This window comes from Castellaniella daejeonensis, assembly GCF_039523555.1.
Classification (GTDB): domain Bacteria; phylum Pseudomonadota; class Gammaproteobacteria; order Burkholderiales; family Burkholderiaceae_B; genus Castellaniella; species Castellaniella daejeonensis.
Genome location: NZ_BAAAFN010000013.1, coordinates 1 through 57,498 on the forward strand (window position 1 = coordinate 1; position 57,498 = coordinate 57,498).

Sequence of the window (57,498 nt, forward strand, 5' to 3'; positions counted from 1 at the left end):
ACTTGTTGTTCTTGCTCATGGCTCCATTCTCTCAAGAATCGAAGCCTCCTGAAAACCCGGTGTGATTCACATAACTTAATCTGTCCATTGAGATAGCCAGTATGTCGCGTTGCGCTCATCAAGCACCCAGTTCTGCAAAACAGCCTCACGCAAAGCATCTCCCATTCGAGCTGATGCATCCAAATCAGCAAGATGCATACGGATAGCATCAACCCAGTCTTTAAAACGCGGCTTAACACGCGTCACTGGCAGGCTGCCCCGATATGGTACAACGTCACTGCAAATCACAGGGAAACCACACATACCATACTCCAGCAGCCGCACGTTACTTTTGCATTGGTTGAAACGCGTATCCTCTAGTGGTGCCAAGGCCAGATCCAGGTTCAGGCCGGCCAGTCTTGCAGGGTAACTATCCACGGCCACATTTGGATGAAGCTCATGTGCGTACGGTCGAATCTGCCTTGGGCACGCCCCAAGGAAGACCCATTCGACCTCGTTAGCCAGGGCTTCGACCACATCAACAAGCATCGCGAGATCATCATAATGATCTCCCCCCCATCCCCACCCTACACGCGGACGCTTGCCCTGCCGGCGAAGGCTCCGCACAGACAGCCATTCGTTCAGGGGAAGTCGATTTTCAACTACTCGGATATCAGGATGCAAACCATGCAACGCCTCGGCTAAAGGCGCTGTAGATACGACTAGGCGATCCACCAGCCTCAATGATTCCCGCAAAATTTTTAATGCATCCTTGGGCATGTGTTCCCGATATGTACTATTACGCGGCAGGCCTAACAGATAATCATCCAATTCAGCAACTTTGTGGCAGCTGGAAAACTGAGTCAGACGCTGTTGCACGTTGAGCTGATCGGGACGTAACTGACATTGAAACACTATGGCATCAGGCGCCAGACGCTCAGCCTCTATCAGCCAATCACCCTGATCGCTGATACTCGCGGAAGCCAAGCCCAGGGCATTAAATGTGCGACTGGGGTACACAATCCGATATTGACTACTGCTGGATCGATCCACTAGCATCGATAGGGTTACTGGCAGAGGGCGCCATCGCAAAGGACGCCAATTGAATTCATTGCGCATATCCACGCTGAAACCATGACCTTGAACCGTCAGTAACTGATTATATGCAGGATCTTTCGCGATTATTGGCAACCATTTAGCATACAAAGCATCCTGTTCTGATCTGAATCTCTGTAACCGGATCTGCACATCCGTTTTGTCAACTTTAGTCTGACTGACGCTACCTTCATGCATCAGCACAGCATGAGGAGTCCAGACCGACAGATAGCCGGCATCACGCACTTTCAGGCACAAATCCACATCGTTGTAAGAGACTTTGAATGCTCCTTCGTCCAAACCGCCTACTGCTTCGTACAACGAGGCTCGAATCATCAGACATGCGGCCGTTACAGCACTGTAATCTTGGTCAACCTGAAGACGATACATATAACCAGCTGCATTGGGATCTCCGCCGATGAAGGGATGATCAGCAGGTCCTCTCAGACCCAGTACCACACCAGCATGCTGGACTCTACCATCGAGAAACAATAACTTGGCACCAACGATGCCCACTTCTGGACGCTGCGCATGATTCAATAGTGCATCCAGCCAATCACCACGAATAATCACCGTATCGTTATTCAATAAAACTAAATATTCCCCTCTGGCTTGGCTGGCCGCTAAATTATTCATAGCAGAATAATTAAACGGGTAGGGATAGCGCAGAATTCGCAACTGCGGGTTTTTCATCACTTCAATTTTATTCAACCAAGCACACGCATCTTCCTCATCGCTACCATTATCAACAATTATTACTTCATAATTTTTATATGCGGTTTTTCCCAATAAACTATCAACACAGCGAACCAATATGGATAATTGATTCCGAGTCGGGATAATGATTGACACAACAGGATTTTTCTGATGTCCGTATTCGATGCGGTAGCAGCCAGGTAAATGAGAAGACACCAAGGCCTCTTGATATCCTCTATTATGCAAGTAACGTAACAATAATGTTTGCTCAGACTGTCGCGTCTTCATCACTGGCTCGCGTGAAATCAACAGAGGCTCATCAACATGAACAATGTCTGAGACACCATCAACATCAATCAGTCGTAATAAAAAATCGAATACAGGAACATCGGAAAATTCAGGATCAAATCCACCCATCTCCACAAAAATATCTCGTCTGAAAACCCAATGGCGAGCCATCGTTTCAGGAGCCGACAACAGTAAATCCAAATTGAAATCGGGACGCAAAAATGGGATTAGCTCGCCCAAATGATCGCGAACCATACCATCCGCATATGCAGCCTTTATACTCGGCATTCTGAGCAACTCTTGAGCTAATACAGCCAAACCTGCAGAGGTGAACTCGTCACCAGCATCAACCACCAACAACCAGTCCCCAATTGGCTCGCTGGCGAAATGATTTACCATGACGATGCGTTCTTGATCGCTTCTGGCCGGAACATACTGGAATTGCTCCAGGGCTCCATATCTCCCTACTATCTCTTCTCCGACGATAAACACATGGGTGGGTCCGAATCCACCAGATAATGCTTCCAAGCTGGATAAAGTTCTTTCCATATCTTCGGGTCTTTCTCCACCCAAGACAAAAACTGATAATGTTGGAGCACCTCCGTGATCAGAAAAATATTTCGCCAACAAATGAGACTGGGACTCGTTCATTATGCGATTATCCAGCCATATATCCAAATCAGCACGCGGCTTTCCAGGCTTGACTGCAATTGCATCTTCTTCCTCAGAAGGCGAATGAACCGCTGATTCCTCATCCCCTCCCCATGCATGGACCCACTGATCTAGAAAATCACCTTCCAGCATCCAATCTCGCAACACAGCATCGCGCAAAGCATCTCCTTTGGTGGCCAGCGCAGCAGGATCTGCCAAATGAGAACGAATTGCTGCTACCCAGTCTTGGTGACGATTACGTACTAGCGTGACAGGCAAATCATCTCGATAAGGTTCAATATCCGTGGCAATTACCGGCACCCCACAAGCGCCTAATTCCAGCAGCCGTAAATTACTTTTGCAACGATTAAATTGATTAATTTCCAACGGCACCACTGCTAGATCCAGGTTCAAACTGGCTAATTTCTTTGGATAATCATCAATAGGAACTCCTTTATGAAACTCGCAGATGACCCCCTCAGGCTTCATTCCCATGAAGACCCACTCAACCTCATCTTCGAGTTCTTTGAAGACCGATCGAATCTCCGCTAAATCTCCAGTATGGCTGGAACCACCTGCCCAACCTACTCGCATCTTTTTCCCAACGCGACGTTTCCCAGATAAGCCAAACCACCAATCAGGATGCAAACCATTTCGTGCAATTCGAATATCATGATGATATTCTGCATACTCTTGCGCCAGCGCAGGAGTTGAAACCACTAACCAATCGACACGCTCGATCGCGCGACGCATATTCCTAATCAACCCAGGAGGCAATTTCTGACGATATATACTACGTGTCGGAATATTAGGGAGATAATCATCAAATTCTAGAACGACTTTAGCACCGGTGATTTCACGATAACGTCTAATCTGCGCCAGGATTCCATCGTTCAGCCACGCTCCTTGCAATACAATCACATCTGGCTGGATATCAGCTACATCAGCAAAATGGAAATCACCATGTTTCACCCCTCCCTCAAAACGCAGTTCATTGGCCATGGCTTTAAAGGGATGCAAAATTCGGTAGTGACCGCAACCTTGCCAATCCGCATGCGCTGCAAGCACCACAGGCAATGGCCTGCCAGGCAGTGGCTTCTGTATTCGAGAGGCATCTTGACTTAGATAAAAACCGGGGGATAACTTACCAAAAGCAGGATGGTAATAAGGATCCCGTGCCAACAACGGCAACCAGCGTGCGTATAGGCTATCGCGTTGCTGATCATCTGCTCGAGCTGCCAAACCGAATTTTTCCGGCAAGAGACGGGTTGCACCTCCCATATGAAACAGACCCACATCAGGCTCTAGTGCCAATAGATAGCCCGCTTGCGTTGCCTTCATGCACAAATCAGTGTCTGCATAAAAAATAGGAAAATTCTGCGCATCAAAACCACCCAACTCCTCGAAGACCTCACGGCGCATCATCAGGCATGAGGCACTCAATGCACTAACATTCTGCTGCACCACAAGACGATACATGTACCCCTGTTTACTGGAATTCTCTCCTCGAAAGGCAAGTCCAACACAATTATCCAACCCCAGCACCTGACCGCATTGATCTACCCTCCCATCTAACAGATCGAGGCGAGGTCCTGCCATACCAACCTCGGGGCGCAAAACTAATCGCAATAAACGTTCAAGCCAATCAGATCGTGTCCTCGATGAGAACTGGATATCATTATTCAGGAACAACAACACATCGCCGCGCGCTTGTTCGACGGCAAAGTTATTAATTGCCGCAAAATTGAATGCCTTGGGCCAACGCAAGACACGCACTCGATCAAGCTTCATACTTGCAAGTTTCGTTAGAAACTCATTTGCATCAGAATCAACACTACAATTATCCACAACCAGTAATTCATAGTTTGCATAAGCCGTATGCTCAATCAAACCTTCAATACAATCACGCAAGATTGGAAACTGATCACGAGTCGGTATAATGATAGATATGAGGGGCTGTGAGCACAAAGGATATTCAATGCGAAATAAACCTAAAGTAGACTCAGGCTGTACTTGTGCATCAAGTTCCATTCGCACAAAATGCGCCTGAGTTACAACAGGGAACCACGTCATCGTTTTTACATCACTCACCCAGCCCATTAAACCCTGATTGCTGATTAGCAATACCTCCGGAACATGTCCAATAGCAGGCGGACCTACTTTTTCCACCAAACGCCAGATTAAATCAATATGCGCCAAATCCTCAACACGATCATCCAAGCCACCCACTGCTTGTACCGCAGCCGTACTGAGAATCAGATTTTGCCCCACATATGGATAGCTACGGAGCAGGTCCACATTAAAGTCAGGCTTAAGCATAGGATTTTCGAACTTCTCATCCCTACACTCAACCTCATCAACATACCAGACCAAAGAATCAGGATTACGAAGACGATATTCTCCCATCAACAGAGTGGCATGCGGCACTAAGCAATCACCCGCACGAAGAATCCAAATAAAATCCGGCACATCTCCTTGCTTGATACGAGCCGACAGTAGTTGCGTCCAATGAGCATCCCCACACAGCAACGAAACTCCATCGTTAACCACTTCGTTGCAAATATCACGACCAATTAGCCACAACCCGTCCACAGGCCGATACTGTGAATCTAGGCTTTCCAAGGTTTTCACTAATTTCTGCAGATTTGCACCCTCAGGCACGATAACCGCTACACCTAGCGTGCCGACATCCGGATTCGCCTGCAGCATAGTCTGGAGCGCAAAAACACGAGATGCAATCGGCGTACGATCACCTAACCAATCAGCAACTCCCCAAGCTGATTGGGCAGGAGCTTTAAGTTTACGCAGCTGCTCTTCATCATCTCCATTACGGGGAATAGCACCGAAATTTAACTGCACACCATCCTTTGCAATGGATTTCAATAAATCTAAGAGATCATCCCAATTTTCTGGTACGTAAATATGCGCATCTGGGAATCTTTTAGCCATCTTGCAGACTATTTCATCAACCGATTCGTATGATTTTTTTGTATATTTGCGTATTATTTTATATAAATAAAAATACGTTCCTCGACCACCATTAAAAATGACCGACCCAAGCATAGCAGATGAATGGAATGAGAAATAAATTTGATTCTCGGGATTCCATCTCCTAGAGAGCACCTCACTCAATAGTAAATACACTTCCCATGGCCCACGCCATTTTTCTTCCTCATTGGTTTTGACGAGCGCCGGATGCCTTCTTATATAAGAATCATCACCCACAACAAGATCAGAAATTACATTATTCAACAGCAATATTGGATACAACTCCGGATCGCTCTGTTTACTCACGTACTGTTGAAAATAGAATTTATTCTTCCCATGAAAACCAGAAAAATTCTGATTTATCATAAAAATATCTTTCAATTTTTTTTGTAAAGAATCATTTTTTTTAAACTCATCAACGAAAAAATCGATATCAATTTTTCTCAATGAAACATTCATATCATCAGAGTAAAGACCTGGCTCACAAAGCCATATCTCAGAGATGCGTCCCAAATCAAATCCAGCGGTAAAATCGAGACGCTGAATATCTTCTCCAACCCAGTTTTCAAATGCTCGCTTAGGATAATAAGTGAGCAGACCCTCTTCTGTAAGAATTATCCTCTTACCTCTCTTTGCCAAAACCCCAAAAATATAATTATGCAGCTTGAATCCAAACGAAAAAAAATGCACGATATCTGAATTAATAGCTGCTGATATAGCCCTAAGGCTATTTTCACTATTGACGTTCGCATCATCCGCCAATATCACCTCGTCCCACACACACGACCCTAGCGCTCCCGCGTAGGCATATGAAACCCGATGATTATCCGACAATACCAACGTTTTATTTAATTCCTTATATGTCGTAACGGATAAAATAAATGCCATCAGCAATTGATATTCCGTACCGCATAGAAAAATAACACTATTCTCTTTCTTCATGCTTTTCTCAAACAAAACCCGATCGAATTGATAATGATGCTAGGATAACAACACTCTCCGACCTACAATCAGGCAAAAAAGACAAAGAGCATCTGTCAATTCACACCAATTCCTCCTATGGAGCCATAAACCATAGTTCAGTTCTTACCGAACTGAACCGGTAAAAGCTTTCCCTCACCTCACCCTCAGCCCATCCAGCTGCCAGACCGACAGCCCATAAGACTGTTCGCGCACCTGCGGTGGCAAGCGGTCGTAGGGATAGACCACGAACAGCGGCCCCTTGTCGCGCGGCGACATGGGCTTGCCGTCCATGCGCAGCGCGATGATCACGTCGTACGCCTCGGCGTGCTCGAAGGGAATGTCGGCTGCGTAATCGTTGATTGCAACGGCGTCGATACGGGTGCCGCTGGCGCCGGCCGCGGCCAGCACGTCCCGCAGCAAAGGCCCCTGGAACGTCACGGGGCGCGAATACCAGGGCGTGGTCACTTTGTACGTCCTTTGCGGCAATGCTTCCAGCGCGCGCATGTCGAACCGTGTCTGGCGGCCCTGGCTGTCCACCGTCAGCACGATCTTGCCCTGGGATTCCGAATGCGCCGGCACCGCGATGCCGCGCGGGTGAATGAAGGCGCCGATCAGCACGGCCATGGCCGTCAGTGCGGCAAGATAGATTGCACCCAGCAGCACCAGGCGCCGGCCATCCTCACTGCGATGGCGCCGGCCATGCGGAGTTTGCGCTTTACGGCGCAGGAAAGCGATCATGACGACTCCTCCGGCTGCGCGGCACACGCGAGCGCCTCGACATCCACCGCGTCGATCTGCTCCGGCCGCATGAAAGTGCGCGCATAGTCCAGCCATACACCGCTGCGCACGAAGTACCGGTACAACTCGGGGTCCAGATGTCCCCCGCGGCACATGGACGCCATGATGCCCAGTGATTCCGACAAGGTCTTGGGCGGTTTGTAGGGGCGGTCGGCCGCCGTGAGCGCCTCGAACACATCAACCAGCGCCATGATCCGCTCGGTGGTGCCCAGCTGCCTGCCGTGCAGGCGGCGCGGATAGCCCTTGCCGTCCATGCGTTCATGGTGGTTGGCCGCGATGTCGGGCACCCGTTCCAGGTGGGACGGCCAGGGCAGGCGCTTGAGCATGATCAGCGTCTGCACGATATGATCGTTGATGGCGAAACGGTCTTCGTCGGTCAGCGTGCCGCGCTGGATGGACAGGTTGTGCAATTCGCCCATGTTGCGCCGGTGCCTGGGCAGCGTCATGTCGAACCCCCAGGTATTGCGCGGGTCGTCGCGCTCCACGGCGGGCCGCCGGGCATCGTCCCAAGGCACGATGTGATGCGGCTGGTCGGCCAGCAGTTGCTCGGTGGCTGGCAGCGCAGGCGGTACCGGGCGGCTGCCGGCAAGCCGGGCGCTTTCCTGCGCGTCCAGGCCCAGTGTGTCGTCGAAATGGCGCAGCCAGGTCTGCGCCCCGATGGCGCGCAGGCGTTCGACGGCGCCGTCAGGCAGGAATTCGCCGCCGACATTGCACTCTGCGACGAAACCGAAGTCTTCGCGCAATTGCGCCTGGCGCGCGGCGCGCCTTGCTTCGGCAGCGTCCGGATCCTCGCCGCGCAGCCGGGCCTGCAGGCAGTCGATCTCGGCATCCCGCCACAGCACTTCGAAGCGCGTGCGGATTTCGTGAATGCGGTTGTAGACGACTTCCAGCTTGGTGGCCTTGTCCATGATGTGCTCGGCGCTGGTCACCTTGCCGCAATCATGCAGCCACGCCGCGAGCCTGAAGGCCTCGCGCTCATCCTCGTTCAGGTGGAAATCCGCGTACGGGCCAAGGGTCTCGGCCTGCATGCGGTCGGCCAGCAGGATCGCCAGCTTGGGCACCCGCTCGCAGTGCCCGCCCGTGTAGGGGCTCTTGGCATCGATGGCATCGGCCAGGATGTGGGTGACGGACTCGAACAAATTGCGCTGTGCCTCGATCAGCTTGCGCGTCTCGATGGCCACGGCCAGCATGCCGGTCAGGCGATCGGCGAAAGCCTGGAATGCGGGCGCCGCGTGGTCCCGGTCCTGGTCTGCGCCCAGGACCAGCACGAGCAGCCCCAGCGGCTGGCTGTCGCGGCCGCGCAGCGCGAACGCGATATGCGGCCGCATCGGGTCCTGGCCCAGCCCCCGGCCCTGGTCCTGATTCCGGCCCGGCCCGCCAGCCAGTGCGGCCTCGCCCTGGTGGGCGCTCATTGCATCGGGCAGCCCCCCCTGCTCGCCGAATATGGCCACGCGGGCCAGGTGGCTGCGCTCCCGGTCGAACAGATAAACGGCACCGCCTTCGCAGCGCGTGGCCTGGACGAATTTTTCCAGAACCTGCGCGAGCATGGTTTCGATCCGGGGCTCGGAGCCCAGCACCCGGCTGATCTCGAGCAGGGATTCCATCGACCCCGCGACCTTGTCCATCACGCTGTTGAGCGATTCGACTTCGCGCAGCATCGAGGCGGCCCGTTCCTTGCGGCGGCGGAAGTTGAAGCGCGACATGCGCAGCGCCTGCGCCGCGATGCCTTCCAGGGCGCGCCCCACGGCGCTGCCGGCCTGCCAGCCGAACGGCAGGAACAGCACGATCAGACCGATCGATATCAGGATCATGCGCGCGCGATTGAGCGCCAGCACACCCAGCAGTTCGTCGACGGGAGCAGCACTCAGGAGCCGCATGGACACGCCGTCGATGCCATCGAACGGCAGGGACACCCCGATCCATTTCCGCCCGCCGGCTTCGTAGGAAACGACCTGGCCGTCGGCCGCGGCAACCTGCCACAGGCGCGTGAGCGCGCCGACGCCCAGGGTCTGCAGCGTGCCGACATCGGACTCGCCCAATGCCCGCCGGTGCTCCAGCAGCGCATTCATGTCGCGGTAGGCGATCACCGCGCCGTCCTCGTCCACCAGGGCCAGCTCGGCGTTGGGCGTCATGCGCAGGCTGCCCAGCGCCTCGCCCAGGTCTTCCAGCGCCATATCGACTGCCGTGACGGCCCGCCCCGAGTGGGACAGGCGGGAAAGCGTAATGCCCACCTGCCGTGTCGAGAAGAAGACGTACGGCCTGGAAGTGACCGTGGATACCGTGTCCATCGCACCGATGTACCAGGGCCGCTCGCGCGGATCGAACTGGTAATCGGGCTGAGGCCGGCGCAGCACGAGCTCGTTCCTGGCGTCGTAGAAGAGGAACAGCCCATGGCGCTTGCCATCATCCCCGAGCGTGACCGACTGCACGAGATAGTTGGCCTGGGGCGGCGCCTGGAACTGCTCGCGCACATCGCGCCGGTCCAGCGGACGCATGAGCAGGAAATCGCCGTTCTCATACCCCACGTGGATGGCCGACACCAGCGGGTTCTCGGTCAGCTCGGCCGCCAGCACACTGCGCCGCGCCAGGCGGTCGTCGAGCCGTTTCGCATCGACGATCGGGTCGAACGCCAGCATGCGCAGCGATATGGAGCCGGGCTCGATGATGCGGCGCGCGCGTTCGGCCACGATCTGCCCCGTGTCGCGCGCCGCCATCGCGGCCATGTCCAGCAGGATGGCGCGCGACCCATACCAGCTGAGCGTGATCAAGGCCACGGCCACGATCGTCATGGCCGCCACCGCAATGCCGGCGATGACGAGCCTGACAGGCCATGCGCGCACCGTACGAGGGGCTTGTGGCATGGATTTCTCCATTGGTTCGCCAGGAAAAACCGGGCCAACCCGCCAAGGGCCGGGTGTGCCTGCCTTCCTGAGACATTGCGACGTGAAAAGGCAATTCTTTCAGAATGTCACTAGTATCTGCCAGTTCTGGCCGGGACGCCATCCATGGTACGCAGGGACCCATGTGCATCGGCGCGCCGGCTGCCTGTGTGCGGTTCGGCACGCGCTGCGGCGCCCAGGCACGCAGCTTGCCGCTGCATGGGCACCGATTGACCGAATGGGGAGAAACGCCATGCAGGCTAAATCGAAAGCGCAGCAGCAGGCGGCGGGAATTGCTTTGGCCGCCAAGCGCGGCGACAAGAAGGTCGGCGAACTCAAGGGCGCTTCCAAGTCCATGTATGAATCCATGGATGAAAAGGAGTTGCAGGAACTGGCCGAGACCGAAACGCGCGACAAACCCAAGCACAAGGGAAACTGAGATGTCCGTGATCGTGGCCGCCAAATTCGACACATTCCCCGAGGCGGAACGCGCGGTCGGGACACTGCACACACAAGGATTCCGCAGCGAGGACATCTCGACCTTCTACATCGATGGACAGACGCTGGCGGATTCGCACGAAAGCGATCCCGGCCCCAGGCCGCGTGAGTGGGGCACCGTGACCGCCGCCTTCGGCCTGGGACTGGCCTGCGCGGCCATCGGCGGCCTCCTGGGCTGGCAGCTCACGCACATCGGCATGATCGCAATCGCGGGGGCGGGAACGGGTGCCTATGTGGCTTCGCTCTGGGGCGCCTTGTGGGTGACGGGCCGGCGCGCCCGCGCCTACGAGCGGCGCCGCGCCCGCGAACGCGCGCAGGCACCACCCAGTGTCCACGGCCCTGGCGCCCTGCTGGTCCTGCACGTCGAACCGGAGCGCGAGGCGGAAGCCTGCGCCTTGTTGCGTGCGGCTGGCGGCCACAGCCCCGGCCGGGCCAGGGGCCGCTGGCGCGACGGCAAATGGGAGGACCTCGATCTTCCCGAGCATCGTGCCCCCCGCGACGAGCCGCCCTCCGTCCCAGTGGCGGGGACCCGGGAATAACGCCCTACATGACCTGCAGGTCGTAGTTGACGCTGCGCACGCCCGGCACCTGCCGGGCGGCCTGGACGGCCCTTTGTGCCGTGGCCCGGCTGTCGACCATCCCCCTCAGGGTAACAATCCCATCCAGGGTGCCGACCTGCAGGCTCGAATCGCGCAGGCCCGGTACGGACGACACCGCACTGATGACATTGGCATTGATGACGGCATCCTGATTGTTCACCACCATCACACCGCTTTCCGTGCCCTGGTAGCGACCCTGGTAGTGACCCTGGTTCGTTACCGTCATGTCGCCGGGCTCGTCGCCGGATACATTTTCATAAGGCGAGTGCCGCGGCGAAACGCACGCCGCAAGCATCAAGGCCGAAGCGGTCAGGGTCAGGGCCGGCAAGAGTCTGTTGTGGTTCATGGCGATCTCCGTCGAAATTGGAAGGGAGCCCTGCAACGGGCCTGCGCCCACAGCAGCAAGCCGCATGCCGGGAACCCTGGATCGAGCCGCGAAAACCCGCGCCACGCATATCCGCCATGTTGCGCCCGGTGTATCCTTCACTCATCCGCACTGCATCAGGCCCGGACATCCGTTCGTTGCGCAAGCCGGAGTGAATGCGTATGAAGCTCAGTTTCCTTGGCGCCGCCCGCGAGGTCACCGGCTCGTGTTTCCTGGTGGAAACCGCCGATACCCGATTCCTGGTGGATTGCGGCATGATCCAGGGGGGCCGCGAGGCGGAAGCCCGCAACCGCAAGCCTTTCGCATTCGATCCGGCGCGCATCGATTTCGTCCTGCTCACCCATGCCCACATCGACCATAGCGGCCTGCTGCCCAAGCTCGTTCGGTCAGGCTTCAAGGGGCAGATCCACACCACAGGGGCCACCGCCGAGCTGCTCGAAGTGATGCTGCCAGACAGCGCGCACATCCAGGAAACCGATGCGCTGCGCGCAGCCCGGCATGCCAGGGGAAAACGCCCCGCACCGCCGATCTACACCCGCGAAGACGCGCAGGAATGCCTGCGGCAGGTGCGCCCTGTCGGCTACGACCGGGAATTCGCGCCGTGCTCCCAGGTGAAGTGCCGGTTTCGCGACGCCGGGCACATTCTCGGATCCGCCATCATCGAGATATCGGTCGCCGAGCATGGCCGCACCACCCGGCTGGTATTCAGCGGCGACCTGGGACACCCGGGACGGCCGATCCTGCGCGACCCCACGCCGATCCAGGAGGCCGACATCCTGGTGATGGAATCCACCTACGGCGATCGCCTGCATCAGGACCAGCAGGCCACCGAGGAAGAGATGATCGCCATCGTGCAGCGGACACTGTCCGAGCGTGGCGGCAACGTCATCATGCCGGCGTTCGCCGTGGGCCGTACCCAGCAGGTGCTCTACCACCTGCACCGCTTCGTGTGCGAAGGGCGCCTCCGGCGCCCCCAGATATTCGTCGATTCGCCGATGGCGACTGAAGTCACCCGCATCACGCGCCGACACCTGGAACTCTTCGACGAAGAGGCCCGGCGCCTGACGGGCTGGCACGAACGGGGCGCCGATATTCCCTATCTGCATTTCACCGCCAGCGTGGAAGAATCCATGGCGCTGAACCAGATCCGCTCCGGGGCCATCATCATTTCCGCCAGCGGCATGTGCGATGCCGGACGCATCCGCCACCACCTGCGGCACAACCTGCCACGCCGCGAATGCAGCGTGCTGATCTCCGGTTTTCAGGCGCAGGGCACGCTTGGCCGGCGCCTGGTCGATGGCGCCAAACGGGTCCGCCTGTTCGGTGAAGACATCCCCGTGCGCGCCGGGATCCGCAGTATCGAAGGCCTTTCCGCACACGCCGACCAGGCCGCCCTGCTGAATTGGGCAAGACACTTCAGCCGGCCGCCCGCACGCACTTTCGTGGTGCATGGCGAGCCACAAGCAGCCCAGGCGCTGGCCGAGCGGCTGCAGCACACGCTGGGCTGGCGGACAGCGATCCCGGAACACGGCGAGGCGGTGCATTGGCCGGATCTTGCCCGGGAACGTGCATGACAACCCAGCCATAACCACCACGCAGCAAGGCCGAAGCATCGGCACGACGGAGAATCCACGATGAACGTGCCCCATGGCGCCCCCAGGTCGGGACTCGATCCTGCCGAGGTGGCGCACCGCCTTGCAACCGACGGACCGAACGAGCTGCCACGCCCGCCGCGCCGCACCGCCAGGCGCATCCTGCTCGAAATAGCCCGCGAGCCGATGTTCCAGCTGCTTGGCCTGGCCGTGTTCATCTATCTGCTTCTTGGAGACCATGCCGAAGCCGGCATGCTGCTGGCATTCCTCCTGATCATCATCGCAATCACGCTGATCCAGGAGTGGCGTACGGAAAGAGTGCTCGAGACATTGCGCGACATGACCAGCCCCCGCGCCCTGGTGTGGCGAGACGGGCAGCAGCAAAGGATCGCAGGCCGGGATCTCGTGCAGGGCGATCTGATCGAACTCGCCGAAGGCGACCGCGTACCGGCCGACGCGCAACTGCTGGAAGTCAACGACCTGTCCGTGGACGAATCCCTGCTGAGCGGGGAATCGCTGTCGATCGCCAAGGCACCTGCGGCGCAGGTCTACGCAGGGACGATGGTGGTCGCAGGCCGCGCCATTGCGCAAGTGACGGCGACGGGTGCGCGCAGCGAAATCGGACGCATCGGAACGGTGCTTGGCGCTCTGGAAGTCGAACGGACGCCCCTGCAACTGCAGACGCGTCAGCTCGTGCGCTGGTTCTCCTGGCTTGGCCTGGCAGTGAGCCTGGCCGTCGGACTGCTCTTCGTCTGGACCCGGGGCGACTGGCTGGGGGGAACGCTGGCCGGCATCACGATGGCCATGTCCCTGCTTCCCCAGGAATTCCTGCTGATCCTGACCGTGTTCATGGCCATGGGAGCCTGGCGTTTGTCGCAGCGCCGCGTCCTGACCCGGCGCGCGTCCGCCATCGAAACACTGGGCGCCGCCACGGTGCTGTGCACGGACAAGACCGGCACGCTGACCCGGAACCAGATGGCGATCGAGGCCCTGGTCCGCTTCACCCCGAATGGGCCATTGAAGTGGTCCCGCGGCGACAGGCTGGACGAAGCCTCTCAGGCCTTGCTGCGATGCGGCACGCTGGCCAGCGAGCAGGAACCCTTCGATCCGATGGAACGCGCCTTCCATGCCCTGGCCAGCACATGCATCGAACCTGTTCCCGCCAGCTGGCATCTGGCGCATGAATACAGCCTGAGCCCGGACCTGCCCGCCATGACCCATGTCTGGCGCGCCGACGGCCGCTCCAGCCATGTGGTGGCGGCAAAGGGCGCGCCGGAGAGCATCGCGCGCCTGTGCCGGTTGTCGGAGGAGCACCAGCGCCAGGTGCTGGCCGAGGCAGGCAATCTGGCCGACCAGGGCATGCGCGTGCTGGGCATCGCCACGGCCGACTTCCAGGGCACCGACTGGCCGGCCGACCAGCACGGCTTCGATTTCCGGCTGCTCGGCCTCGTGGCGCTGGCCGATCCGATCCGCGACAACATCCCCAGGGCAATCGAAGAATGCCGGCGTGCGGGAATTCGTGTGGTGATGGTCACCGGAGACCACCCCGGCACAGCCCGGGCCATCGCACGCCAGGCCGGGCTCGACGCAGAGGCGGGGTTGATGCTGGGCAAGGATGTCGCCGCATCGAGCGACGAGGCGCTGCGCCGCAGCGTTGCCGCCACGACCTTGTTTGCCCGTGTGACGCCGCACCAGAAACTGCGCATCGTGCAGGCGCTGAAGGCCAATGGCGAAGTCGTGGCCATGACTGGGGACGGCGTCAACGATGCGCCTTCCCTCAAGGCAGCCCACATTGGCATCGCCATGGGAGGACGAGGCACCGACGTGGCGCGAGAGGCTTCCTCGCTGGTACTGCTGGATGACGATTTCGAAGCACTGGTGCAGTCCATTCGGCTGGGCCGGCGCATCTATGACAATCTGCGCAAGGCCATGCGCTTCGTCTTCGCTGTCCACGTCCCCATTGCCGGGCTGGCGCTCATCCCCCTGCTGACCGGCTGGACGCTGCTGCTCTTTCCCATGCACATCGCGTTCCTGGAAATCATCATCGACCCGGTCTGCTCCATCGTCTTCGAAGCCGAGGAAGAAGAGCGCGACGTCATGAACCGGCCGCCGCGAGATTCGGCGGCCCCCCTGTTCTCGGCGGGCATGATCGCGCAGAGCCTGGTGCAGGGCGCCCTGGTGCTGCTGATGGTGGGCCTGTTCTACTGGGGCTTGCTCCAGAACGGCGAGCCCGAGCCAGTAGCCCGTGCCGCCGCATTCATTGCACTCGTCAGTGCAAACACAGCCCTGGCGCTGGCAAACCGCTCATCAAGCCCCAGCCTGAAGGCGGCCCTGCGCATGGGCAACCATGCCATGGGGGGAATGATCCTGATCACCGCGATCCTGCTCGCGACGGTGATCGGCGTTGCCCCGCTGCGCCAGTTGTTCGGATTCGAAATCCCCGGCCTGCCCACCATCATCGTAGCTGCCGGCATCGGCGCCATCGGGCTATCCTTGTTACTGGCCTACAAGGCAGTCATGTCCAGGATCGGACTGTTCCCAACAGCCTCGCGCCACGAAAGCCCTTGAAACCGCACATCCCAGGCAAATGAAATGAGCGACGTCCCCACCATGAAACCCTCGCCGCCCGACAGCATCCCCGAGCCGCAGCCCGGATGCCCCGGGGGCCCCGCCATGAATCCCCCGCTGAGCGAGGCCGAACGCCTGCGTGCCATCCTCGAATCGCCCGCGTACCGGCTCGCGTACGAGGACATGGAACTGCTCACCCAGAAGGACTTGCGCCCCCTGCGCCTGCAGCTCGAGTTGCTCAAGCCAGAGCGCGTCCTGGGCGAACAGGACGTGCATTCGACCGTGGTGGTCTTCGGCAGCGCGCGCATCCACGATGCCGCCACCGCACGCAACCGGCTCGCGGACCTGGAACGGCAAAAATCCCTGGCGGCAGGGAATCCGGCGCTGGAGCGGGCCCTGTCCCAGGCACGGCGCCGCCTGGAGCAGGCCCGGTACTACGAGGAAGCACGGCGCTTCGCGCAATTGATCTCGGCGCGGTTCCAGCAGGCAAAACGCTGCGATTTCGTCGTCGTCACCGGTGGCGGGCCGGGCATCATGGAAGCCGCCAACCGTGGCGCGTACGAGGCGGGCGCGCGTTCGATCGGGTTGAACATCACCCTGCCCCACGAGCAGGCGCCCAATCCCTACATCACGCCGGAACTGGCATTCCGCTTTCACTATTTCGCCCTGCGCAAGATGCATTTCCTGATCCATGCGCGCGGCCTGGTCGCCTTTCCGGGCGGCTATGGCACGCTGGACGAACTGTTCGAAGTGCTGACCCTGATCCAGACCGGCAAGATGACCCCGATTCCCGTGGTTCTCGTCGGCCGCGCATTCTGGCGCCGCGCCATCGATTTCGACTACCTGATCGACGAGGGCTACATCGCGCCCGAGGACATCGCCCTGTTCGATTTCGCCGACGACGCCGAGGAAATCATCGCCGCCCTGGCCCGCTTCTATTCGGACGCCTCGCAGGAAACCCCTGGCCCATGACCCTGGCGGCCCATCGGCCCTGAAGCACTGGCAGCAAGCCGCCTAACGGCCCCGCAGCCGCACGGTCAGGCTTTGCGCCGCTGTACCGACCGGCCCGCGAACATCGCTCAGGACCGAGAACGTCTCGCCCAGGCCCGTCGGGCCAAAGCTGACGCGCGTGTCGAAGCCCACCCAGCCGGCCTCCGGCTGGCGCGTGAAATGGATGGACAAATCCACATTCGCGAAGAACACCGCGTTTGGATCCGCGCGTACCGCCAGCCCGTTGGCCGTATCGACCAGCTTCACGAAACCGGCCACCGGGGGATCGGACTCCCCCTCGACCAGCGGGTAAGGCGTGCGGATCCAGCTGCGCCCACGGCCCGGACGAGCGCCGGTTTCCCGGCGCGCTTCCAGCGACGCAATGAACCCGCCTTCCCAGATCGAAGAAAACGCCAGGGGGGGCATTTCTTCGGGCAGCGGCATCGGCGACCATTCGGAACCCTGCACCTGCGCCGTGTCGGTCGAAGCCAGGCGCCATATCCGGGCATGGATGCTGACCTGGTCCCCATGGCGCATGGTGGCCTCGATCAGCTCGATCGAGCGGCCCGGCCGCGCCATGCGGACATCGACGGTGAACGGACCGGAATGGATGACGCCCAGCACATCGAACGACACCCGGGACACCAGCTTGTCGCTGGGCAGGCGGCGCTCCGCCTCGGCCAGGACCAGGCCGGAGGCGGCCGCCAGGTGCTGCTCGCCAGGCTGCCAGGCGCCCTGGGCGTGCAAAGTGGACAGGAACTCGGTTTCTCCGCGGCGTACGTAGAAGGCGTCCGGATAGGGCTCGCCAGCGTGACCGAGGTGCAGGTTCTGGGTGGTAGGCATGCGCAAGAGTATAGCGTCGGCAAGCCGCCATGAGCGCACCACCCGGAACTGGCCCACGCCGCCAGCCCTCGTGCGCAACGGCGGGAAAAGCCGATAAACTGAAGGCCGATCCGACTCTTCACGCTTGCGCGAAACCTACCTTGCTTCTTGCTTCCCGGCCTGCACTTTCCATCACCCAGGCCCGCAACCTGCAGCTCGCCGCCCAGGGTCTGCTGACGGCGCCCCGACGGCGAGCCACCCGGCAGGATCTGCTCCAATGCATCGAGCGCATGCATCTGCTGCAGATCGACACCATCCACGTCGTGGCGCGCAGCCCGTACCTGGTGCTGTTTTCCCGGCTCGGCGCCTATCCGCCGGCATGGCTGGACGCAGCCCTGGCGGGGGGCTTGATCTTCGAAACCTGGGCGCACGAGGCGTGCTTCGCCCCCATGGCCGATGTGCTGCTGCATCGCAGCTACAACAGGCATGCTCGCGTTCATTGGGGCCTGAAGCGCGCGCAGGCGCACATCGCCAGCCATCGCCCCCAGCTGGATGCGCTGCTGGCCCATATCCACGCCCACGGCCCCGTCAAATCATCGGACTTCAAGCGCACCGACGGAAACGGCGGCGGCTGGTGGGGCTGGAAAGACGAAAAGCGGCTGCTCGAAACCCTGTTCGCCACCGGGGATCTCATGGTGGCCCGGCGCGACAGATTCCAGCGCGTCTACGACCTGGCGCAACGCGTCTGCCCTGCCCTGCCGGACGCCCCGATGCCCGATGCCGCCGAGGTGCACCAGCATTTCATCGAGAAGGCGGTACTCGCCCTGGGCATTGCCCAGGCCGGCTGGATCAACGACTACTTTCGACAGAAGCCCCGCCTGAAGGACCATGACCTGGATCCGCTGGTGGCCCGCGGCGCACTGCAGCGCGTGGACGTCAAGGGATGGCACCGTCCGGGCTATGTACACCACCGGCACGCCGGCCTGCTGCAAAAGGCCATGGATGGCCGCTTGCGCGCCACCCACACCACGCTGCTGTCGCCTTTCGATCCGTTGGTATGGGACCGCGACCGCGCCTCGACGTTGTGGGGATTCGATTACCGGATCGAGTGCTATACGCCCGAAGAAAAACGCACCTACGGCTACTTCGTACTGCCCATCCTGCACCGGGGAAAGCTGGTGGGCCGGCTGGATGCCAAGGCGCACCGGACACAAGGCGTGTTCGAGATCAAGGCCCTGTACGCAGAACAAGACCGTGTGTTGGACGATACCGCGTTGAGCGCCGTGGCCGGGGCAATCCAGCGCTGCGCACACTGGCACGGCACACCCGAGGTGCGCGTGCAGCGCACGGAGCCCGCCGGCCTGCTGCCGCGGCTGCGGGACCAGCTCAGAGATACCGCCTGACCCGGTCGCAATACGCAAGGTATTCCTGGCCGTAGTGATGCCTCAGGAAGTCTTCTTCGAGCAGGACCTGCCGGTGAAACAGCCACGCTCCCGCACCGGCGTAGACCAGAAGGATCCAGTTCGGAAATATGAGGAATTGCCCCAGCAGGATGACGGCGAAGCCGACATAGATAGGATTGCGGCTCAGGGCAAAGATCCCGGTCGTCACGAGCCTGCCCGGACGATCGGCATCGATGCCCACGCGGAAACTCCGGCCGAAAGAGACGAGGCTACACAGTAGCAGCGTCAGGCCCGCTCCACACATCGTCACACCCGCCCAGGCGACCGGCACGGATTCGAAGAACGTCCGGGTGTCGACAGCCGGCCAGCCGAACGCGGCGGCAAACACATGGTAGAAATAAAAGCAGGCGAAGGGCGGGATCAGGAAATCCCTTTTGTCCATCGCGCCGAATTTCATGGCCCGCACCCCCGCCCGGCGCAGCATGGCGGTGCGGGTCAACACCATCCCCAACATCAGCACGAGAGTCAGCGCGGCGAGATATTTCTGCATGGGCATGGGAATCCCCGGCAAGGTTCATTCCAGCAGAACGTCCTGAAGACAGCCTGCCATTCTTCATGATCACGTCGAAGTTTTTCTCCGGATTCGCGAGCCGGCCGCATGCGCCATGGCCACAGGCCGCATCAGCGCATCACGGCATCATACCGTCCCGGCGTGACGCCGAACACCTGCCGGAACACGGTGATGAACGCGCTCACGTTGTCATAGCCGGAATCCAGGGCCACCGCCGTCACCGGCCTGCCGGCCGCCAGCCACTCCAGCGCCTTCAGCAGGCGCACGCGCTGGCGCCATTCGGTGAACGTGAACCCGGTTTCGGCGACGAACCGCCGCGTCATCGTGCGCGGCGCGATACCCGCCCACGCAGCCCATTCCCGCAACCGACGTCCATCGTCAGGCCGATCGGACAGCGCCCGCGCGATCCTGATCAAACGCGCATCCCGCGGCATGGGCGGGCCCAGCGCGGCGTGCGGCAGCGAACGGACCTCGTCCAGAATCACCCCCGCCAGCCGCGTCCGCGACGCATCCGGATCGTTCCCCGTCCATGAGACGGCGCGCGCCACGGCCTCGCGCAGCAAGCCGGAGACGGCCAGCACGCACGGTTGCCGATACAGGTCTGCACAGGCGGATGCGGCCACGTAGACGCTCCAGCCCGAGAAAGGTCCATGCGACCGCAGCCCATGCGGCACGCCCGGCGGGATCCAGACGGCATGCGTGGTCGGCACCACCCAGCGACTGCCGCCCGCATCGACCGACAGCAGGCCCTGCGCCGCGCCGAGCAGTTGTCCGCGCGCATGGCGATGGCGGCGCGTCACACGGACCTCGCCGGTCTCGCGCGACACAGCCAGCAACAATGGACCTTCCGTCGCGGAAGCTTGCGCCGGCGGGATCAGGGGATCGGTCATGAATGGCCTCGAATCGATATCGAATGACTTTTATACCGTAGTCACGCCATGGCATGCCATCTACAGTGACGACTCACCTCACATCGACCCACCGAAGGAACGACACGACATGCCCGCCACCGACATCCGCACCGCCCTGGACGAACTGCTCAACCAGCCCCACCGCCCGCTCGAGGACGTCCTCGATCGCCATTTCAGCCCTGACTACCGGCAGCGCACCAACGGGCAATGGGATGATCGCGAAGCGTTCGTCCGCCATGCAGGCAAGCTGCGCGAAGTCGTGGCGTCGGCCCGGATCGAGGTGCTGGACGAACTGCGCGACGGCACACGCTACGCCGACCGCCACCGCGTCCACGCCGTCAAGCGCGATGGCGGACGGGTCGTGCAGGAGGTCTACCTGTTCGCGGAGCTGGACGCCCGAGGGCGCTTCCGGCGCATCGAGGAAACGACCTTGATGCTGGAAGGCGAGGAAGCCGACCGGGAACTGGGGAGTGCGAAATGAGGCCGGGTGGTCCCGGTGCGCGATCGCCGCTGACGGTGCATGGTCTGAGCGTCGACGCCCGTCGGCGGGATACCGCCGTTGGCGGCCTTTGCCGGCGGCCCCTTTGACATCAGTGAAATCTTTCCTCTCTCGCAAGCTGTTCCAGCATGGCGTTCATGCGCTTCATGCGGGTCTCGGAGCGCTTCGCTGTCGCGAGGCGGTAGTAAATCGCATACAGGTTCTTGCGATCCAGGGTCGCGAAGAATTTTTTCGCCGGGGGATTTCGATCGAGCGCCTCGAGAAAGTCCTCGGGGATTTCCATGGCGGCCGATCCCGCGTAGGCGTTTTCCCAACGGCCATCGGCCTTTGCGGCATCGACGTGTCGCTGGCCGGACGGGGTCATGCGCCCTTCCGCAACCAGGCGCTCGGCATGTTCGCGGTTCTTTCTGGACCACTGGGAGCCCGGCTTGCGCGGCGTCAGCCGCTGCAGATAGGAACCCTCGTCCAGCGCCTTTTTATGACCGTCGATCCAGCCGAAGGCAATCGCCTCCACGACACAGTCGGTCCACGTGACCGACGGCTGGCCCGATCCCTTCTTGTGGATGCGCACCCATAGCTCGCTCGCTGTTTCGTAGTGCGCCGCCAGCCAGCGAGTCAGATCGGCGGGCGTTTCGAAGGAGATCGGCTGGGAGGGAGGTTCGGGCATGGGATGGATCTAATTTCAGCGCTGCGATCGATAAGGCTCATCCATGGGGATGAAGTCCTGCTCTGCCAGCGCATCGGCGATCCAGGCCTGCACGCCGGGCAGCTGGTGCACATGCTCGATATAGGCGGCGATCTCGCCCGGTACGGGCAACTGGTAGGTCCTGATGCGGGAGCAGACTGGTGCATAGTAGGCGTCGGCCACGCTGAATTCGCCAAACAGCATAGGGCCGCCATATCGGGCCAGCAGCTGGATCCACATGGCCGTGATGCGCTCCATGTCCTTGCGCACACCGGCATTGTCGCGCCAAATGATGCGGCCCATGTCCGCCAAGTCCGCCTCGATATTCATGCTGCAGGCGCTGCGCAGCGCGGTGAAGCCGCCATGCATCTCGGCCACCGCGCTGCGCGCGGCCGCGCGCGCAGCGCGGTCCTCGGGCCACAACCGCTTTTCAGGGAACTGCTCGGCCACATATTCCGCAATCGCCAGGCTGTCCCAGATCGTCACATCGCCGTCCTGAAGCAGCGGCACCGTAGCCGTCGGACTGACGGCGCTCATCGTGCGTTTGAATGCCGAGCCGGCATCAAAGCCATCGAAGCGCACATACTTCTCTTCGAATGAAATGCCGGCCTGGCGCAGAAGCACCCAGGCACGCATGGACCAGGACGAATAATTCTTGTTGCCGATATGGAGCCGCAGCATGGTCGATCACCGATTGAACAACGATCGCCCGATTTTATCCTTCTTGGATAACAGGCCCCGCATGGCGGTCGGATCGTGCAACCGGGCCGCCACCGAGGCAGGCCCGGCGGCTATCGAGTCAAAGACCGGACTGGCGGCAAAGCCCGGTGCGGTGGTCACGGGAGGCCGGCCTGGGCAAGACCTGCTGCACACTCAAACCAGATGATAGGTTTTTGGTTGCCTCGCTGACCGGCGCTTCATTTATACAGTTAAGCTGTATATAATTGCTTTCTCTCCTTCTCTGCATGCCAGCAGACGAGCCATTCCCTTTTCTTCTCTTCCGGGTCGCCATGAATACCGTATCTCCCAAGCAGATCGTGCAACGCTTCAACCATGAAGTGATCGAGCAGGGTCGTCTTGATTCGTTTGAGGCGCTGATGGACCCGGAATTCGTCAACTGGTCGGCCCCTTCGGGAGCCCCGCAAGACGGATCCGGCTTGTGGAATACCTTTGAACATCTGCTTCGCCCCGCTTTGAGCGACCTGCGAGTCGAGATTCACGAGCAACTCTGTGAAGGCGACAAGGTCGCGACACGAAAAACCGTCAGCGGCCGGCATACCGGAACGCTGATGGGCGTGCCTGCAACCGGGCAAACCGTGCACATCGACGTCATTGACATTGTGACCGTGCGCGAAGGGCGCTATGTGGAGCATTGGGGCATCAACACTTTGACAACAGTCCTTGCACAACTGAGGTCAGCGCAATGACGCCCCCGCCCCCTGCAAAGGACAACCACACTTCCGATCTAGTGCTTGCTGAGTCGTTGCGAGCTGCGGTTGGACGTTTCGTTCGCTCAGTCAGGAGTCAGAGTGGCACCCCTCATGACGCCCAAGCTGATGTCCTGGCAGAACTGGCCCATGCTGGTTCCATGAGCATCGCCGGTTTGGCCGAAATCCGCGGAGTGACACACCAATCGATGCGGCTGGTCGTGATTCGGCTGGAGGATGCAGGGTTGCTCGAACGAAAGCCCGACCCTGCAGACAGACGTGGATGGCTGATCGCGTTGACAGACGAGGGGCACCGCGCTGCACAGCAGGATCGGCAGACTCGCTCCATCTGGTTGGCAAAAGCGATCAGTACCAAGCTATCTGCTCAGGAGCGAACGGAATTGAACCGCGCAGTGCCGCTCTTACTCCGGCTTATTGAAGCGGAATGATTTCTCCGCCGGTGTCGGGTTCCGCATTACTTGGGGGTCAGTTCAGTTTTGCGGAGACTCCAGCTTTGAGAGAACGGGGTGTCGGACAACGCCTGCGCGCAACATTGTCAAAAAAGGAAAACCGGCAATTTGAAGCTTAAAAATTGTGATATCTGTATATGGTGTATCTCCAGAATATCAATAAGGGAGCCATATGAAGACAAACACAATGACGGGGGCATTCATACTGGCCGGCATCGGCTTTTTCACTACCGCAAATGCTGCCCCGGCCGCAACAGAAGAACAGCCGCCGTTCGATTGGTCTGGCGCCTACGCCGGCATCCATATCGGGTATGGGTGGGGCGATTCGGATTTTACCGACAGCGAATACAACGGCGCACCTCCCTATCCCACGGTCGGATGGGGAGTCGATTCGGATGGGCTGATCACCGGAATCAACGCCGGCTACAACTGGCAACGTGACCACATGATTTTCGGCCTGGAAGGCGAAATCGGCCGCCTGAATCTCAGCGGCAGCGCAGCACAACCGGGAACAGATCCATACGGCATCCCCTACGATGCTTCCGGCACAGTCGACAAAGGCTGGTATGGTGGCCTCAGCGCCCGTCTGGGGTATGCATGGGACCGCACCCTGCTCTATGCCAAGGCCGGGGTCCTCTATTCAAATGCAAGATCGGGATTCAAGGATACCTGTACCGCAGGCCCATGCGGCAACTCGACGGCAAGTGCGTCCAAACGGATCGGCTGGGGCTACCAGCTGGGCGCGGGCGTAGAGCATGCAATGACCAAGCGCTGGACCATCAAGGCCGAATACGCCTACCTGGACTTCGGCACCACCACGATCAGTGGAAACATAATCGGCGGCGCCTTCGGCGGAAAACCGTACGATATTCGTTCCGACCTGTCGATGCACACGGTGAAGATCGGTTTGAATTACCAGTTCTGATCCTCTCTTTGCAGAATTCACCAGTAGAAATGCGAAATGGGGGGATTACTGTCCCAGCCAGTCCCTGCCAGACTGAAAGCAAAAAAAGCCCGCAATGACGCGGGCTTGGGTGTGTCTGGTGCCTGATCCTGCCGGTGGCTGCCGGACGCGGGATTATTCCCACTCAATGGTTGTTTGCTGGTGAATGACATTGATTTCATTGGCTAATTTTCTGCCAGGCTTCGCCAATACCATCAAAAATACCCTTCTGGGATGCCCGCTCAGAAATACCGGAGCCTGCATGGCGATGCCGGGGACTTCATGGCTGGAAACTGGATTTTCCTAGACCTGTCGAAAGTTTTCTCTGAGACGCTGATTTCGCGCCTTCAATACCACCGGTTTCTGCTGAAAGGCCCGTCTCCTGCGGGCTTGGGCCCTACGCTGCTCTGTTACCAGACGACATCAACTCACTCAAGGATAACGCATGACCAGGATGCACAATACCCCGAATAAGATTTATGTTCTCTAGTCAAAACACACCTTATAAGGAATTGTTATGCACGAAAAATATAATTTATGTTATTGTCTATGCGCGTAGTGTCTCCTATAGAGATATGAATTGAACAAAGAAAGTAATTTTCACATCAAGACGCTTGGCCCGCGTGCTGCGCAGCTGCTCGTTGAACTGAACGAACAGCGCCGGTCTACGTTCAACGTCGCCGATGTCGCCTCCATCACTGGCCTGTCGCCCTCAGCCGCCCGCAATCTGGTGCACAAGGCCCAGCAAAGAGGCCTGGTAACGCGGTTGAAGCCCGGGCTGTACAACCTCGTGCCTTTTGAGCTCGGCCGCGCCACAGAGCACGTCGATAGCCCGTACATCATCGCCAGAGAACTCGCTGGTACGGCGCCCTACTTCCTGTCGCACGGCACGGCATTCGAACTGCACCGCATGGTGACCCAACCCAACTTCACCATCTACGCTTCCAGCACCCGACGGGTCCGACCGCAGACCGTCGGTGGCTATGACTTCCGGTTTGTCCTCATCACGGATAAACAGGAATTCGGAGTCATGAAGCACTGGATCGACAAACAGCGCTTCGTCATGATCAGCGACATGGAACGAACCATCATCGATGGCCTCAGACACCCAGCATACGTTGGTGGTATCACCGAGGTCGCCAAAGGCCTGTGGATGAAGCGAGACACGCTGAATATCCGGCGACTGATGGATTACGCCCAACGTCTCGGTGTTGGTGCCGTCATCCGCCGTCTGGGTTACTTGCTGGAACATTACGAACTGGCTGATGCGGCAACGCTGGAGCCTTTGCTCTCCCAACTGACCGCCTCTTACCTGCGCCTCGACCCCTTGCTTCCAGCGGAGGGGCCCTACTTATCCCGCTGGAAGCTCCAGCTCAATGTGCCCGCCGAAGAACTGGACAGCATAAGGTTTACTTGATGATCCCACAACGCAACATCTCAATGATCTCGAACGCGCTGGTCACCGCTGGCGGCCGCCGCATTCCGGAATCTGTCATCGAACGCGACTACGTGCTGGCCTGGTTCCTGACTGGATTGGCAAATCACCCGCTGCGCGACGTGCTGGCATTCAAGGGAGGAACAGCTTTGCGCCGCTGCTGGTTCGAGGATTACCGTTTTTCTGAAGACCTGGATTTCACGCTGATCAACCCGATCTCGCTCGAAGACATACTGGCCGGATTTGATGAAATTTTTGCGGCCATCGACGCTGAAGCTGGCCTGCGCATCGCATTTGATCGTTCAGACCGCCACAGCCACCAAAACAGTCATACCTTTTACCTGCGTTATCAGGGCCCGCTGCCTGCCGAAAACGACGTGAAGGTCGATGTCACCATTCGCGAGGTTCTGTGCTTTCCGCTGCAAGACCGCCCGGTTCATCGGACCTACGACGGCTTTGACGACCTGCCAGCGGGGCCGACCGTGAAGGTGTACGCCATCGAGGAAATCGTCATAGAGAAACTTCTCGCCCTGAGTGATCGGGCGCGCAACGAACCCCGCGATCTGTACGACCTATGGTATCTGCTCGATTCGGCTGACCTGCGAATTGCGGAAATGCTGCCCGAACTCGAAGCGAAGCTGGAACTGCGTCAACGTGTCCTCACGGGCATGGAGCAAGCAATCGCGAAAAAGGAAGACCGTCTGCGGCGGCTATGGTCTCAGCGGCTCGCGCACCAAATGAATCATATACCGCCCTTCGACGATGTCTTCCGAGAAGTATTGCGCGCGATTCGTGCCGCCGACCTGCCATAGGCGGGGCGACGGGCTCCCCGTGCCTGCACGAGCAATCTGTCACTTTCTTTGCAGGAAACTCCTATGAATGAACTCCTCTCCGAGGTCATCCGCATCCGGGTGACCCCGTCCCATGCTGCGCGTCTGGGCGAGGCAGCCGCCCTGTCCGGGCTGTCGCTGTCCAACTATGTCCGTCGCTGCCTGGTGGCTGACGACACATTGCAGGAAGAACTGACACTGCTGCGCCAGATCGTGGCCGACCTGGGCCAGCTGCGCGATACCCGCCTGGCGGCGGTCGAGACGGTTCACCTGGTTCGCGCCATGGCCAAGCCTGAACAGATCGATCTGGCACGACAGAACCTGCAGCGCTCGCGCTGACCCATCCCCGGCCCGATCGCGGCCATCTGCTTTTCTCTTTCCCCTTCCCCGGAGACACCTCCCATGCAAACCCTTCCCGCCTTGCGGGCTGGGGCGCTGGCGTTCGCCTGCGCTCTGGCTCCTGTCGCCCACGCTGCCGACGCTACCGATCTGCTGACCGGGATCCCGCGTCTGGCCTGCGAAGCCACGTTGTGCTTGTCCTCCAGCCTGCGGCCTAGTGAATGCAGCCCATCGCTTGAGCACTATTTCGGCATCAAGCGCTTCAATCGCCACGGCCTGGACTGGGGTGCCACCGTTGCTGCCCGTCGGTCCTTTCTGAGCCAGTGCCCGGCCGCAGCCGATCCTGGCATGCCGAAGCGAGTGGAGGCTATCTCGCACGGTGCGGGCAAATGTGATGCCGACTATCTGAACCGCAGCTATGCCGACACCGCCTACAAATGGCGCAAACGCGGCTATCGCTACGATGCGGTGACCGGCAATCGGGAGCCCATCTACGAAGTTCAGGCGCTGTCTACGGTGACGCTGACCCAGCTGCCGACCTGGTGCGTGGCCTACAACGATCACGACTGGACCTATGAGCTGTCCGTGCGCTATGTGGGCCGGCCCACGATGGGCGGTCGCTGGGTCAAGGCCCAGGACTACGAGGCCGCCCAGGCCCGCTGGGATGCCGATCACGGTGGCCAATGGGCCCAGGGCTGGAACTTCTCGCTGTCTGACCCCAGGCAGCGTGCGGGTCTCTGAGCGGAGGGCCCCATGCTTGCCAACCTGGCCGCCCTGGCCCTGGCCTGTGCCCCCAACATCCACCAAGTGACGCTCGATGCGCTGATCCGTCACGAGTCTGGTGCACGACAGTACGCCATTGGCGTCAACCGCAAGGGCAAGGCCCTGCCCCAACAGCCGCATGATCTGGAAACTGCCAGCCAGGCCGCTGAACGCCTGATCGCCCAGGGCATCGACTTCGATGCGGGGCTGGGCCAGATCAATGTGCGCAACTGGGACTGGCTGGGGCTCACCAGCACCACGGTCTTCGATCCTTGCAGGAATCTGGCAGCTGTCCAGACGGTGCTGTCCGATTGCTATGCCAGGGCACTCAATAGTCATCGGGATCAGCAACAAGCCCTGCGGGCGGCGCTGTCCTGCTACAACACGGGCAACTTTCGCCGAGGTTTTGCCAATGGCTATGTGGGCAAGGTGCTGGCACAGGCCGGGATCCAGGTGCCGGCGCTGAAACCCGTGAAAGCTCAGGAACAAATCCCTGATACTGGTACATCAGTTCCAGAGGATATGGCAGATCCTGCCCATACATCAGAGACCAGGTCCCAAGGCGCTCCAGACGGCTTCGCTGCAAATCCCGCTCCAGACGGATTCTCCAGTAAAGCCACACCTTCCGCTCACCCAAGCCCATAGGATTGGATTGGCTCGTTTCACCGATCTTCCGAGCCTACAGGGATTCTATAAAAAGCGAAGCGCCCACGTTTCTCCTGTACCAATTGGCCATCGTTTACCAAGAGGCCAATGACGGACCAAGTCAGGTAATTCTTCTGTTTGCCTTGAAAATCACTTTCCAGATGAAGATCACGGGCAATTTCGCTATTACCAATCCCATCGGGATGAGCAGCCACATGTTCAAGGATAGATTCTTTGAGCAGCTCAAGCCCTTCAGCAGCCTTATCAATCGTCACCATCAATTCCCATCCCCATAAGCATTTCACATTGAACCCGTGAACTGTATCAAAAGACGGTCCCCGACAAACCAATATTTCCCCAACGCACCGCAGCGCCTGGGGCAGGAGCCATGCCATGCCGATACTGCAATGCATCAAGAACAAGACACTTCAAGGACGATTCGCCCGCACCGTGGCGACACTGTGCATACTGGCCGGGGCCCATCAAGAGGCATTCGCTCAGTCCATGGGCGGCCTCTCGCGAGCCCAGACGACGCTGCAGACGCTCAAGAACAATCTGGATGTGATTCTGCCGATTGCCGCCGTCATCATTGGCGTCATCATCTTCGTACTGTATTCCGCCGAAGTCATGCGCAAGGACGACGCCATCCGCTGGGGCATCGGCGTACTGCTGGCAGGTTCCGCTGCGGAACTGGTCGTGCTGCTCTGGAAGTAAGCCATGGCCACACACACCAACGGCACTCAGTCTCGCCACCAGGACGCCACCGCCCAGACACCCGCTACCCACCAGAATCCCAACACCTACCCCGTGTTCAAGGGCCTGGGGCGCAAGGCTACTTTCATGGGCATCCCCACGACATTGCTGCTCGGGGCCTTTGTCTGCGTGGCGGTCATCGCCATGACGGCGGGCCTCGCCTGGTGGGGGCTGCTCTTCGTGGTCATGCCCACCCTGGCCATTGCCACCCGCGACGACGACAAGGCGCTCGATGTCCTGTGGCTGGAGATCAAGACCCGGCGCATGAACCGCAACCAGCGATTCTGGCGCGGATCCAGCTACGCCACCCAGGGCTATCACCGGCATCGCCCCTGGCACAGCCTTATTCACCGAAGGAATCACCCATGACAGCAGCCGCAGCTCTCGCCGTCGATGAACGGCTGGTTTCCCGCTACCTGCCCTATTCCCACCATGTCACAGATCGGATCATCGCGTGTGATAACCATGAATATCTGGCAGTCATCAAAGTGGCCGGACGGGCACCGGATGCGTACGCCCAAGCGGAACTGAAAGACTGGATCGAAGCCCTGCACAACGTGCTGCGCGGCCTGCCCATGGGATCGCTGGGCCTTTATTCGCACATCATCCGCAGGCGCGTGACGGAATACCCGGACAGCACCTTTGCGCAGCCCTTTGCCACCCGGTTCGACGCGGCCTATCGGGCGACGTTCAACACCTCGGGCCTCATGGTGAACGACCTGTACCTGACCGTGCTAATTCACCCGGTTGAAGACCCGGTCCTTGGCACCTTCGCCAGCCTGGAGAAGGCCAACGGGCAGCGGCTGGCGCACTGGCAGGCCGAGTCCATCGAGCGGTTGACCAGCACCCTGCGGGCACTCACGGCCGGCCTGTACCGCTACGATCCACAGATCCTCGGCATCGTAGACCGCAGCGGCCTGGCCTTCAGTGAAACCGCTGAATTCCTGGGCTTCCTGCTCTCAGGTACCCACCGGCCCGTGGCAATCAGCCGGGAGCGCCTGCGCGAGACCCTGCCCCATGCTCGGCCGATTTTCGGGCGGCACGGGGAGCTGGGCGAACTGCGCACCGTGGTCGGATCCCGGATCTTTGGCATGATGGAACTGCGCGACTACCCGGAAACCACCAAACCCGGCCATCTGGATCGGCTGCTGGGCCTACCCCATGAATTCGTGCTGACCCAGTCCTGGGGCAGCCACACGGGGGCTGCCGCCAAGAAACTCGTGAAAAAGCATCACAAGCTGTTGGTCGACTCGGGCGACGATTCGGCGAGCCAAGTGGCCCAGCTCGCGGATGTGATGGATGACCTGACCTCAGCCCGTCTGGGGCTGGGCGACCACCACGCCACGATCCTCCTCTACGGCGACACGGCCGAAGGCGTGCGCCAGGCGCTGGCTCAAACGGCCACGGCCCTGGCCGAAAATGCGGTAGGCTTTCGGCCGCTGGATCGAGCCCTGGAAGCGGGATTCTGGGCGCAGCTGCCGGGCAACTGGCACTGGCGGCCCCGACCGGTGCCGGTCACATCGCTCAATTTCCTGTGCTTTTCCAGCCTGCACAATCAGCTGACCGGCAAGCCTGCAGGCAACCCCTGGGGGCCGGCGGTCACCATGCTGAAAACTCAAACGGGATCACCCCTTTTCTTCAATTTTCATGCCTCTACCGAAGACCTGGATGAAACCGGCAAGCGGCGACCCGGCAACACCATGATCATCGGCATGACCGGCACCGGCAAAACCGTGCTGCAGGGGATGCTGCTGACTCAGGCGCAAAAGTTTGGCGCAACCTGCGTGGTCTGGGACAAGGATCAGGGCATGCAGGTGCTCATCATGGCGCTGGGCGGGCGCTACTTCAACATCCGCCTGGGTGAAGCGACCGGCTGGAACCCGTTTCAGATGGAGCCCACCAAGGGCAATGTCGCCTTCATGGTGCGCCTGGTGGTGTACCTGGCCGAACGTCGGGGCGAAGCGGTGAGCACCCGTCAGCGGGCCGACATCACCCAGGCCGTGCAGCAGCTGGTGACGCTCATCGACCGGCCTGCACGCACGCTTTCAACCCTGAACACCTTGCTGCCCAACCCCTACAGCGAAGACGAGTCGCACAGCACCATCCATGCGCGGCTGGCCCCCTGGTGCCAGGGCGGGGAATACGGCTGGGTGTTCGACAATCCCGGTGATCACCTGGATCTGGAGACCACGAGCGGCAAGCCTGCGATCTTTGGCTTTGATCTGACCGAATTGCTGGATGATGATGATGTGCGCGGGGCCGCCACCCTGTATCTGAAGCATCGGATCGACGCTCTGCACGACGGTCGACGCATTATCAATCTGTACGACGAGTGCCAGCATCCCCTGAAGGACGCGCACTTTCAGGAATCCATGCAGGACGCGAGCCGCACGATTCGCAAAAAGAACGGCGTGCTCGCCTTTGCCACCCAGGAACCGGGGGCCATCACCGAAAACCCGGTAGGGCCGTCCCTGGTGCAGCAGACCGCGACGCTCATCCTCTTGCCCAACCCCAAGGCCCGCGCCCGCGACTACATCGAAGGCTTTGGCCTGACGCCTGCGGAATTCGAACTGCTACGCGGCCTGGGCGAAGCCAGCCGCAAGTTCCTCGTGAAGCAAGGGGCGAGCGTCACCGTGGCACAGCTGGATCTGTCTGGCTGCGAAGACGAGCTACTGGTCTTCTCCGGCAGCCCCGACATGGCCGAGATTGCGGAAGCTGCCGTGACCCAGGCCGGTCCGGATCCCGCTGCCTGGCTGCCGGTGTACCTGGCTGCTGTCCGGCAGGCGCATCGGTAAACAGCCCAGCCACCAACGCCGCAGCAGGCTGCTTCACAAAGCCTGCCAGATCATTTTCGTGACGCCACGAAGATGATCAACCCATGGGCCACTCACAAGGAAACCACACCATGAAGCATGAACCCCATGCTCAGGACCGGCTGCGCGCGGACGAATCTCGCCGCCAGGATCTGGAGCAGTCGAAACAAAATCACCACCCGGCACAGGATCACCAGCACGCCCCCGCCTTTTATGACCGCCTGGGCCTGACTGGCCCTGAATCGGAACCCGATCCTCCCAAAGAACGCTTCCTGATTTCGATCTATGGCGAACGCTGGACACCTGAAGACCGAGAGGCAGGCCAATTCAGCGAAGGCACGGCTGAAATCGAACGCGAAGCCGTCGATGCCGACGAACTGCAGCGCATTGGCCAAGACTACGGCCTGGACCTGCCGTCGGCCTCCGATCCCCGCCACACGCCCTATCTCTGGTTTTCGTCCAGCACTCCGCGCGAGGATCAGGAGTATTTCGGGCAAGGTGTACACAAGTATTACAGCCTGCATATCCACGAAGTGAACGGCCATCGGCCAGAACCGGCCGACATCCAGCGGATTGCTGATCTCATTGGTGTGCGCTTCGATCACCCTCTGCAGCTGCAGGCACCGACGCATGAACAGGAGGGCCCCGACCTATGCCTGTGACTCCTGCAAACCTCGACCGGCCACCCACCGCCGACGAAGCCATGGGCATGGCCTGGTGGAACATCCTGAAACCGACAGAGCGCGCGACCTGGCTTACAAAAGCTGGGCCCGCCTGCAGCGTGGCCGATGCCTGGGCCGCCTTCAAGCGGCACCAGGCGAACCCTACCAACCCATCACCACAGGACACCCCATGAATCGACGACATTTCATTGCCGCCACCGGCGCCACCCTGCTGACTATCCTGGCCGGATGCAAGACGGAACCGGATGGGGAGAAGTTCATCGGATATTGGAAGTCGGACAAAGGCAATCACCCTGCACTTATTCACATCACACGCAACGGCGACAGCTTTCTCTTCAAAGAGACGGCATGGAGCATCGTCGGAAACGTGGGATACCGAACCCGAACGGTTCCTGCTGTCATCAAAGACTCTGAAAACGTATTGGTCGTAGCCGACACGCTTCACCTGGCCTACGACGAAAAGGAAGACGCCATCGTGTCGGGCCGCACCAAGGCCCACCGCATTACCGAAGCGCAATACCAAAGCGTCATCAACAAGAGCTGACCCGCTCGGGCAGCCTCACTTCACGCATCCCACAGGCCGATGCCCGTCGGCCACCTGTAATCATTCCAGGAGTATTCCCATGACACGCTGCAAGCTGCTTGCGGCGGGCATCGCCCTGTCCGCTGCTTTTATGACCCCTGCCCACGCCAGTGGCATCCCCACTATCGATGCCGCCACCATCGCCCAGCTGCAGGAACAGCTGCTCACTGCTCGGGACCAGCTGAAGAACCTGACCGAACAGCTGGCCACCGCCAAAAGCCAGTTGGCTGCCTTCACCCAGTCCAGCGGCTATGGCAACGTCGTGGGCAATCCCGACATCCGTAACCAGCTGCGTGCAGCTCTGCCCGCCAGTGCGCAGGATCTGCTGGACCGGTCTGGCGGATCCAGCCTGGATGGGGACGTGAACCGCATCACCGATCAGGTGATGGGCCCAGTAAATTTTCAGGAAGATCGCCAGGCCCTGTCCAAACGGGCGCTGAACATCGAGGCCACGTCCAAGGCCATGAGCGAAAGGGCCTACGACTCCATGACCCGACGCCTGGCCAATGTGGACGCCCTGCAGGACAAGATCAACCAGACCACCAACCCCAAGGAAATCGCGGAGCTCCAAGCACGCATCCAGATCGAACAGGCCAATATCCAGGCCGAACAGGCCCGGATCCAGCTTGCCTCCCAGCAGCTGGAAGCCGAACGCAATCTGCTGCAGGCTCGTGCTGAACACGTCTACGGTGGTTGGTTCGGAAATGCCAACAAGGCTGGTGATACCACTGGCGCAACTGAGTAAGGCAGCATCATGTCTGGCCTGACTCCCCCTATCAGCCCACCCACAGCACCCAGCGAAATCGCGCAATGGGTCATGACCCAGACCGAGAATGTCCTGAGTGATGCGGTCAACAGTCCCATACAAGCTTTGTTCGAGGCCTTGATGCCGGTCATCGTCGTGGGCCTCACGCTGCAGTTCGTGGTCTACGCTTTCGCCCTGATGCACGGCCAGGGCGGCATGACCGTCACGGAGTTCTTTCGCAAAGCCATCCTGGTGGTCATCATTTCCTTGTTCTTCGGCGCCGGTGGGCTGTACCAGAACGACATTGCCAAAGCCATGATCGCCCTGCCAGACGACATGACCGAGCTCGCGATGGGCACAGGCAATGTGGCCCAGGAAGTAGACAAACTCCAGAACGAAAGCAGCAAGACCTCGAACATCATGCTGGGTGCCGATGAAGATGGAGCAGTACTGGGATTTCTTCCTTCCACATGGAAGATTCTTGTCAGCATTCTGGCCACCCTGGTACGCATCAACGCCGCAGTCCTGGGCAGCATCGTGATGGTCATCATTGTGGTCTGCAAGGTGGGCATGGCGCTCGTCGTGGCTGCAGGGCCCATCTTCATTGCGGCGACCTTGTTCGAGCCCACCAAGCCGCTTTTCAACAGCTGGGTCTCACAGGCCCTGAACTTCGTGTTCCTGGCCTTACTGGCAGGCCTCATCTTTGGCCTGATGCTGCAAATGAACATCCAGCTGATCCGCATGATTGCAAGCCAGATCAATGCCGGTGATCAGGACATCCTGTCGCTCTTTGGGGCCCAAATGCTGGTCGGCATCGCCAGCCTGGTCGTCATGATCATGCTGCCCGGCCTGGCTTCAGGGCTGTCCAATGGCTTCGGCGCCCGCCTGGGTATCGGTGCAGCCGCCCACGGTGCCTTCTCGGTGCTACGCCTGCGCAGCATGTTGCGTCCCCGCGCCAAGTAATCCATCTGCCGACCCTCTGGCCTTCTCAGACCCAGCAGTCGGCATTCCCCTTCTCTCATCTGCCTGCCCGACACGCTCGTCCGGCAGGCCAGGAGCCCGTTTCCCATGAAATCCCTCATCGCCGCCCTGGCACTCACAGGGCTGCTGGCTGGCTGCGCCTTTCACGCGCCCCAGCCCCCGCAGCCCGCCGATTCTCACCGCGTGCCGGTGAACGCCACGCCACCCTCGTTTGACGGAGCCTGAGCCATGGCCGACACCCTCAAATCCGAAGACATCGCCGCCTACCTGGAGCGCTCCCGAGGCCTAGAGCGCGACCATCTGGGCGAACTGGTGACCAGTCGCAAACGGGCCTGGCAGGTGGCACTCGCCGCGGGCATCCTGGCCTTGGTGGCCGTCGGCGCGGTGCTGGGCCTCACGCCCCTGAAGCAGCCGCCGGAAATGTATGTGGTGCGCGTGGACGACGCCACGGGCAGCATCGAGCATGTCAGCCGTCTGGGCCAGCCGCTAGAGGACTACGGCCAGCGCATCGCCAAGTATTTCCTGAACAGCTATGTGCTGAACTGCGAAGGCTACAGCTGGCAGACCATTCAGGAGCAGTTCGACACCTGCGCCCTGCTGTCTTCGCCACCCATCCAGACGGCCTACGGCAAACGCTTTGAAGGCCCCGAGGCCGTCACCACCCGCCTGCGCACCCAGGGCACAGTGGATGTGCAGGTGCATTCCATCACCCTAGGAGCCAACCAGGCCGCCATCGTGCGCTTTTCCAAGACCGAACGCGACGTGACTACCGGCGAGGCGACCAAGGTGCGGCACCTCATTGCCACCATGGCCTACCAGTATGCCGATGTGCCGCTGACTGAAGCCGTGGCCCGACGCAATCCCCTGGGCTTTCAGGTGACACGCTATGACCTGGCGGCCGATCTCTCGCGTTGATGTCGAACCGCATCAGAAGGAAATCCCATGTTTGACCACCTCCCCAGCCGCCAGGCACTGGCCCTGATGCTGAGCCTGGCGATTGCAGGGCCTGCCCTAGCCCTGGAAACTCCCAGATCCTCGCGCCTGGATCATCGCGTGCGCTATGTGAACTACAACGCCGCCGACGTGATCCAGCTGGACGCCGTGATCGGTGTGGCCACCCACATCGTGCTGGCCCCAGACGAACGCTACGTCTATCACGTCTTCGGTGACAGCCAGGCCTATGCCTTCACGTACAAGGACAATCACCTGTTCTTCAAGCCCACGGCCGAGGATGCCAACACCAACCTGATCGTGGTGACCAACCAGCGCGATTACAGTTTTCGGCTGTCTTACAGCGACAGCCGCAGCGCCCCGGCCCTCTACAAGCTGGTCATCCGGTACCCAGAGGCTGAAGCCCGCAAGCGCGACCAGGCTGCCCAGCAAGCCGCCATTGAGCGATCCCTGCAGGCGACCCCCACTCGCGTGAATTGGCTGGCCTATACCCGAAACGGCGACACGGCGATTGCCCCAGTCCATGCCTGGGACGATGGCCGCCAGACCTGGCTGCAGTTTGCGCCTGGTGCCGATATCCCGGCGGTCTATCGGGTCACACCCGACGGCCAGGAAGTCATCACCAATTTTCACATGGCTGACGACCGCACCCTGGTGCTGCACCGGACATCCGCCCTGTGGCATCTGCGCCTGGGCGATCTGGTGCTCGCCATCCACAACGAGACCTATGGCGCAACGCCGCCACCAGCACATACCGGGACGGCATCGCCGACGGTCAAGCGGCGGATCAAGGGCCAATCTTCACAGGCCCCGCAAGGGCGACCAGCCAGCAGCCAGCCCTCGGGCATGCCCGTGCCCTCTTTCCGGGTTCGAGAAGTGAGCCCAGCAAGGAATACCCCATGAATCATGAACCATACGGCGGGCCGCTAAGCGATTCGGCCACCACCCCTGATAAAGCAGGCCAACCGGACAATCCTGGCCGCGATCACCCGAAGCTGGAGCGTGAGCCCCTGGACCTGGGCAACACCGGCCGCAGCGCCCCGCGCGGTGCCCGGGCCTTTCTGTGGCTCACCATCCTCGTGGCTCTCGCCGTGGCCGCAGGCGTGCTGCTCAAAGCCTGGGGGCGCGACACCGAGAAGACCAGCGCCACGGGCCTGGAAGCTGACCAGAGCGGCATCACCAACCGCCTGACGGCTCCAAAGGTCGAACGCCCGGCCCCAGCAATCAAGCCAGAAGCACCGCCTCCACCCACAGAACCAAGCCGCTCCTACTATGTCCCCCCGCCCATGCCTGCCGCACCACCGCCCGTGGATGAAGTGGCTCAACGCAGGCTCGCGAGCCCCCTGAATGCCGGTGCCGCCGATGGAGGCTCCGCAGCCAGCCACCCCGCTGATCCTGGCGGGCCACTGGCCGACGCCGGGCCGCTTGCCGACAAGCTACGGCCCCTGGAACTCGCACCATCGGTCGCGGGCCAACTGGGTGACCGCAATTTCCTGCTCACCCAGGGCACCATGATCGACTGCACGCTGCAGACCAAATTGGTCAGCACCCAGGCGGGGCTATTGACCTGCCTGGCGACCCACGACGTGATGAGCACCAACGGCAAAGTGAAGCTGATCGACGCCGGGACCAAGTTCACGGGCTATCAGTCCGGCGGCATCGTGCAGGGCCAGGCCCGCGCCTTTGTCACCTGGAACCGGCTGGAGACGCCCGCTGGTGTGATCGTCAATCTTGGGTCACCGGGCACCGACCCCTTGGGCGAAGCGGGCGTAGATGGTCACATCGATAATCATTTCTGGCAGCGCTTTGGCAACGCCATCCTGCTGTCGCTGGTCGGAGACTTCGGCAGCTGGGCAGCCAACCAAGGGCAGTCTGGCAGCAACAACATCCGTTTCGACAACACCCGCGAAGGCGGTCAGGAAGTTGTCGCCAAGATCCTGGAAAAGTCGCTCGACATCCCTCCCACCCTTTACAAGAACCAGGGCACGCGCATCGGCATCATGGTGGCGCGAGACCTGGACTTCAGCCAAGTCTATGACCTTGAACCCATCCCCTGAGCCGCTGCCCTTTGACCGGGCGATTGCGGTCAAGACCTTTCTGCGGCCACTGGCCGCCCACCTGGCCGATCCTGCCGTCACCGAGATCGCCATCGTGCGGGCGGGCGAACTCTACACCCGGGTCCGTGGGGCCTGGCAGCTGCATGACTGCAAGATGCTGACCTACCCGCATCTGGAGGCCCTGGCCACGGCTCTCGCGGCCTACAACCACATGGCCAAGGGCCCCATCCTGTCGGTACTGCTGCCGGGTGGCGAACGCGGCCAGATCGTGCAGCCCCCGGCCTGCCTGGACGGGACGATGGCCATCAATATCCGCAAGCACACCCAGACGGCCTTTACGCTGGATGAACTGCAGGCCCAGGGGGCATTCGATGCCGTCGCAGACATCGCTGCGCAACGCGAAGCGTGTGGCCTGTCTGCGACGGACCAGCAGCTCATGGCGCTCAAATCCGCAGGCGACATCCCCGCCTTTCTGCATGCGGCCATCCAGGCGCGCAAGAACCTGGTCGTAGCCGGTGCCACGGGGTCGGGCAAGACCACCTTTGCCCGATCCCTGATTGACCGAGTACCCGTCGATGAACGGCTCATCACCATCGAGGACGTGCACGAGCTCATCCTGCCCCGCCACCGCAACTGCATCCATCTCATGTATGGCGGCACGCGAGGCCGTGTGTCGGCCACCGACAGCCTGGCCGCCTGCATGCGCCTGTCCCCGGACCGGATCTTCCTGGCCGAGCTGCGCGGGCCCGAGACCTGGGATTACCTGGCGGCCTTGAACACTGGGCATCCGGGGTCGGTCACGACCACCCATGCGAATGGTGCCGTCGATACATTCGACCGGCTGGCCGTGCTCATCAAGCAATCGCCCTCGGGCGGCAATCTGGATCTGGCCACCATTCAGGCATTCCTGCGCCAGACCGTGGACATCGTGCTGTATTTCGAGCGCTTTCAGCTCAAGGAACTGTGGTTCGAGCCGCAACGGCACGGGCCTGAGTAAGCAGCCCGTCCCTTTCATTATCCACGGCCACGCAGCCCCGTCTGCTGGCTCTATCCCCCTGTACCCGTGTGAGGCGCTGCACACGACCAGGCAGGCCTTATGCGGGCCTGTCTGGAGTATTTCATGACCACATCCACACGCCTGCCCTTTCACAACGACAGCAACCTGCTGCGCCTGTCGGCTGCCATGCAACGCGCCCAGCAAAAGGCCCAGCACGCCCTTGCCGCCGCCGCTGAAAAGGAGGCCCATACCCCGGCCCCCTTCATCGTGCCCGGCATCAATGAGACGGCCCGCGCCATTCCCAACTACATCGCCCGCAGCGCCATCTTCGCGCCCGTGCGCCGGGGCTGGCGAGCGATGCACGATGACACCGTCTTTCTGCAGGGCACGAACATTCTGCTCAAGGGCTCGGGCAAGCAGTTGACCGAGGATCACGCCGATATCTGGATGCACGCCATGTACCTGCAGACCACCGCCTTGCTGGGTGAGGCCCCCACCATCAACCGTGCAGACTTTCTGCGCGGCATGGGCAGACCCACTGGGGGCAGTCAGTACGACTGGCTGCACGAGGGCATGAAGGATCTGGCGCGTTTTACCCTATGCATCGAGGCACGGCGCAAGAACGGCACGGTCAAGTACAGCTACGGCAACCCCCCATCGGCCCGCGTACTGGCCATGATCGGTGGCTTCGATTACGACGAACGCAGCGGCAGCTACACGATCTATGCCGATCCCCGCTGGGCGCAGATCTTCAGCAATCGGGAATACGCCCTGGTGGACTGGCCCAAGCGTCTGCAGATGCGCCACGACCTGTCCAAAAGCCTGCAGCGCCTGATCGGCACATCGGCCGATACGCAGCAAAAGTACAGCCTGGAGATCCTGAAGGAACGCGCCCAGTACACCGGCCGCCTGCGGGATTTTCGGGTGACGCTGGAGCGCAGCCTGGCCGAACTGGAGGCCCTGGAAGTGATCGCGGAACCCCGTATCGAGGCCGCCACCCGAGGCCACGAACAAGCAGTCTGGACCCGTCTGGATCGCTGAAAATCCATCGTCATAACATCGCGCCTATCAATTCAGACGGCGCCAAACAGGTCAAAAATTGATCAATGAATGACCAATTTTTGTTTGTGGATAAGTGTCTTTGAGCATCGGCATAAGATCGCGCCTGCATCGGCATAACATCGCGGCTTATCGGCATAGCATCGCGCTTTATCGGCATAACATCGCGCTCAGTTTTTGGAAACCCGCATGGATAGGGGCTTTCCAGCCATCTAAACGCCTTCTACCTTTCTTCTACCTTATTTCTACCAGCAAGGCCTGTGGATAAGTCCATCTACCATCCAGCCTGATCGCCTCATCCCCAGACCATCTCAGCCTGCCACGCAGCGCAGCCGCTTGGCGGCTGCATTGGTCAGCAACGGACCAACACCCGCCCTTTCGGGCAAGCCCTCTTTCCCTCCATCGTCATCGCCCTGAACCCGCAGGGCCAAGGAGTTCTCATGTCCCAGAACCCACACGCAAATCTCGACACCCGGATGCTCGCCATCGCCCATCGGGCCGCCCGTGAAGGCATCGGAGCCCTCAGCCTAGGCGAAGCGCTGACCGCCGCCCTGGTGCTGGATCGCAGTGACTGGCTGCAGGAACGCGGCTACAGCATCGCTGACGCCCTGGATCGTATCGGCAGCGACTGGGCCGCCCGCATCCCGACAGTTGCCCGGCAATTCCAGATGGAGCTGGCCCAGGCCCGGCTGCGCTTCTCGTTCGAGATCGTGCCGCGTGAAGGCGACGGCGAAGGCTACCTGCTGCGCCTGCTCGATCACAACCAGGAAGTCGGCTGCGGGCATTTCCCCGCCCGTGGCCAGTCCGTGCGCTTTGCCGATGATCAATGCGCCTATGACGAAGCCCACGCCGCAGGCCTGGCCTGGCTGGACGGCAAGCAAGCCACCGTGCTGCCCGCCCTGCATCACTGAGGCCAGTCATGGCACCCCACCCACCGCTTTGAAAATCACAAGGAGCTTCCATGAACTCTGCCGCCAACGTGGCTGAGCTAAAGCGCCTGCTGAGCCAGACTGACGAACGCGCCAGCCTGGCCGCCCGGCTACGTCCCTTGATGCCCTATCTCCAGACCTGCGTGGACACTGGCCTGCCCTACGCCGCTTTGCTCGATGACCTGGCCCTGGCAGGCCTGCCAATCAAGCCACGACTGCTGGAGCGCTCGCTGTATCGCTGGCGCAAGACCAGACGCTCACCGGGCAATCAGCCCGAGAAAAGCCCAGCCTATCCAGCCGATGAGCCAGACCAGCCCAGTAACGCTGCCGCTGAAATCCACACAGCTGCGGATCAAGCCATCCAGGGTCGCCCGCGACGCATCGAAACCCCTGGCGATCTGCGCCAGATCCGTGACATGCACATCGACCTGGAAGCCTTACGCCTTGAAGGCGAAGCCCTGCGCAAAGCACAGCAGCGAAAAGAGCGCACCCGTCACCCGTCATCCCCCTCTTCGTCCCAGGAGTCATCCTCATGAAAGTCGCCATCCTCAACTACAGCGGTTCCGTCGGCAAAACTGTCACCGCATCCCATCTGCTCGCCCCGCGCATGAATGGGGCCCAGATCTTCGCCATCGAAACCACCAACGAAACCGCAGGCGATCTCGGGCTGGACATCGACCAGCTGCGCGGCGAGCAATTCGGCAAGCTGTTTCGGGATTTGCTCACGCTGGACGATGCCATCGTGGACGTGGGCGCCAGCAACATCGAAGATTTTCTGACGGCCATGAACCGCTACGAAGGCGCCTATGAGGAGCTGGACTACTTCGTGCTGCCGGTGATCAACACCGGCAAGGCCCAGCGCGAAACCATCAAGACCGTGATGGCGCTTTCAGGCCTCGGAGTCGCCGCCGACCGCATCCGCGTGCTATTCAACCGGGTGGAAACTACCGTCGAAGATGAATTCATGCCCATCACGACTTACGCCCTGAAGAACGGCGCATTCGTGGCCAACCCCAAGGCCGCCGTCTTCGAAAACGAAGTCTTCGAGCTGCTGGCCGATGGGCGCACCACCATTGCAGAGGTCCTGGCCGATCAGACCGACTACCGGGCATTACTGCGCAGCACCGATCCCGGCGACCGTCAACGGATCGCCCACCTGAGCAACCGCCACGCACTTCGGGCCCTGGCCAAGCCCGTGGACCGGCAGCTGAATCGCGCCTTCACCGCGCTTTTCGCGGCTGCTCAGGAATAAGCCCATGGCCGACGAACGCAACCCGGCGCGTACCAAACTGGATTTCCTGTACCGCGAGGTGCTGGGTGAAGTCGCCGGCCTCGTGGATCGGCTCGAAACCGTCAGCACAAACCTGGATACCGCCCAACAGCAGATCCAGACCGTGGCCGACACCCAGCAGGTCCTGCCCCAGCAACTGGCCCGACAGCTCACGGCCACCCTGGATGCCACCGCCAAGCCCATTCACCAACAGCACCAGCAGGCCATCCAGGCCATGCTGGATGCGACCAACACCCGGCTGGATCGCCTGGCCCAGGAGGCAGCCCAGTGTGCACGCATCACGCACCGAGCCGCCCGGCGCATGACACTCATCGCCGTAGTCATTGGCGGTGCCTCTGGTGTGCTGGGCGGGTTGCTCGCAGGTTTGGCGCTGGGCCAGTGGCTGATCCCCTGATTCTACGAAGGCTCCCATGTCTACCTTGATTTCCCCCATCACCCGGCGGCGCATTGCCGCCTTTTCCCTGGCGCTCTTTCCTATGGGGGCCTGGATGACCGCTGCCACCTACGGCAGCGGCATCGCCTGGCGTGACTGGAATCGCCAGATGGCCTGGCATTTCGTGAAGCTCACCCCAGGCTATCCCCTGCTCTACGGGGCACTGGGCGTAGGCCTGACTCTGGCCCTGGCCTTGATTCTCTTTGTTGGCCGCACCGCGAAAACCGAAGGTTTCGAAGGGGCCGCCTACAAGCGTTTCGTGCGCGGCACCCGCATGACCACGGCCAAACACCTGGCAAAGCTCTGCACTGAACCTGGCAAACAGCAGATCGACGTGGCAGGCATCCCCATGCCCACCGCGAATGAAAACCTGCATCTTCTGGTGAGTGGTGCCACAGGGTCCGGGAAATCGGTGCTGCTGCGCAATATGGCAGCATCCGTGCTGGCACGATCCCGCACGCATCGGCACCATCTGCCTGGCCAACCGCCCATGCGCAACGACCGTATGATCGTCATCGATCCCAATGGCGATCTGCTCAGCAAATTCTGGCAACCCGGCGATGTGATCCTGAACCCCTATGACGCCAGAACCCAGGGCTGGTCCTTCTTCAACGAAGTCCGTGCCGACTACGACTGGAAACGCCTCGCACACTCCCTGGTGCCCATGAGCCAGGACAAGAACGCCGAGGAATGGAACGACTTCGGACGGCTGCTGCTGCGCGAAACCGCGAAGAAGCTGTACCAGCTGCAAGGCACCGAGGCCAGCATCATGGATCTGTTTCGTCTCTGCACCATCGAGGATCCGAAGGTGCTCAAACAGTTCCTGGACGGCACCCTGGCTGAATCCCTGTTCGTCGGCTCCAGCGAAGCCAGCAAGGCGCTGTCGTCCGCCAGATTCGTGCTCTCCAACAAGCTGTCCGAGCACACCAGCATGAAGCCTGGCCCCTTCTCCATCCGTGACTGGCTGGACAGGCCGGGCGGCGGAAACCTGTACATCAACTGGCGCGAAGACATGATGAGCTCCATGCGGCCCCTGGTGTCGTCCTGGGCCGATGTCTTCATCACTTCGATTCTGTCCATGCCCGAAGGCACCGACAGGCGCTGGTGGCTTTTCATTGACGAACTGGCGAGCCTGGAGGCGCTGCCGTCACTGGAAGCGGGGCTCACCAAAGGCCGCAAAAATGGGCTGCGCATCGTGGCTGGCCTGCAGAGCACATCCCAGCTGGAACACCTGTACGGCAGGACGATGGCCACCACCATCCGGGCGAGTTTCCGCAACCTGGTCGTGTTGGGCGGATCCCGTACCGACCCGCAGACCGCCCGCGACATGAGCGAAAGCCTTGGCAAACACGAGGTCGAGCGGCCAAAATACAGCGTCAGCCGCAGCGTGGATCATCGGAACACGTCGGATAACATGGATCGGACGGTTGAGGACGTGGTGACGGCGGCGCAGATCCAGGCGCTGCCGGTGCTGGAGGGGTATGTGGCGTTGGCGGGGGATTTGCCGGTGGCCAGGGTGCAGATTCGATACCGGGGCTTTTCCGAAAAGACGACCGCATTCTTGGATAAACGCTAAAACCGAAGGAACATTGCTCATGTATGAACAGAGGACCGCAGAATTGCAAAGTTTCATAATGTCAATCAGCGATCCAAGGATCCGGCCATTCCTCGATCTGAAGAAGTTGTGTCAGTCAGGCATATACGACCTTGCTGTGAAAATGGCGACAGCGCATGCAGTCCAGCATGGAGATTTTTGCTATCTGCAAAAAATCCTGATCGTTTTAGATGGCAGTATTCATGTCAATGAATTTATTGCCTCACTTCGGCCAAAGCTGAACTTCATCATCATGGATGCAAAACCACGCTACTTCAAAAAAGCAACTCCCGAGCGAATTGCCGAGGTAAACAAACGCGCCCAGAAAAACCGAACAGCTACCACAGCAGTTGACTTGTCTAAGCCCATAACGAAGAGAGCAGCAAAAAACATGTTCAAGTCAACTTCAACAGCGCAACCCACAAGGCGTAGAGCGAAAGGGGAAAAGTCCAGTCATGACATCATGGATTCTCGGCTCATGCTCCCGGGCAGCTACGGAACCGGACGCAGAAAGTAGTTCGTCACGACGACAGGGACGATCTTCAGCAAAATCCATCAACTAAAAAATCCAAGCACAGGCTTGCACAAGAGTTCACTTCTAAACGTCCACAATTCCTGTGGAAAACCCTGTGTAATCCCCCTGCCCTTCCCTCCAACAGCCAGCACTGGCGCACCTTTTGCGCCCGCTGGTTGATCTTTTACCATCCCCACATCCTGGAACACCCATGATCTCGCACAGCCAGATCTATCGGGCCCGTGCGGCCCTCGCCACCCACTACTATGCCGACCAGGCCGACGATTACTACAGCCGCGATGGCAGCGCTGCAACCTGGCAGGGTGAAGGCGCCAGGCGCTTGGGCGCAGTCGGTGCCATCGATCCTGCCCGGTTCAAAGCCATGCTGCAGGGTGATTTTGGCCATGGCATCACGGCCAGTCAATCGGTGCGCAAGGACGCCAAGGCCCGCGCGGCGCTGGATCTGACTTTCGGCGCACCCAAAAGCATTACGCTGCAGGCCCTCATCGGCGGCGACGAGCGCCTGATCCAGGCGAACGATGATGCCTTGGCCACGGCCCTGGGCTATGTCGAACAGCACCTGGCCATGGGCCGCAGGAAGGAAAACGGCAAGTCGCGGGTGGAGCACACGGGCAACCTCATCATCGCCAAGTTCCGCCACGAAACGGCCCGGCCTACTGAAGACGCTGCACCGGACCCGCATCTGCACGTCCACGCGCTGCTGATGAATCTGACCCAGCGGGCCGATGGCCAGTGGGTGGCGCTATCCAACGAACAGATTTTCCAGCTGCTGCGGGTGACCGACTCCATCTACCAAGCGACGCTGGAGCGCAATGTCCGGGCGCTGGGCTATGCCGTGCGCCACGAGAAGAACCATATCGAGCTCGCGCACATCAGCCGGGAACAGATCGAATTCTTCAGCAAGCGCAGCGCGGGCATCACGGCGGAACTGGCTGCACGCGGCATCAGCCGCGACCAGGCCCCGCACGCCCTGCGCCAGGGCATCACCCTCACCCACCGACAGCAGAAGACACAGACTTACAGCCGGGCCGAGCTGCAGCAGGAATGGCAGACAGCGGCCCAAGCCATCGGCATGCGGTTTGACCAGGCAGGCCTGCAGACGGCCATCCAGCCACGGCAGAACACCAGGGACACCCGCAAGGCCTCCGATCTGGTCGCCCAGGCATCACTGGATTGGGCAATCCAGCACCTGGCTGAACGCGAGTCCGTCATGCCACTGGCCGATCTGCTGCAAAGCGCCGTGCGCCACGCGGGTGGTCATACGGATGTCACCGCCATCCAGTCAGCCATCCAGGCGCGTATACAGGCAGGGGCTCTGATCCAGGAAGCGCCACACTATCGCAGCACGCAAGACATGAAGGCCACACCCATGACCCGCGACGGTTGGGCGGCCGAAGTCGTGCGCCTGCGCGGAACCTTGCAGAATGCCGCCCTACAGCTCATCGATCAAGCCATCACCCAAGGACGGCTCCTGATGGAAAGCCCGCGCTACGCCACGCGCAAGGCCTATGAGGCGGAATCCCGGATCCTGGCGGCTGAAGCCAGCGGCCGTCGTGCCTGGCAGGCCCCCATCGCCAGCACCGTGGCCGAATCCGGGCTGGATAAGCGCCTGACCCCAGGCCAGCGCGAAGCCGTGATGCTGATTGCCAGCGACACCGACCAGATCAGCGGCATCCAGGGCCTGGCCGGAACCGGCAAGTCTTTCGCGCTGCAAAACGCCCAGACCATCCTGCAGCAGCATGGCCACAGCCTGGTGGCACTCGCCCCCTATGGCGGCATGGTCCGCAATCTGCGCAAGGACGGTGTGCCCGCCAATACTGTGGCCTCGATCCTGGCCGCCCGCGACAAGCGGCCCTTTACCAGCCAACTGGGCCCGCAGACCGTGGTGGTGATCGACGAGGCCGGGGTCGTGCCCGTGCGCCAGATGGACAGACTGCTGGCACTCATCCAGCCCACCGGCGCGAAGGTGGTGCTGCTGGGCGACACGGCCCAGACCAAGGCCATCGAGGCGGGCCGCGCCTTTGCCATGCTGCAGGAACACGGCATGAAGACCGTGCTCATGGGCGACATCCAGCGTCAGCGATCCGAACGGCTGCGCCAGGCGGTGCAACTGGCGGCCCATGGCCAGGCCAGCCGGTCCCTGCCCTTGCTGGATCGGGTGCTGACCATCCCGGATCAGTTCAGTGTCGATGGGCATGGTCAAAAGACCCGCGACAGTTCGGCCCGGTACGAAGCCATCGCCCAGGCCTATGTGGGGCTGCCCACCGATCAGCAGGCCAGCACGATTGTAGTGACCGGTACCAACGCCTCGCGCCAGGCGATCAATGCCCGCATCCACGCTCTGCGCGGCCTGGAAGGCAAGGGCCAGCGCTGCCAGCTGCTGGCCCGCCACGACACCACGCGGGCCGAACGCAGTGTCGCCCGGTACTACACCGTGGGCGATATCGTCGTGCCGGAACGTGATTACCAGTGCGGCCTGAAGCGCGGCGAACTGTACCGGGTGACCGGCATCCCACGCCATGACCGCATCACGGTGCAGGCCGTGAATCCTGGCGCATCAAAATCTGAGTCCATCGAGCTCATTCCACGCACCATGGGCAAGCTCTCGGTCTATCACCTGAACGAATCCGAACTGTCCGTGGGTGACCAGGTACGCATCACGCGCAACGATGCCCAGCATGACCTGGTCAACGGCCAGCTGGCGAAGGTCGTCGCCATCGAGGCCAGCGCCGTCACCATCGAAACTGGCGACAAAAGCATCACCCTGCCGACTGACCGGCCGCTGCACCTGGACTATGCCTACACCACCACGGCGCACAGCGCTCAGGGCCTGACCTGCGACCGGGTGCTGTACAACGCGGAAAGCTTCAGCCGCACCACGGCCCAGGATACCTACTATGTCAGCATCTCGCGCGAACGGCATGAGGTCGTGGTGTTCACGGATGATGCCGACAAGCTGCCGGAGCGGGTGGATCGGCTGGGGGTCAAGGGGCTGGCGCATGACCTGCTGCCCGTGACAAATAATGAACTGGCACCAAATCGAAATGCCCTCAGCCAGGCACAATCCCCGACAGAAGCCGAACTGGAAATTGAGCAGTAGCCCCCTGCGAGTGATCGCTGATCTCATTGACCAATTATTCACATATTTGTTAACATCAACTTATGTCATACACCATTCACTACTACAGTGAAGATGTGGAAGCCAAAGTGCTGGCACTCCCTAAAACCCTACTGGCCCGCTATTTCAACCTGACCGACCGCATGATCACAGCGGGCGCCAACCTCGGAGAGCCACATACCAAGGCTTTTGGTGGCGGTCTATTCGAATTGCGCCTGAAAGGGGCTGAAGGAATTGCCCGGGTGTTTTATTGCACACGCGTCGGTCGCCGTATTGTGATGCTTCACTGTTTCGTGAAGAAGACCGACAAAACACCTCCGGCAGAGCGCCGCATCGCCGAAGCACGATTGAAGGAGATTCAAAATGCGCACTCATGAAGAGCTCAAGGCCTTGGCCTTGTCAGATCCAGAAGTTCGTGCCGAATATGAACGTATCGAGCGCGAAGAAATGCCGATGCTGGATACCATCCTGAAAGCCCGGGGTGACGCGGGGCTCACCCAGGCACAAGTGGCCGAACGCATGGGTACCAAAGCCTCTGCTGTTGCTCGACTAGAAAACGCCCTGGTGACCGGAAAGCACTCCCCCTCGGTTGCGACACTCAAAAAATACGCCGCAGCACTGGGTAAAAAATTGGAAGTCCGTTTTCACTGAATCGTGTCGGCTTGGTGGAAACCCGCCTGTCTATCGGTGTGAATCAAGTGTTCAGACGGTGTCCAGCTGGTGTCGGCATGGTGTATCGCCGGTGTGTTTATGGTGTTTCCAGGCGGTACCGCTGGTGTATGAATGGTATCCACCACCACTCAGGCAGCCGTCTACGCGCCATTCGGCTACAAGCGTGGCCGCCCTTCCTCCCGCCAGATCAATGGCTTGCGCCATTCCAGTGCCCTATCTGTCCTACATCACCAAAACCGGCCAGATTCCAGCAAGCCGTTGATCCACGACGCCTTTACCCACCCCGCCAGGGGTGCGTCATGTGTGGGACGTTTAAGGCCACAAAGGAGCGGTAGCGAATTTGGGGACTGAACGGCCCAGCCTGACCGGAAACCGGGCAGGCAGCGTCACAGCACAGGGCCCCAGGCGAAGCCTGGGAACAGGGCCAGGCATCAGCACCAGGCAGGCCATAGGGTGCACAGACGGGCCCAGGATGGCCACCACCAGAAACAGCAGCCATAGCCCAAAAAAGCCACCAGCCCAGAATGCAACAAAGCCCGGACAAAGCCGGGCCAGGACGCCATGCAAAACCAGGCCGGAATCACCCGGCCAGGCTCATGCAGTCTCTCAAAACGGAATATCCGATTCCTCCAGCGCTGCGGATCCAGCCGCCGGGGCCGCAGCCGCAATCCGCCCACCTCGCCCCTTCGCCCTGCCTGCCACAGAACCGCCTGCGGCCGCTGCCTTCGCCTCTCCCGCCTGGCCGTTATCCCGTCCGTCCAGCATCTGCATCTGGTCGGCAATGATCTCGGTGCTGTAGCGGTCGGTGCCGCTCTCCTTGTCCTGCCATTTGCGGGTTTTGAGGCGCCCTTCCACAAACACGGTGCGGCCCTTCTTCAGGTATTCGCCAGCGATCTCCGCCAGGCGACCGTAAAACACCACGCGGTGCCATTCGGTTTCTTCGCGGCGCTCGCCGCTGGCCTTGTCGCGCCAGGTGCTGGTGGTGGCAATCGACACGTTGCAGACGGCTGCGCCGTCCGGGGTGTAACGGATGTCCGGATCCTTACCCAGGTTGCCAATGAGGGTCGCGCGGTTCAGTGATGCCATGATGATTCTCCAATGATGAAAGTCTGGGGGTGATGCCCCAGGCCGGGATCCGGCCCAGGGATAAAAGCGGGGTTCAGGCTTGATTCAATGCGTCCAGATGGCGGATCACATCCTTGGCGGCCCATTGGGCGTTGCCGGTCAGCTGGCGCACCCAGGCGCTGCGCGTCGGACTCCAGCGGAAACCGCAGCGCTTCAGCACGTCGCGGGTCTCCTTGGCCGGCTTGCCGTCAAACAGGAACATGGCACGGTTCTCCTGCGGATCCTCGCGGTAGGTGTAGCCGTCTCCTGCCTGCTCGGTTTCGGTGCGCTCGGCGGCACGCTGCAATTCCTTGATGCGGGCCATGATGCGGTGGATGTTGGCGTTGTTGTTCTGCAGCTGGAACGGGGCAAAGCCGATGCGGTTCATATAGTCCGGGGTCACCAGCTCGCGGGCGCGTTCCGCGTAGGTCAGGCCAGAATCCACCAGGGCGGCCACCTGCGCATCGGCCCCAGCCTTGGCATGGCGGCGCAAGATAGCGTTGATCGCCTTCATGGTTTCCTGAATGGCCTGCAGGCTGGCCAGCTTCGCCTGCAGTTTCTCGATCGCGGCCGGGTCATCGCTGGAAATCCCGCCCTTGCCCACGGCAGCGGCCTTATTGGCGTAGTGCTCGGCTTTTTTCTGCAACTCGACAGACTGTTCAAAGCCTCGGCTGATCCGTTCCCGATAGCGGCGGTCGCGTCCTTCGGAATAGTGCCCCACCAGGATGGGCTGGCCCATGGGGATGGCATCGGCTATGCGGCTGGCCTGAGACGCGACCGCATCCGACTGTGCATGTGCCTGCCCTGCTCGTTCTTCATAGCGGGCCTTGCGGGCTGCCTGTTTGGCTTCGTAGGTGTTCATGATCAAATCTCCAAAACAAGGGTTGAACTGCTTTTCAGCTGACCGGATCCGAAGATTCTTGAGCTGGATCGTCAAACCGCCCTGTGGGGTTGACGTGGGTTTCCCGGTCTTGCCGCCGTCTTCCGTGAGTTCCGTCGCCGTGCCGATCTGGACCACGCAGCGCCGAGCGGAAAGGGGCAGGCACGCAAGCCGCAGCCCGAAGCCTCAGGCGCAGGGACCGGGTGAGTACCTGGTAGCGCGCACCCCTTGCAGCGAGAAGCGAAAGTGGTACACGTCGGTGGTGTCAGGCGGCGGGAATCACGGAAAACGGGAGAACGGCCTGGCCCATACGATCACCCCACAGGGCGGCCGCGCGGCGAGCGCCCATCAGCCCCGGTATGGCGGGGCTCAGACTGGCCAAAGGCCCTACCCAACACATCCTTGCCACCGGCACCAAATAGCAAGGCCGGCCGGGGCACCCTGACCCGGTCGGCCTTGCACGTTCTGTAGTTCGCTGTTTCCCCGGCCCCTGCCGTGCGGCACCCGACGCACGGCAGGAGCCGACGCAGCCCTCATGATCACCCGATCATGCCAACTCGCCAGCCTCAGGCTGCAGGGCGGCCACCCGCCCTGCCCCAGTGCCCTACACCTGGCCGCGCTCAGCCAGCGAGGTGGTTTCCTTGCCGCTGACGATGATGTGATCCAGTACCCGCACATCCACCAGGGCCAGTGCCTGCTTCAGCTGCCGGGTCAAGCTCAGATCCGCCGGGCTGGGTTCGGCAATCCCCGATGGGTGGTTATGGGCCATAAAAAGCGATGCGGCATTCAAGCGAAGCGCCGTCTTCACGATCTCGCGCGGATAGATACTGGCGTGGCTGAGCGTCCCACTGCTTTGCTCGATATAGCGGATAGGCTTTAACTGCGAATCCAGATACAGAAAGGCCGCGCATTCATGCCCCAGGCCTGCCAGCTTGGACTGAAAAAACTTGGCCACCTGTCCCGGATTCATCATGGTGTTGGCCGTGGAAATCAGGCTTTCTGCCGCCATCCGGCCAGCCGCCAGGATCTGGTCATCGGTCGCGGGCTTGTAGCGGCCGCTGGGGCTGCGCACAAAAAGCGGCTGTGCGTCGTTCATGTTGTCGTAGCTCAGGGCTGCGGTGCTGTTTGCGTTCATGGGTTTTCTCCTTTCGGGGGTTAACCGGCTACCGGGGCCGAAGATTCCGAGCCTGAACGTAGGTTTTGCGGTGTCCGCTGTACTACGCTGGGCCCGGAGTGCCACCGTTGCCGTGAGTTCGTCGCCTTGCCGTGCTGAATCACGCAGGGACGACCGGAAAGGGGCGGGCACGCAAGCCGCAGCCCGAAGGAGAACGAAGAGAGACGAAGGGACCGGGTGAGTACCCGGCAACGCGCACCCCTTGCAGCAAGGAGCGCAGTGATACAGTCGGCGTTTTGGGCGGCGGACTCAGGGCAATGGCTGCCTGCGCCGTGGAGATGGACTGCGGATACCGGCCGCGCGGCGAGCGCCGCTACCGGACGAAGGACGGTCTGACTGCATCTCCCCGCCCGTGAGCGTCCGTGCTACCCAAGGGTGAAAACCTCCAGTCTGACCAGGAACCAACAGGGACAAACCCTAATCAACCCTATTTATGGCTTACACTTGGACAAACTTGTCCTACACATTTGGACTCACACAGGCTCATCTTATGAACGACCGATGGCTCTCCGTAGAAGAGGTCGCCAAGTACCTTGGCGTGACCAAGGACACGATCTATACCTGGGTAACAAGCAACAACATGCCTGGCCACAAGGTCGGCCGTTTTTGGAAGTTTAAGCAGGAAGATGTGGACGCCTGGGTCAGGAGCGGCGGCGCAGCAGATCCGGGCAACCGGATCAACAACTCAAAGGATAAGACATGACCAGCGCCGACAATCAGCTTCAGTCTTTTCAGGCTGTGCAATCACAATATCATGGTGAAGCTTCATCTCTAACCAACCTTTTACGGCTGCGCGTCATTGTCGGCTTCCTTGGCGAGCGTGCTCAGTGCGCCTGGTGGCCCACGGCGTTCTATGAGTCATCGAGCAAGCTCTTCCTGGAGCCGGTCTTCTCGAAAACGTCTCGCCTTGCTCAGTACCACGGTGTGCTGGAAGCAGCCAGACGATTGCACGACGAGCATTTGAGCGTGGGTAGCTACCACCTGTTCCGGCTGCCTGAAGAAGTCGAACAAGACCTGCACGCGATCGTGCAAAGCAGCGCGGGAGAAGAACTCGCCAGTCAGACACCGCAGAGCAAAGAGGCTGCGCTGGATGCGTTGAAGCGCTTGGCCGCGACGAGCGGTACGGCCAGCGTGGGTCCAACGGCGGTCGGAAGCATCAAAGATATCGATTCCACCGACACCCTGAAGGCCATCGCGGCAGCCTATCTATCGGCGTTCACGCAGGACGCCAAAACATATCCGTATCTGGTGGGGTGATCGTGGCCGACAACAAGCCCTACACGACACAGTTACAAGCAGGCCTTGGGCTCGTCAACGAGGCCAAGACGCTGCTCGACCTGTGGTCGCCAGGCATGTCGGCGAATCAGTTGCATCAAGTCGCGCTGGAATCTGGTCGATTCCCCACCGTTACCGCGCGCCGACTCCGCAACATCGTCGTCGAATGCTTTGCCCCGCGCTATCTGGTCAATGGCGGTACACCGGCTGCTCACCTCAAGCGCCTGTCGGCAACAATTTCCACTGCCGATCTGACGCAGCTCATGCTGGTTTTCACGAGCCGCGCCAATCCCATTCTTGGTGACTTCGTGCGCCACGTTTACTGGGCTCGATACGCCGGTGGATACACACAGATCACCAATGAAGACGCCCGTGCCTTTGTCGAGCGAGGCATCGATGACGGCAAAACCATCAAGCGGTGGTCGGAAACCACCGTGCGGCGCGTCTCTGCCTACCTGACAGGATGCTGTGCGGACTACGGAATGCTTGAGCGTGGGCTGCGTTCCAGTCGTCGCATCCTGCCGTTCCGCATCTCGCCGTCTGCGGCTGCTTACTTAGCCTATGAGCTGCACTTTTCCGGCGTCGGTGATAACGCGCTGCTGACCCACGAAGACTGGCAGTTGTTTGGCCTGGCACGGGAGGACGTGCTGGAAGAGCTCAAGCGACTTTCGCTGAAAGGGTTGCTCATCGTCCAAGCGGCGGGTGATGTGATTCGCATCAGTTGGAAACAACAAAACATGGAGGCGCTCTGCGATGTCCTCACTCAAAGCTGATTTCGACGAGTTGCGCGAGCGCATCCGCCACGGACGCGAGCTCGGCCATGCGAGCTTCGAGCCGATCTACTACTTGGTCTTCCCGCCAGAGCAAATCCTCGAGGTGAAGCGGCAAACACCCGCTTGGGTGGCCAAACTGCACCAGGAAGGCTGGGACGTGCACACGTTCTCCATCGCCGAACAGATCTGGGCGCTGCTCAAAGACGACCCGTTCTGGTCGCTCTGCGTGATGGAAGACAAGTCAGCACCACTGGATTGGCCGCGTACCAACAAGGCGCTGGCGGACATTCTGACAGCGGATAACGGCCTGTTGAAGCGACTTGAGGATGCCCTACAGCCGCTCGAAGGCCAGCAGAACGCGTTGCTCTTGGTAACGGACCTTGAGGCACTGCACCCGTTTATGCGGATCGGTGCCATCGAGAGTCAACTCCAGGGCAAGTTTCATGTGCCGACGATTTTTCTGTACCCCGGCGTGCGAACCGGCAAGACGCGCCTGAAGTTTCTCGGCTTCTACCCGGAAGACGGCAATTACCGCTCCGTCCACGTCGGCGGCTGAACAGACACCCTGGAAATACAAACATGACCATTCGCTCACTCTTCGATCCAAGCAAGGACATCTACCGGACCATCGAGAAGGTCATCACCTATGGCGCCTCGCAAGAAGGCCGCCTCAAGGCTGAGATCTCCGAATATGTGGTCACCGAGAGCATTGAGGAGCAGTTCCGCAAGCTCCTCGATCGCATGCAGATCGCGATGGAGTCCGGTGGCGAAAATGAGGTGGGCGTTTGGGTCTCAGGCTTCTACGGCTCCGGTAAGAGCTCGTTCACCAAGTACCTCGGCCTGGCGTTTGATGATCAGCGCACTATCGACGGCGCGCCGTTCATCAATTACCTGCAAGACCGCCTGCATAAGCCACAAACCAAGGCGCTCCTCAGCACTGTAGCGAAGCGCTTCCCGGCTGCTGTGGTCATGCTGGATCTGGCCAGTGAAATGCTCGCTGGCGCGACGATGGAAGACGTCTCCACCGTCCTCTACTTCAAGGTGCTGCAATGGGCCGGCTACTCGCGCAACCTGAAGGTTGCCGCTTTTGAGCGCATGGTCGAAAAGGATGGCCGCACCCCCGAGCTGCACGACCGCATCGCGCAGGCGCTGCCGGGTGCGACTTGGGCGCGGGTGCAAAACAACCCGCTGGCCATCGACGGACTGATCCCCAAGATCGCCCATGAGATGTACCCGGCACTCTTCCCCGAGGCCAAGTCCTTCTCATCCAGCACCGAAGGCTTCTTCCAGTTCGAAGACCAGCGCGTGCAGGAGATGATCGACATCGTCCGCGAAAAGAGCGGCAAGCAGAACATCATCTTCATCGTCGACGAAGTCGGCCAGTACGTGGCCTCGCGTGACAACCTGATCCTCAACCTCGATGGTCTGGCCAAGAACCTGAAGCGGCTGGGCGACGGCAAGGCCTGGATCATCTCTACTGCGCAGCAGACACTGACGGAAGACGACCCACGCGCCGCACTGAACTCCGACAAGCTCTATAAGCTGAAGGATCGCTTCCCGATCCAGATCGACCTCGAATCGAGCGACATCAAAGAGATCTGCTATCGCCGCTTACTCGGCAAGTCACCGGCAGGCGAAACCGAACTGGGCAAGTTGTTCGATGCTCATGGTCAAGCGCTGCGACATAACACTAAGCTGCAAGACGCCAAGTACTACGACGCGGACTTCAGCAAAGAGAGTTTCACCAATCTCTACCCGTTCCTGCCTGCGCACTTCGACATCCTGCTGCACTTGCTGGGTGCCCTGGCCAAGTCCACCGGCGGGATCGGTTTGCGCTCTGCGATCAAGGTGATCCAGGATGTCCTGAAAGGTGAAGGCGGTTCCAAGGCGATGGCCGATCAGCCGGTGGGCTGGCTCGCCACCACGGTGACGCTGTACGACGAACTGGAAAAGGACATCCGCCGCGCCTTCACATCCATCCAGCAGGCTGTCAGCAAGGTGCAGATTCGCTTCCCGGATTCGCAACTCCATCAGGACATTGCCAAGTCCGTCGCCGTGCTGCAGATCCTCGGCAACCTGCCGGTGTCGGTGCAGAACGTCGCCAGTTTGATGCACCCGTCCATCACTGCAGCATCACAGCTCGATACGGTAAAGAAAGCCGTTGAAGAAATGCTGAACGACGTGCATGTGCCGCTGGGCGAGAAGGATGGCAATCTCGTCTTCCTCAGCGAGAAGCTGCGTGACATCGAACAAGAACGCGGTGCCATTGCCCTGCGTACTGTCGATGTGAAGCGCATCTTCAACGATGCGCTGCGCGAGTCCTTTGATCCGCTGCCCCGTGTCAGCCTCCACGGCACCATGGCCGTTGCTACGGGCCTGAAGGTCCAGGCTGGCAGCACCATCACCAGCCTGGCCGGTGACCAGAGCACGATCCAGACCGTTGTCGAGTTGGTGCCTGCCAGCGACTACGACACCGCCAAGAACCGCATGCTGGATGACTCCCGTAGTCGGGCCGGTCGGAATGTCATCGGGCTCCTGGCTCGCGCCAATTCCGAACTCGACGATCTGGCGAACGAAATCCATCGCTGCCAGCGCATTGCCGAACTGCACCGCAACGAGCCCGACCAAGAGGTCAAGGACTATTGCACCGGCCAGCTCGACCGTGCTGCCAAGCTGGCGACCCAGCTCCAGAGCAAGATAAAACAAACTCTGCAAGCCGGCTCGTTTGTGTTCCGCGGCCAGGCCACGGCGGTGTCGGCGCTGGATGCTGATTTGTTGGAGGCCGCCAAGAAGCTGCTCTCTGACGTGGCCGACCAGGTGTTCGACCGTTATGTCGAAGCTCCGGTACGTGCGGGAACCGACACCGCTGAGAAATTCCTCAAGGTCGCCAATCCCGCCGCCATCAGTAGTGCGCTGGACCCGCTCGGGCTGGTGCAAACCGTGGCCGGTCGCGCCTCGTTCAAGACTGATCACAAGGCGATGATCAGCATCCGCGACACCATTGACAAACATGGCACCATGGACGGCAAGCGGCTGCTGGAGCACTTCAGCAAAGATCCGTTTGGCTGGTCTTCTGATACCACGCGCTACATCGTAGCCGCCATGCTCATGGCGGGCGAAATCAAGCTCAAAGTTTCTGGTCGTGAGGTCACAGCTGCCGGGCAGCAGGCGATCGACGCACTGAAGAACAACAACTCCTTCAAGCAGATCGGCGTCGCGCTGCGCGACGAGCGCCCCTCCATCGAAACGCTTGGTCGTGCCGCTGAAAGACTCACCGAGTTGGTCGGTGACATGGTGATCCCGCTGGAGCAGGAAATCAGCAAGGCAGCGGCGAAGCACTTCCCTCGCTTCCAGCATGACTACGGATCCTTGGCCGAGAAGCTCAGC

The 57,498-nt window shown here is 60.5% G+C and carries 55 protein-coding genes (1 of these 55 only partly in view); 42 read left to right on the forward strand and 13 right to left on the reverse strand.

Going from position 1 to position 57,498, the window contains the following annotated elements:
- Positions 1-75: 75 nt before the first annotated feature.
- The 3 genes from ABD022_RS08745 to ABD022_RS08755 form a co-directional block, all read right to left on the reverse strand.
- Positions 76-6,639, reverse strand: a complete 6,564-nt coding sequence (locus ABD022_RS08745) for a glycosyltransferase (protein WP_343820945.1) — start codon at positions 6,637-6,639, stop codon at positions 76-78.
- A gap of 174 nt (positions 6,640-6,813) precedes the next feature.
- Entirely contained in the window at positions 6,814-7,398 is a 585-nt protein-coding gene (locus tag ABD022_RS08750; protein WP_343820947.1) for a putative pterin-binding protein, read from the reverse strand.
- On the reverse strand, positions 7,395-10,319 hold the full coding sequence (locus ABD022_RS08755) for an HD domain-containing phosphohydrolase (RefSeq protein WP_343820948.1): 2,925 nt from the start codon (positions 10,317-10,319) through the stop codon (positions 7,395-7,397). The genes ABD022_RS08750 and ABD022_RS08755 overlap by 4 nt, the downstream gene beginning before the upstream one ends.
- 271 nt (positions 10,320-10,590) lie before the next feature.
- On the opposite strand from ABD022_RS08755, the gene ABD022_RS08760 reads away from it, so the two are divergent.
- Together ABD022_RS08760 and ABD022_RS08765 are read left to right on the forward strand one after the other, a co-directional pair.
- Complete coding sequence (locus ABD022_RS08760) at positions 10,591-10,776, forward strand: DUF3008 family protein (protein WP_343821064.1); 186 nt, start codon at positions 10,591-10,593, stop codon at positions 10,774-10,776.
- Between the two features lies 1 nt (position 10,777).
- On the forward strand, positions 10,778-11,374 hold the full coding sequence (locus ABD022_RS08765) for a hypothetical protein (RefSeq protein ID WP_343820950.1): 597 nt from the start codon (positions 10,778-10,780) through the stop codon (positions 11,372-11,374).
- A 4-nt stretch (positions 11,375-11,378) separates the two neighbouring features.
- On the opposite strand, the gene ABD022_RS08770 is transcribed toward ABD022_RS08765, so the two are convergent.
- Positions 11,379-11,780: a BON domain-containing protein gene (locus ABD022_RS08770; protein ID WP_343820952.1), complete on the reverse strand. Its 402-nt coding sequence runs from the start codon at positions 11,778-11,780 to the stop codon at positions 11,379-11,381.
- A 200-nt stretch (positions 11,781-11,980) separates the two neighbouring features.
- Here ABD022_RS08770 and ABD022_RS08775 point away from each other — a divergent pair, with 200 nt between their 5' ends.
- The 3 genes from ABD022_RS08775 to ABD022_RS08785 all read left to right on the forward strand — a co-directional run bounded on the left by ABD022_RS08775 (position 11,981) and on the right by ABD022_RS08785 (position 16,951).
- A complete protein-coding gene (locus tag ABD022_RS08775) occupies positions 11,981-13,393 on the forward strand; it encodes an MBL fold metallo-hydrolase RNA specificity domain-containing protein (protein WP_343820955.1) in 1,413 nt (470 codons plus the stop codon).
- Between the two features lie 60 nt (positions 13,394-13,453).
- Positions 13,454-15,979: a cation-translocating P-type ATPase gene (locus ABD022_RS08780; RefSeq protein ID WP_343820958.1), complete on the forward strand. Its 2,526-nt coding sequence runs from the start codon at positions 13,454-13,456 to the stop codon at positions 15,977-15,979.
- A 105-nt stretch (positions 15,980-16,084) separates the two neighbouring features.
- Positions 16,085-16,951: an LOG family protein gene (locus tag ABD022_RS08785; RefSeq protein ID WP_343821065.1), complete on the forward strand. Its 867-nt coding sequence runs from the start codon at positions 16,085-16,087 to the stop codon at positions 16,949-16,951.
- A 42-nt stretch (positions 16,952-16,993) separates the two neighbouring features.
- On the opposite strand, the gene ABD022_RS08790 is transcribed toward ABD022_RS08785, so the two are convergent.
- Positions 16,994-17,812, reverse strand: coding sequence for a thioesterase family protein (locus ABD022_RS08790; protein ID WP_343820959.1), 819 nt, complete (start codon positions 17,810-17,812; stop codon positions 16,994-16,996).
- Between the two features lie 140 nt (positions 17,813-17,952).
- On the opposite strand from ABD022_RS08790, the gene ABD022_RS08795 reads away from it, so the two are divergent.
- Entirely contained in the window at positions 17,953-19,194 is a 1,242-nt protein-coding gene (locus tag ABD022_RS08795) for a winged helix-turn-helix domain-containing protein (RefSeq protein ID WP_343820961.1), read from the forward strand.
- Here the strand turns inward: ABD022_RS08795 and ABD022_RS08800 are convergent.
- Together ABD022_RS08800 and ABD022_RS08805 are read right to left on the reverse strand one after the other, a co-directional pair.
- A complete protein-coding gene (locus ABD022_RS08800) occupies positions 19,178-19,750 on the reverse strand; it encodes a methyltransferase family protein (RefSeq protein ID WP_343820963.1) in 573 nt (190 codons plus the stop codon). The two genes, ABD022_RS08795 and ABD022_RS08800, sit on opposite strands and share 17 nt — an antisense overlap.
- Positions 19,751-19,875: 125 nt before the next feature.
- Positions 19,876-20,655 (reverse strand): AraC family transcriptional regulator, encoded by a 780-nt coding sequence (locus tag ABD022_RS08805; RefSeq protein ID WP_343820964.1) that lies wholly within the window; start codon positions 20,653-20,655, stop codon positions 19,876-19,878.
- A gap of 109 nt (positions 20,656-20,764) precedes the next feature.
- Between ABD022_RS08805 and ABD022_RS08810 the strand changes: the two genes are divergently transcribed.
- Positions 20,765-21,157: a nuclear transport factor 2 family protein gene (locus ABD022_RS08810; protein ID WP_343820966.1), complete on the forward strand. Its 393-nt coding sequence runs from the start codon at positions 20,765-20,767 to the stop codon at positions 21,155-21,157.
- Between the two features lie 109 nt (positions 21,158-21,266).
- Here ABD022_RS08810 and ABD022_RS08815 read toward each other — a convergent pair whose 3' ends face one another.
- Both ABD022_RS08815 and ABD022_RS08820 read right to left on the reverse strand, forming a co-directional pair.
- Entirely contained in the window at positions 21,267-21,842 is a 576-nt protein-coding gene (locus ABD022_RS08815) for a YdeI/OmpD-associated family protein (RefSeq protein WP_343820968.1), read from the reverse strand.
- Between the two features lie 15 nt (positions 21,843-21,857).
- The gene (locus ABD022_RS08820) at positions 21,858-22,541 is read right to left on the reverse strand and encodes a glutathione S-transferase N-terminal domain-containing protein (protein WP_343820969.1); all 684 of its coding nucleotides are present in this window, start codon (positions 22,539-22,541) and stop codon (positions 21,858-21,860) included.
- A 329-nt stretch (positions 22,542-22,870) separates the two neighbouring features.
- Between ABD022_RS08820 and ABD022_RS08825 the strand changes: the two genes are divergently transcribed.
- From ABD022_RS08825 to ABD022_RS08860, 8 genes are all read left to right on the forward strand, one after another.
- The gene (locus ABD022_RS08825) at positions 22,871-23,287 is read left to right on the forward strand and encodes an ester cyclase (RefSeq protein ID WP_343820971.1); all 417 of its coding nucleotides are present in this window, start codon (positions 22,871-22,873) and stop codon (positions 23,285-23,287) included.
- Positions 23,284-23,736 carry a MarR family winged helix-turn-helix transcriptional regulator gene (locus tag ABD022_RS08830; protein WP_343820972.1) on the forward strand — a complete coding sequence of 151 codons (453 nt, stop codon included), beginning with the start codon at positions 23,284-23,286 and terminating at the stop codon, positions 23,734-23,736. Before ABD022_RS08825 ends, ABD022_RS08830 begins: the two co-directional genes overlap by 4 nt.
- 193 nt (positions 23,737-23,929) lie before the next feature.
- Positions 23,930-24,682: an outer membrane protein gene (locus ABD022_RS08835; RefSeq protein WP_343820973.1), complete on the forward strand. Its 753-nt coding sequence runs from the start codon at positions 23,930-23,932 to the stop codon at positions 24,680-24,682.
- Positions 24,683-25,280: 598 nt separating this feature from the next.
- Positions 25,281-26,117, forward strand: a complete 837-nt coding sequence (locus ABD022_RS08840; protein WP_343820975.1) for a type IV toxin-antitoxin system AbiEi family antitoxin domain-containing protein — start codon at positions 25,281-25,283, stop codon at positions 26,115-26,117.
- Positions 26,117-26,947 carry a nucleotidyl transferase AbiEii/AbiGii toxin family protein gene (locus tag ABD022_RS08845; RefSeq protein ID WP_343820977.1) on the forward strand — a complete coding sequence of 277 codons (831 nt, stop codon included), beginning with the start codon at positions 26,117-26,119 and terminating at the stop codon, positions 26,945-26,947. The genes ABD022_RS08840 and ABD022_RS08845 overlap by 1 nt, the downstream gene beginning before the upstream one ends.
- Positions 26,948-27,010: 63 nt before the next feature.
- A complete protein-coding gene (locus ABD022_RS08850; RefSeq protein WP_343820979.1) occupies positions 27,011-27,304 on the forward strand; it encodes a plasmid mobilization protein in 294 nt (97 codons plus the stop codon).
- A gap of 63 nt (positions 27,305-27,367) precedes the next feature.
- The gene (locus tag ABD022_RS08855; protein WP_343820981.1) at positions 27,368-28,045 is read left to right on the forward strand and encodes a TrbM/KikA/MpfK family conjugal transfer protein; all 678 of its coding nucleotides are present in this window, start codon (positions 27,368-27,370) and stop codon (positions 28,043-28,045) included.
- 12 nt (positions 28,046-28,057) lie between these two features.
- A complete protein-coding gene (locus ABD022_RS08860) occupies positions 28,058-28,711 on the forward strand; it encodes a lytic transglycosylase domain-containing protein (protein ID WP_343820982.1) in 654 nt (217 codons plus the stop codon).
- 17 nt (positions 28,712-28,728) lie between these two features.
- On the opposite strand, the gene ABD022_RS08865 is transcribed toward ABD022_RS08860, so the two are convergent.
- On the reverse strand, positions 28,729-29,106 hold the full coding sequence (locus ABD022_RS08865; protein ID WP_343820984.1) for a hypothetical protein: 378 nt from the start codon (positions 29,104-29,106) through the stop codon (positions 28,729-28,731).
- On the opposite strand from ABD022_RS08865, the gene ABD022_RS08870 reads away from it, so the two are divergent.
- The 22 genes from ABD022_RS08870 to ABD022_RS08975 all read left to right on the forward strand — a co-directional run bounded on the left by ABD022_RS08870 (position 29,105) and on the right by ABD022_RS08975 (position 48,884).
- On the forward strand, positions 29,105-29,425 hold the full coding sequence (locus ABD022_RS08870) for a TrbC/VirB2 family protein (protein ID WP_343820986.1): 321 nt from the start codon (positions 29,105-29,107) through the stop codon (positions 29,423-29,425). The genes ABD022_RS08865 and ABD022_RS08870 overlap by 2 nt on opposite strands.
- Positions 29,426-29,428: 3 nt before the next feature.
- Entirely contained in the window at positions 29,429-29,833 is a 405-nt protein-coding gene (locus ABD022_RS08875) for a VirB3 family type IV secretion system protein (protein WP_343820987.1), read from the forward strand.
- Positions 29,830-32,259, forward strand: a complete 2,430-nt coding sequence (locus tag ABD022_RS08880) for a VirB4 family type IV secretion/conjugal transfer ATPase (RefSeq protein ID WP_343820988.1) — start codon at positions 29,830-29,832, stop codon at positions 32,257-32,259. Before ABD022_RS08875 ends, ABD022_RS08880 begins: the two co-directional genes overlap by 4 nt.
- Positions 32,260-32,369: 110 nt before the next feature.
- Positions 32,370-32,939 carry a hypothetical protein gene (locus ABD022_RS08885; RefSeq protein WP_343820989.1) on the forward strand — a complete coding sequence of 190 codons (570 nt, stop codon included), beginning with the start codon at positions 32,370-32,372 and terminating at the stop codon, positions 32,937-32,939.
- A 190-nt stretch (positions 32,940-33,129) separates the two neighbouring features.
- Positions 33,130-33,504, forward strand: a complete 375-nt coding sequence (locus ABD022_RS08890) for a hypothetical protein (protein WP_343820991.1) — start codon at positions 33,130-33,132, stop codon at positions 33,502-33,504.
- A gap of 79 nt (positions 33,505-33,583) precedes the next feature.
- Positions 33,584-34,288 carry a TrbJ/VirB5 family protein gene (locus ABD022_RS08895; protein ID WP_343820993.1) on the forward strand — a complete coding sequence of 235 codons (705 nt, stop codon included), beginning with the start codon at positions 33,584-33,586 and terminating at the stop codon, positions 34,286-34,288.
- 72 nt (positions 34,289-34,360) lie between these two features.
- Positions 34,361-35,251, forward strand: a complete 891-nt coding sequence (locus tag ABD022_RS08900; RefSeq protein ID WP_343820994.1) for a TrbL/VirB6 family protein — start codon at positions 34,361-34,363, stop codon at positions 35,249-35,251.
- Positions 35,252-35,356: 105 nt separating this feature from the next.
- Positions 35,357-35,494 carry a conjugal transfer protein gene (locus ABD022_RS08905; RefSeq protein ID WP_343820996.1) on the forward strand — a complete coding sequence of 46 codons (138 nt, stop codon included), beginning with the start codon at positions 35,357-35,359 and terminating at the stop codon, positions 35,492-35,494.
- Between the two features lie 3 nt (positions 35,495-35,497).
- On the forward strand, positions 35,498-36,184 hold the full coding sequence (locus ABD022_RS08910) for a VirB8 family type IV secretion system protein (RefSeq protein ID WP_343820997.1): 687 nt from the start codon (positions 35,498-35,500) through the stop codon (positions 36,182-36,184).
- A gap of 27 nt (positions 36,185-36,211) precedes the next feature.
- Entirely contained in the window at positions 36,212-37,123 is a 912-nt protein-coding gene (locus ABD022_RS08915) for a TrbG/VirB9 family P-type conjugative transfer protein (protein ID WP_343820998.1), read from the forward strand.
- Positions 37,120-38,277 carry a type IV secretion system protein VirB10 gene (gene virB10, locus ABD022_RS08920; protein ID WP_343821000.1) on the forward strand — a complete coding sequence of 386 codons (1,158 nt, stop codon included), beginning with the start codon at positions 37,120-37,122 and terminating at the stop codon, positions 38,275-38,277. Before ABD022_RS08915 ends, virB10 begins: the two co-directional genes overlap by 4 nt.
- A complete protein-coding gene (virB11, locus tag ABD022_RS08925; protein ID WP_343821002.1) occupies positions 38,255-39,274 on the forward strand; it encodes a P-type DNA transfer ATPase VirB11 in 1,020 nt (339 codons plus the stop codon). The genes virB10 and virB11 overlap by 23 nt, the downstream gene beginning before the upstream one ends.
- Positions 39,275-39,397: 123 nt before the next feature.
- A complete protein-coding gene (locus tag ABD022_RS08930; protein ID WP_343821003.1) occupies positions 39,398-40,315 on the forward strand; it encodes a TrfA in 918 nt (305 codons plus the stop codon).
- A 458-nt stretch (positions 40,316-40,773) separates the two neighbouring features.
- A complete protein-coding gene (locus ABD022_RS08935; protein WP_343821004.1) occupies positions 40,774-41,244 on the forward strand; it encodes a hypothetical protein in 471 nt (156 codons plus the stop codon).
- A 50-nt stretch (positions 41,245-41,294) separates the two neighbouring features.
- Positions 41,295-41,798 carry a hypothetical protein gene (locus ABD022_RS08940; RefSeq protein WP_343821006.1) on the forward strand — a complete coding sequence of 168 codons (504 nt, stop codon included), beginning with the start codon at positions 41,295-41,297 and terminating at the stop codon, positions 41,796-41,798.
- Positions 41,795-42,514, forward strand: a complete 720-nt coding sequence (stbB, locus tag ABD022_RS08945) for a StbB family protein (RefSeq protein WP_343821007.1) — start codon at positions 41,795-41,797, stop codon at positions 42,512-42,514. The genes ABD022_RS08940 and stbB overlap by 4 nt, the downstream gene beginning before the upstream one ends.
- 4 nt (positions 42,515-42,518) lie before the next feature.
- Entirely contained in the window at positions 42,519-42,947 is a 429-nt protein-coding gene (locus ABD022_RS08950) for a hypothetical protein (protein WP_343821009.1), read from the forward strand.
- A 94-nt stretch (positions 42,948-43,041) separates the two neighbouring features.
- On the forward strand, positions 43,042-44,562 hold the full coding sequence (locus tag ABD022_RS08955; protein ID WP_343821010.1) for a type IV secretion system DNA-binding domain-containing protein: 1,521 nt from the start codon (positions 43,042-43,044) through the stop codon (positions 44,560-44,562).
- Between the two features lie 19 nt (positions 44,563-44,581).
- Positions 44,582-45,097, forward strand: a complete 516-nt coding sequence (locus ABD022_RS08960; RefSeq protein ID WP_343821012.1) for a hypothetical protein — start codon at positions 44,582-44,584, stop codon at positions 45,095-45,097.
- Positions 45,098-45,305: 208 nt separating this feature from the next.
- Positions 45,306-48,215: a MobF family relaxase gene (gene mobF / locus ABD022_RS08965; protein WP_343821014.1), complete on the forward strand. Its 2,910-nt coding sequence runs from the start codon at positions 45,306-45,308 to the stop codon at positions 48,213-48,215.
- Between the two features lie 62 nt (positions 48,216-48,277).
- Entirely contained in the window at positions 48,278-48,610 is a 333-nt protein-coding gene (locus ABD022_RS08970; RefSeq protein ID WP_343821015.1) for a type II toxin-antitoxin system RelE/ParE family toxin, read from the forward strand.
- A complete protein-coding gene (locus ABD022_RS08975) occupies positions 48,597-48,884 on the forward strand; it encodes a helix-turn-helix domain-containing protein (protein WP_343821016.1) in 288 nt (95 codons plus the stop codon). The genes ABD022_RS08970 and ABD022_RS08975 overlap by 14 nt, the downstream gene beginning before the upstream one ends.
- Positions 48,885-49,511: 627 nt before the next feature.
- Here ABD022_RS08975 and ssb read toward each other — a convergent pair.
- The 3 genes from ssb to ABD022_RS08990 all read right to left on the reverse strand — a co-directional run bounded on the left by ssb (position 49,512) and on the right by ABD022_RS08990 (position 52,024).
- The gene (gene ssb / locus ABD022_RS08980) at positions 49,512-49,991 is read right to left on the reverse strand and encodes a single-stranded DNA-binding protein (RefSeq protein WP_343821017.1); all 480 of its coding nucleotides are present in this window, start codon (positions 49,989-49,991) and stop codon (positions 49,512-49,514) included.
- Positions 49,992-50,064: 73 nt separating this feature from the next.
- Positions 50,065-51,027, reverse strand: a complete 963-nt coding sequence (locus tag ABD022_RS08985; RefSeq protein WP_343821019.1) for a DUF3560 domain-containing protein — start codon at positions 51,025-51,027, stop codon at positions 50,065-50,067.
- Between the two features lie 466 nt (positions 51,028-51,493).
- Positions 51,494-52,024, reverse strand: coding sequence for a JAB domain-containing protein (locus ABD022_RS08990; protein ID WP_343821021.1), 531 nt, complete (start codon positions 52,022-52,024; stop codon positions 51,494-51,496).
- Positions 52,025-52,553: 529 nt separating this feature from the next.
- On the opposite strand from ABD022_RS08990, the gene mads1 reads away from it, so the two are divergent.
- The 5 genes in view from mads1 to brxC are tightly spaced (at most 23 nt apart) and all read left to right on the forward strand, a layout consistent with a single transcriptional unit that may run on beyond the window.
- Positions 52,554-52,766, forward strand: coding sequence for a methylation-associated defense system helix-turn-helix domain-containing protein MAD1 (mads1, locus tag ABD022_RS08995; RefSeq protein ID WP_343821023.1), 213 nt, complete (start codon positions 52,554-52,556; stop codon positions 52,764-52,766).
- Entirely contained in the window at positions 52,763-53,320 is a 558-nt protein-coding gene (locus ABD022_RS09000) for a BrxE family protein (RefSeq protein ID WP_343821025.1), read from the forward strand. Before mads1 ends, ABD022_RS09000 begins: the two co-directional genes overlap by 4 nt.
- Before the next feature lie 2 nt (positions 53,321-53,322).
- Positions 53,323-54,111: a DUF1819 family protein gene (locus ABD022_RS09005; RefSeq protein ID WP_343821027.1), complete on the forward strand. Its 789-nt coding sequence runs from the start codon at positions 53,323-53,325 to the stop codon at positions 54,109-54,111.
- The gene (locus ABD022_RS09010) at positions 54,092-54,667 is read left to right on the forward strand and encodes a BREX protein BrxB domain-containing protein (protein ID WP_004146420.1); all 576 of its coding nucleotides are present in this window, start codon (positions 54,092-54,094) and stop codon (positions 54,665-54,667) included. Before ABD022_RS09005 ends, ABD022_RS09010 begins: the two co-directional genes overlap by 20 nt.
- A gap of 23 nt (positions 54,668-54,690) precedes the next feature.
- A protein-coding gene (gene brxC, locus ABD022_RS09015) for a BREX system P-loop protein BrxC (protein WP_343821028.1) crosses the window boundary here: on the forward strand, positions 54,691-57,498 show its 5' portion. The gene runs 834 nt beyond the window's last position; 2,808 of the gene's 3,642 nt are visible here — the first part of the coding sequence; its start codon is at positions 54,691-54,693; its stop codon lies beyond the right edge, outside the window.

Coding starts and splice junctions, on each gene's coding strand:
- ABD022_RS09010 (WP_004146420.1), top strand. CDS start 54,092: ATGTCCTCACTCAAAGCTGATTTCGACGAGTTGCGCGAGCGCATCCGC.
- stbB (WP_343821007.1), top strand. CDS start 41,795: ATGAAAGTCGCCATCCTCAACTACAGCGGTTCCGTCGGCAAAACTGTC.
- virB10 (WP_343821000.1), top strand. CDS start 37,120: ATGAATCATGAACCATACGGCGGGCCGCTAAGCGATTCGGCCACCACC.
- ABD022_RS08770 (WP_343820952.1), bottom strand. CDS start 11,780: ATGAACCACAACAGACTCTTGCCGGCCCTGACCCTGACCGCTTCGGCC.
- ABD022_RS08815 (WP_343820968.1), bottom strand. CDS start 21,842: ATGCCCGAACCTCCCTCCCAGCCGATCTCCTTCGAAACGCCCGCCGAT.
- ABD022_RS08810 (WP_343820966.1), top strand. CDS start 20,765: ATGCCCGCCACCGACATCCGCACCGCCCTGGACGAACTGCTCAACCAG.
- ABD022_RS08885 (WP_343820989.1), top strand. CDS start 32,370: ATGAAGCATGAACCCCATGCTCAGGACCGGCTGCGCGCGGACGAATCT.
- virB11 (WP_343821002.1), top strand. CDS start 38,255: ATGACCTTGAACCCATCCCCTGAGCCGCTGCCCTTTGACCGGGCGATT.
- ABD022_RS08765 (WP_343820950.1), top strand. CDS start 10,778: ATGTCCGTGATCGTGGCCGCCAAATTCGACACATTCCCCGAGGCGGAA.
- ABD022_RS08970 (WP_343821015.1), top strand. CDS start 48,278: ATGTCATACACCATTCACTACTACAGTGAAGATGTGGAAGCCAAAGTG.
- ABD022_RS08830 (WP_343820972.1), top strand. CDS start 23,284: ATGACGCCCCCGCCCCCTGCAAAGGACAACCACACTTCCGATCTAGTG.
- ABD022_RS08820 (WP_343820969.1), bottom strand. CDS start 22,541: ATGCTGCGGCTCCATATCGGCAACAAGAATTATTCGTCCTGGTCCATG.
- ABD022_RS08785 (WP_343821065.1), top strand. CDS start 16,085: ATGAATCCCCCGCTGAGCGAGGCCGAACGCCTGCGTGCCATCCTCGAA.
- ABD022_RS08975 (WP_343821016.1), top strand. CDS start 48,597: ATGCGCACTCATGAAGAGCTCAAGGCCTTGGCCTTGTCAGATCCAGAA.
- ABD022_RS08935 (WP_343821004.1), top strand. CDS start 40,774: ATGTCCCAGAACCCACACGCAAATCTCGACACCCGGATGCTCGCCATC.
- ABD022_RS08895 (WP_343820993.1), top strand. CDS start 33,584: ATGACACGCTGCAAGCTGCTTGCGGCGGGCATCGCCCTGTCCGCTGCT.
- ABD022_RS08835 (WP_343820973.1), top strand. CDS start 23,930: ATGAAGACAAACACAATGACGGGGGCATTCATACTGGCCGGCATCGGC.
- ABD022_RS08760 (WP_343821064.1), top strand. CDS start 10,591: ATGCAGGCTAAATCGAAAGCGCAGCAGCAGGCGGCGGGAATTGCTTTG.
- ABD022_RS08905 (WP_343820996.1), top strand. CDS start 35,357: ATGAAATCCCTCATCGCCGCCCTGGCACTCACAGGGCTGCTGGCTGGC.
- ABD022_RS08865 (WP_343820984.1), bottom strand. CDS start 29,106: ATGGCATGGCTCCTGCCCCAGGCGCTGCGGTGCGTTGGGGAAATATTG.
- ABD022_RS08745 (WP_343820945.1), bottom strand. CDS start 6,639: ATGAAGAAAGAGAATAGTGTTATTTTTCTATGCGGTACGGAATATCAA.
- ABD022_RS08880 (WP_343820988.1), top strand. CDS start 29,830: ATGACAGCAGCCGCAGCTCTCGCCGTCGATGAACGGCTGGTTTCCCGC.
- ABD022_RS08790 (WP_343820959.1), bottom strand. CDS start 17,812: ATGCCTACCACCCAGAACCTGCACCTCGGTCACGCTGGCGAGCCCTAT.
- ABD022_RS08850 (WP_343820979.1), top strand. CDS start 27,011: ATGAATGAACTCCTCTCCGAGGTCATCCGCATCCGGGTGACCCCGTCC.
- ABD022_RS08805 (WP_343820964.1), bottom strand. CDS start 20,655: ATGACCGATCCCCTGATCCCGCCGGCGCAAGCTTCCGCGACGGAAGGT.
- ABD022_RS08990 (WP_343821021.1), bottom strand. CDS start 52,024: ATGAACGCAAACAGCACCGCAGCCCTGAGCTACGACAACATGAACGAC.
- ABD022_RS08890 (WP_343820991.1), top strand. CDS start 33,130: ATGAATCGACGACATTTCATTGCCGCCACCGGCGCCACCCTGCTGACT.
- ABD022_RS08755 (WP_343820948.1), bottom strand. CDS start 10,319: ATGCCACAAGCCCCTCGTACGGTGCGCGCATGGCCTGTCAGGCTCGTC.
- ABD022_RS08875 (WP_343820987.1), top strand. CDS start 29,429: ATGGCCACACACACCAACGGCACTCAGTCTCGCCACCAGGACGCCACC.
- mobF (WP_343821014.1), top strand. CDS start 45,306: ATGATCTCGCACAGCCAGATCTATCGGGCCCGTGCGGCCCTCGCCACC.
- ABD022_RS08910 (WP_343820997.1), top strand. CDS start 35,498: ATGGCCGACACCCTCAAATCCGAAGACATCGCCGCCTACCTGGAGCGC.
- ABD022_RS08845 (WP_343820977.1), top strand. CDS start 26,117: ATGATCCCACAACGCAACATCTCAATGATCTCGAACGCGCTGGTCACC.
- ABD022_RS08915 (WP_343820998.1), top strand. CDS start 36,212: ATGTTTGACCACCTCCCCAGCCGCCAGGCACTGGCCCTGATGCTGAGC.
- ABD022_RS08780 (WP_343820958.1), top strand. CDS start 13,454: ATGAACGTGCCCCATGGCGCCCCCAGGTCGGGACTCGATCCTGCCGAG.
- ABD022_RS08825 (WP_343820971.1), top strand. CDS start 22,871: ATGAATACCGTATCTCCCAAGCAGATCGTGCAACGCTTCAACCATGAA.
- ABD022_RS08960 (WP_343821012.1), top strand. CDS start 44,582: ATGTATGAACAGAGGACCGCAGAATTGCAAAGTTTCATAATGTCAATC.
- ABD022_RS08870 (WP_343820986.1), top strand. CDS start 29,105: ATGCCGATACTGCAATGCATCAAGAACAAGACACTTCAAGGACGATTC.
- ABD022_RS09000 (WP_343821025.1), top strand. CDS start 52,763: ATGACCAGCGCCGACAATCAGCTTCAGTCTTTTCAGGCTGTGCAATCA.
- ABD022_RS08900 (WP_343820994.1), top strand. CDS start 34,361: ATGACCCAGACCGAGAATGTCCTGAGTGATGCGGTCAACAGTCCCATA.
- ABD022_RS08955 (WP_343821010.1), top strand. CDS start 43,042: ATGACCGCTGCCACCTACGGCAGCGGCATCGCCTGGCGTGACTGGAAT.
- ABD022_RS08750 (WP_343820947.1), bottom strand. CDS start 7,398: ATGATCGCTTTCCTGCGCCGTAAAGCGCAAACTCCGCATGGCCGGCGC.
- ABD022_RS08950 (WP_343821009.1), top strand. CDS start 42,519: ATGGCCGACGAACGCAACCCGGCGCGTACCAAACTGGATTTCCTGTAC.
- ABD022_RS08775 (WP_343820955.1), top strand. CDS start 11,981: ATGAAGCTCAGTTTCCTTGGCGCCGCCCGCGAGGTCACCGGCTCGTGT.
- ssb (WP_343821017.1), bottom strand. CDS start 49,991: ATGGCATCACTGAACCGCGCGACCCTCATTGGCAACCTGGGTAAGGAT.
- ABD022_RS08930 (WP_343821003.1), top strand. CDS start 39,398: ATGACCACATCCACACGCCTGCCCTTTCACAACGACAGCAACCTGCTG.
- ABD022_RS08940 (WP_343821006.1), top strand. CDS start 41,295: ATGAACTCTGCCGCCAACGTGGCTGAGCTAAAGCGCCTGCTGAGCCAG.
- ABD022_RS08800 (WP_343820963.1), bottom strand. CDS start 19,750: ATGCCCATGCAGAAATATCTCGCCGCGCTGACTCTCGTGCTGATGTTG.
- ABD022_RS08855 (WP_343820981.1), top strand. CDS start 27,368: ATGCAAACCCTTCCCGCCTTGCGGGCTGGGGCGCTGGCGTTCGCCTGC.
- mads1 (WP_343821023.1), top strand. CDS start 52,554: ATGAACGACCGATGGCTCTCCGTAGAAGAGGTCGCCAAGTACCTTGGC.
- ABD022_RS08860 (WP_343820982.1), top strand. CDS start 28,058: ATGCTTGCCAACCTGGCCGCCCTGGCCCTGGCCTGTGCCCCCAACATC.